A 55,262-nucleotide genomic window follows, 5' to 3' on the forward strand; every position below is an offset into this window, starting at 1 on the left:
GTCGACCCGCTGCACCCAAGCTCTGCGGAGACGTGCTCACGAAGCATGTGGGCGCCCGGACGAGAATAGAGGTCCACTACGACCGTGCCGTGATCTTTCAGCTGGTAGGCAATCTCAGTCGTCGAGAGATCGGAGTTGATCACCGCCACTTTCGTCGCCACGCATCCTCCTTGACGGTACATCGGAGCTTCAACAAGCGGGGACTATAGGTCGCCGCCACGCCAGATCACCTGACCGATAATCCTGTGCTCGTCTTCATCCCGCCGCAGAAGCGCCAGGTCCGGGTACGCATCCTTGTCCTCGTTGTCGCTGCGGATGATCCACGCCCCGGTAGGGCTATGCACCAGCCGCTTCACGATCACGCCTTCTGAATTGCCGAGCACGAACACTTGCTGGTGGGCCGGGTCGACCTTCGATTTGTCGACGAGCAGCACGTCGCCGGAGTTGATCGTTGGCCACATGCTCTCGCCGTCGGCGTAGATCACAACCAGGTGCTTCTCGCTGGCACCGCGGAAGCGCAACCACTCGCGCTTGAACGCGAGGGTCGAACGGCTCTCGATGTGAGCATTCTCGTAGCCCAGGCCCGCGGCTGCTTTTGCGGTCAGCTGTGGCACGAAGGCGTAGTGCTCGTCCAGATCGATGGCGGGTTCGCCGCCGGCGGGGAGCGGTGTGTTTGCTGCCGGGGTGTCGCTGCCTGGGATGGGGCCGGTCCCAACTGCAGCGTCCGCTGCGCGTGCGATACCCGCCGCGAGAGTCGGGCTCACCTCGGCAGGCTCGAAGTCCAGCGCCTTAGCCAGGCGCACCAAAGCATCAAGGTTCAGCGCCACTTTGCCGTTCACATACTGGCTGAACGCGCTCTGTGGCGATTTCCACTCGCACCGCTCGCCAACCTCGGTCTGGTTCAAGGTCGGCTTGTCGCCGCGAGCTTTCGATTCCTGGACGCGACGCTGGTAGATATCGCGAAGACGGTCCGCATCAGCGAGCTGCCAGTCGGCCAAAGGTGTTCGGACGGGTTTTTTCATGTGCGCGATTAAGTAGCAGCGCTGATATTTCCGCAAACAGCAGTGCTAATCCTTTTCTTGTTTCCCTTAAAACAGCAGTGCTAATATCCGCCGAAATCCACCGGAGTCCCGATGATGATCACGATCTCCCTCGAGGAGTACCTCGAAACCCGCGGCACCCAGAACGACCTGGCAAAGGCGTTGGGGATCGTTCAGAGCGCCGTATCACAGATGCGCCGCTCCAAGCGAAAAATCATGGTCACCCTGCATGACGACGGGAAGATCGAGGCCAACGAAATCCGGCCAATCCCTGCGCGCAAATCGGCGGCCTGAACGGCTGGCCCTTAAGCCAAGTTTCTCCGCGCAGCCAGCTCCTTGCCGCAGAAACACAATCGAGGTTTTACGAAAATGGATGACTTCCTCAGGGCCTGCCAGCAGGCAGTGCTCGAAAACGACGCGAAGCGCGTGGCCGCGCAACTGAGCCTGCCGCATGTCAGCCTGCTGCAGCGTGCGAACCCGGACAACGATGCCCATCGGCTGACGATCAACCACCTGTTCGGGCTGCTCCTGCACACCGGCGACATGCGCCCCCTGACGGCCCTGGCGGATGCTTTTGGCTTCGACCTGGTGAGCCGTGAGCGGCCCGCTGCTGTTCCGTTGCTCGAAGGCCTGCAGCGCCTGGGTCGGGAGTTCGCCGAGCTGACGACCGAAGTGCACACCGCCGCCGACGACGGCCGCGTCTGCAGCATGGACCGCAAGCGGATCCGGCGCGAGTTGGATCATGTGCGCCAGCAGCTCGACGTGCTCGCCGAGTCGGTCCGGAGCGCCTGATCGTGGCTGCCCTTCCGTACATCCAGCTATACGTCGCCGACTACCTGGCGGACACCATGCACCTCACCACCGAGGAGCACGGCGCTTACCTGCTGCTGATCTTCAACTACTGGCAGACGGGGAAGCCGATCCCGAAAAACCGGCTGGCGCGCATCGCACGAGTCAGCAACGACCGTTGGGTTTCCGTTGAAGCTTCGTTGAACGAGTTTTTCAACGATAACGGCGAAGAGTGGGTGCACAAGCGGATTGAGCGCGATCTCGACGCTGTTCATGCGACCCAGGCCCAGCGCATTGCCGCCGGGAAAGCCTCGGCAGAGGCCAAAAAGAACAGAAAGAGAACGGCACCGCAGCGGGAGGACAACGCCCGTTCAACGACCGTTGAAGGTTCGTTGCAACAAAACTCAACGAATAAAGATACAGATACAGATACAGAAGAACACACACACAACGCGTGCGCGCACGTGGAGCCGGCGCCCGATGACCAAGCCGCTCGGCCTCGCTTCGCGATGACCGATGCCTGGGAGCCTGACTCCAAGTCCTTCACGGCCGTGCTGAACCGCAACGGCATGGCCAACCAAACCTTTTCCGCCGACCAACTGCTGGAATTCCGCTCGTACTGGATCAGTCGCCCCGATGACTTGAAGACCCAGGCCCAGTGGGAGCACGCGCTCGCCCAGCGACTGAAATCCCAGCACGTCAAAAACCAAGCCCGAGGGCCAAGCCATGACTCCAGTGGACGAACTGCTCCAAGCCGCACGCGCAACGCTCATGACATCCTCACAGATCCCACCTGGTGACCTGCCAGAGAACGTCACGCCCCTCGACCAGCAGGCCCGCAAGGCAGTGCGGTTCGTGTTCGCGACGATGAAAATCGCGTATCCGGCCTGGTACGAGAAACACTACGGTGACCAGAAGGCTGAGCAGCTTGGCCGCCGCGTTTGGCTGACCTGCCTGAAGGATTTGAGCGAGGAGGCCGTAGAGCGTGGCCTGCACCGGATGGTCAAGGAGTGCAAATTCCCGCCGTCGCCGAGCGACTTCTTGGCGCTGTGCAAGCGCATCGACGACCTGCCCGCAGCTGGCGACGCCTGGATTGAGGCGCTGGAAGGGCGCTACACGCACCCGGCCGTCAAGGTCGCCGCCGAAGCCACCGGGACGTTCGATCTTCGAGCGGCAAAGCCGAACGACCAAGCGCTGCGCCAGCGCTTCGAGCGCAACTACGCAATCGTCCAGCGCCGTGCACAGAACGGCCAGGCGCTCGACGGCAAGATCCCCGCAGGCATCGAGCACGAAACAAAGTCCCCCATGCAGGTCCAGCTGGCCCGGTCCCACCAGGAAGCCCAGGACCTGATCACCGCCCAAGGCATCCCCACCGACGGCCAGTCGGCGCGTGCGTTGCTGCTGGCTCGCATGGGCATTCGGAGGCCCGCATGAGCTACCAGCCACAGACCAGGCCAAAGCATGGGTTCCAGCCCCTGGCCAGGCCGGCCATGTCCGTGATCTGCGATGTCTGCAACCGGCCCCGGACCAAGGGTAACCATCACGCCTGCTCGGAAGCCCGCAGGGCCGCCGGGTTCGTCTACGCAGGGGAACGGTCATGAGCGACTTCGCGCCCATCGAGTTCATCGTGCCAGGTGAGCCGCAAGGCAAGGGCAGGCCGCGCATCGGCCGCGTCGGAGCCCATGCACGGATGTTCACCCCGCAGAAGACCGTGGCCTACGAGGGGCTTGTGGCACTGGCAGCGCAGACCGCCATGCAGGGCCGTGAGCTGATCACCGGGCCGGTGCTGATCGAGCTAAGGATTCTCCACGGCATGCCGCAATCCATGTCGAAAAAGCGGAGGGCCATGGCTCTGGCCGGTGAGCTGGCGTGCACCAAGAAGCCCGACGCCGACAACGTGCTGAAAGCGGTCTGTGACGCCTGCAACGGTGTGGTGTGGAAAGACGACGTCCAGGCCACCGATGGCATCTTCCGGCGCCGCTGGAGCGAAACCCCGGGCGTCCACGTCCGGATTGTCCCGTTGAGGGGCATGCAGCAGTGAACTACGCAAATCTACGCCCGGAGGGCAAATCATGAGACTGGTCAGCGCGAGACAAGCCTGGCGGGATGCCCTGCACGAGAGCCGCGACTCTGTGCTGGCCGCTGCCGCCGAACGGGCGAAGGTTGGAAAACGTGGGTACGTGGCAGGCGAGACCATGCCGTCGATGCTGGACAGCAACGGGCGGTGTGCGCACATGCTGGCCGCCGGTTTGGTGCAGCAGGCGATCAGCACGCTCCCCAAGCCGTTGCAGCACTTCGGGCATACCCTGTACTCGCCGGTGGCTACCGGCCAGGACCTGAACATCGCGCATGCACTGGTCTGGTTCACCGCCGAGCTGCCGGTGCTCAGCGCCAAGCGCGAGGAGGTCGGCTACTGGATGGCCCTGGCTGCGATCAAGAGCCACCAGGCTGTGATCAGCGACCGGGAAGGCTGGGGGCCGGCGCGGGTGTGTGAGTTCGTGCGGGACTGGTACGGGGTCCGGATAAGCGTCGCCAACTGGGCTAGGGACTGGGCGGGGATCTGGGCTGCCATCCTGGTCGCGGTCGATCAGCTCGACGCGAAAGCGCTTCGCCCGGTGGCCCAGGTCGTGGCCCGCATGGATGGTCGTCGAACTGCGTGCCGGTGGGACGCTCACGACCGTGCACAGGTTGCCGACGCGCGTGCCGAGGCTTACTGGCAGCGCCGTGAGGCTGCCCGCCAGGCGCTTCGTGTACGCCTCGATGCGATGAGCACAGAGCGGCTGCGCCGATGGTTCGCCCGTATGATCGTGTACGCTGCGGCCTATCGTCGTGAGTGGGGCGAGGATGTGCTCGCAAAACCGTTTCGTCATGCCTGGCACCTGGATCGGGTCGCCGAATACTGGCACCACCGCCAGCGCCTCGGCGACGTAAAAAAATCAGCCGCTTGACGCTTTGATGAGGGTTTTGATACCTTTTCGCCACTGTCAGTTATTACGCCTAGAGCGGAAATAACCGCAAAAACCCGCCTCCGAGCGGGTTTTTTTGTGCCCAATGGATGGGCCAGCCCTTCGGATGAGGGTGGAACCTCACCTGTGCATGCTTTAGCATGCGGGTCCGCGTCGATCAGCCTCTGCAAAGGCGGCGCGGAAACGAACCCGGCTCACGAGCTGGGTTTTTTTATGCCCAGAGTTTCACGCGGGACCATAGCTAGGGTGGCCCTTCGGGGTAGGCCTGGACGCGGTATTGCCGGGATGTCACGCGCACTGAAAGAACTCCGGCAGCTGGTATGCAGCAAGCCCAAAACTCCCTGGTGCAGTGCCAGCGGGCGGCGTGGGAAGACACGCACACACTCCAGAGGCTCGCCATACGGCGGGCCTTTTTCATTTTCACCTCCCGAGAGGGAGAGCATTGGACGCCCGCTATGCCTGACAAACCAGACACCTGGGCTCGAATCTACCTGGCTCTCTCGGATCCGCTATGGCAGGGCGTAATCATGGCCGCAGTCATCTCGTTCTTGCGCGTGCTGTACGACGCGAGGGAAACCAAGCCCTGGCGGATCCTGCTCGAATCGCTGATCTGTGGCTGCCTGAGCCTGGTGGCGTCGACGATCATCGAGTGGCTGGCCTGGCCCGCAAGCCTGTCGGTCGCCGCCGGCGGTGCCATCGGCTTCCTCGGGGTAACCGCGATCCGCGAGCTGATGATGCGGATCATCAACCGCAAGGCGGATTCAGTATGAGCATCGAGCCGATAGCAACTGTCGCCCGGGCCAGCGGCGTGATGCGTGTCATCGCCGTAGCCGTGGTGATCGTTATCGTCATGGGCCTGCTCATCGCGCTACAGCAGGTCGAGGTTGTCCGGCTCCAGGGCGATCTGGCAATCGAGGCGAAGAGCAAGGCCGAAGCCGTGGCTGCCAACGCCGAGAGCCAGGCCACCATCACCACCCTCCGGGCCGAAGCCAAACGCAACGCCGACTACCAGGCAGACCTGGCGCGCCGGCTCAAGGCCAGCGAAACCAAGGCCCGCCAAGCGAGGAAGGACTTTGAAGAACTCAAGCGCAACAGCAAACCTGTTCGTGACTGGGCTGCTCAGCCTCTGCCTGATGGGCTGCGGGGCAAAGCCGGTGGTGGTCAAGACCAACACCGTACGAATTGAGCCGCCCGAGTTGGTGCCGTGTGAACGCATCAGCGACGAGGAGGCCGGCGCGCTGCAGAACAACGGCGATGCCTGGGAGCTGAAAGACCGGGCGATTAACCTGCTGGACACCTGCGCCGACCAGGTCGACGCGCAGATCAAGCGCAGCCAGAGCAAGTAGGTGTGCCCACTCACGCTTAACTTATGCTTTCGGCCCAGCATCCCTGCAGGTTTTCTCAAGCTCCTAACCTTCATCTTTGCCGATGGAGCGCTGCCGAGGGTTCCCAAGCAGATCCGCGACGGCCGAAGTCGGCCAAGGCTTCATAACGAAAATCACATCGGGACTCAGCTGAAATGCTGCTTGTAGAACCTCCGAGGTGGCAATCACCCGGATTTTCGGGTCGCGCTTCTCGATCATGAGCGCAAGCTCGAGGCCCGAGAATGAGCCAGGGGTTGAAAGCTCCACGATCAGGGTGTGTACGCCATCACCAACGTCGAGAATGTACTTCAAAGCCTCGTAGGGATCGCTGAATGGCTGCACCCACCAGCCCATGGCTGCAATAGCGCTAGTCAACTCTCCGAGGTGTGGTAGGTCGTTATCGACGATCACGACCTCTAGGCGGCGTTTGCCCTCTGGGCCTGGCACATAGTTGTCCATTTTGTGTGTTTCCGAAAAAAGCACGGGCGGCCTGATGCTCGATAGGCCTTATCAGCAAGCGCTGATCAATCGGGATGGAATCTGAGGGGGGCTTCGGTGTGACCTAGCGGTCCGAAGCGTGGGAGAGGGGGATTCTTGGCGGGTCCGCCGGTGGGAGCAATCTCCAATGAGTTTTCAATCTACCACTGTGCGCGAGTTGATGCCGATCTTTCACTTCTCTGGAGGTGCCACCCCTATCCAGCTAGGTCACTGCTTCAACAAACCGCTTAAGGAACTGCCATGGCGCTGACAACCAAACAGCGTCAGTTCGTCACCGAGTACCTGGTCGATCTGAACGCGACGCAGGCGGCCATCAGGGCCGGCTACTCAACCCGTAGGGCGAAGGATTACGCCTACCAGTTGATGCAGCGGGACGACGTGAAGGACGAGATCGAGGCGGCGATGGCCGAGCGCTCGAAGCGCACCGAGATCACCAAGGACATGGTGCTGGCGCGCTACTGGATGATAGCCACGGCCGACCCCAACGAACTGGCCGTACATCGCCGGGTCTGCTGCCGGCATTGTTTCGGCCGGGGTCACGCCTACCAGTGGGACGACGAGGCCGAGTTCGACGAAGCCACGGCCAGGGCGATGAAGACCAAAGGCGCCAGCCTGCCTACGGACGATGGCGGGTATGGGTTCGACAAGACGCTACGCCCACACCCAAAGTGCCCAAAGTGCAAGGGCGAGGGGCATGGCGACGTGTACTGGGGCGATACCCGCGATGCGAGCCCGGCAGCCAAGGCGCTGTACGCCAGGACCAAGAAGACCAAGGACGGCTTCGAGATCGTCACGCACGACCAGCTGGCTGCCCTCGGCATGGTCGCCCGGCACCTCGGCATGCTGGTGGACAAAGGCGGTGATCTGGATGAGGAGCTGAAGCGCCTCGAGATCGAGAAGCGCAAGGCCGAGATCAAGAAGCTCACCGAGGGTGATGGCGATGCCCTGATGCCTCAGCGCGTTGAGGTCGTGGTCAAGGATGCGAGGGTGCGCGATGCCGACGCTTAATGTGCCTCAGTCCCAGTTTCTGGAGCTTCCCCACAAGTTCAGGGCATTCGTGGCCGGGTTCGGCTCAGGCAAGACCTGGGTGGGCTGCTCGGCGTTGTGTCGGCACGTCTGGGAGTGGCCGCGCATTGACAGTGGCTACTTCGCTCCGACCTACCCGCAGATCCGGGACATTTTCTACCCCACTATCGAAGAGGTTGCGTTTGACTGGGGGCTGAAGGTCCGGACCAAGGAGAGCGACAAGGAAGTCGAGTTCTACAGCGGCGGCCGGTACCGTAGCACGACGATCTGCCGGTCAATGGAGAAGCCGCAGACCATCGTCGGCTTCAAGATCGGGCACGCCCTGGTCGATGAGCTCGATGTGTTACCTGCCATCAAGGCCCAGCAGGCATGGCGCAAGATCATTGCCCGGATGCGTTACAACGTCCCAGGCCTCAAGAACGGCGTGGATGTCACCACCACGCCAGAGGGATTCAAGTTCGTCTACCAGCAGTTCGTCAAACAGCTGCGCGAAAAACCGGAGCAGCAGAAGCGCTACGGGCTGATCCAGGCCAGCACCTACGACAACGAAGCGAACCTGCCGGACGACTATATCGACTCGCTGATGGGGGACTACCCGCCACAGCTGATCTCGGCATACCTCAACGGCCAGTTCGTGAACCTCACGTCAGGCACGATTTACACCGCCTACAACCGCAAGCTCAACGGCAGCCAAGAGGCCGTGCAGCCAGGCGAGCCCATTTTTGTGGGCATGGACTTCAACGTCGGGAAGATGAGCGCCATCGTGCACGTCAAGCGCCTGGGGCTGCCCCACGCGGTTGATGAGATCGTGAACGGTTACGACACGCCCGACATGATCAGGCAGCTCAAGGAGCGCTACTGGCTGTATGCCGATGGTGAGTACCGGAACACCCGGCAGATCCGCGTCTATCCGGACGCCTCGGGCGACTCCCGCAAGTCGGTCAACGCCAGCCAGACCGACCTGGCACTGCTGCGCCAGGCTGGATTCATTGTTTCGGCGCCCGCCGCCAACCCACCGGTGAAAGATCGGATCAACTCCATGAACGCAATGTTCTGCAACGCGAAGGGCGAGCGCCGGTACCGGGTGAACGCTGACAAGTGCCCGACTTATGCGGATGACTTGGAACAGCAGGTATGGGCCGCGAACGGCGAGCCGGACAAGAAACAGGGCAACGACCACCGGCCTGATGCCGGCGGCTACTTCATTCACAAAGAGTACGCGATCACCAAGTACTCGCTTTCAGGGGTCTCCTGATGGGTGTCATCAGCTATCTCAGCGACAAGCTGATCAACCTGGTCTCCGCGCTGGGCACGGAGCGGGACAAGGCGGCAGGGTCGCACTACACCTTGGTGCCCTTGACCGAGCACCAGGCCATCGCGATGTACCGTGGCTCTTGGCTCGCCCGGAAGATCATCGATATCCCGCCCAAGGACGCCACTAGACGCTGGCGTGGCTGGCAAGCAGATAGCGCGCAGATTGAGAAGATCGAGGCCGAGGAAAAGCGGCTGCAGGTCAGGCTCAAAATCAAGGAGGCGATGACCAAGGCCAGGCTGTTTGGTGGCGCTGCGATATTCATCGGGACCGGCGAACAGGACACAGCCCTGCAACTGGCGCCAGAGCGGCTTGGCGCTGGTGGTATCCGCTACCTGACGGTGATGACGCGGCGTCAGCTTTCACCCACCGAGATCGAGCGCGACCCCCAGTCGGATCGCTACGGCAAGCCCAAGGCCTACCGCCTGGCGGGTAGCGCGATCGACATTCACCCATCGCGCCTGGTGATCTTCGTCGGCGCCGAGCTGCCCGACGAGGACTTGCTGTCCGGGTACGAGCAAGGCTGGGGCGATTCAGTCCTCCAGTCGGTGCTGGAGTCGATCAAGCAGAGCGATGCCACCATGGCGAACGTTGCCAGCTTGGTGTTCGAGGCCAAGGTCGACATCATTCGGCTGCCCGAATTCATGAACAACCTGGCCAACGATCCGACCTACAAGGAGCGGGTGCTGGAGCGGACTCAGCTCGCCGCCACCGCCAAGGGCATCAACGGCACGCTGCTGCTGGACAAGGAAGAGGAATACGAAACGAAACAGGCCAGCTTCAGCACGCTGCCTGACGTCATGGACCGCTTCATGCAGCAGGTGTGTGGCGCCGCAGACATTCCGGCCACCAGGATGCTGAGTCAGTCGCCCGCCGGCATGAACTCCACGGGCGATTCGGACATGCGCAACTACTACGACCGCGTGCAGGCCAGCCAGGAGCTGGAAATCACTCCGGCCATGAGTGTTCTGGATGAGGCGCTGATCCGTTCCGCGCTGGGTACTCGCCCGCCGGAGATCCACTACGTCTGGAACCCGCTCTGGCAGGCCACGGCCAAGGAGAAGGCTGATATCGGCAAGACCACGGCCGACACCATCAAGGTGCTGGCCGACGCCAAGCTGTATCCCACCGACGCGCTCAGCAAGGCGTCAGCCAACCTGCTGGTCGAGCTGAGCGTCATGCCGGGCCTGGAAGCCGCGATCGACGACGTCGGCCCTGAGTACCCCGCAGCCGGACCTGACGATCTGCCGGACGACACCCCGTCCACCTGAGGTAACCCATGCATATCACTGATTCTGTCGTCCTCGGCGATCTTTCGCTGAGCGATTCCGGCTATCTGGAAACTTTCGCCCGCACGGCTCGCACCGGCATTCAGCAGTACCTGGGCCGGGAGGTGGGCAGGCCTGATCTGTCGGTCGTCAACGTCTACCGCGACCAGGCAGAGGTTTTTGCCAAGAGCGCCTTGGACACGTTCTCGAAGATCCCGATCACCAACGACCACCCAGCCCAGCCGGTAACAGCAGCCAACTGGAAGGCCGTGGCCGTGGGCACCACCGGCGACGAGGTACTGCGGGACGGCGAGTACCTGAAAATCGGGCTCAAGATCACCGATGGCGCCGCAGTTCAGGACGTGCACAGCGGGAAGCGCGAGCTCAGCGTTGGCTACAGCTGCCAGCTGGTCTGGGAAGACGGCGAATTGCCCGATGGGACCAAGTACCAGGCTCGCCAGACCAACATCGTCGCCAATCACATCGCCATCGTGGCCAAGGGGCGCGCTGGCAGCAGGGCCTGCATCGGCGATGCCTGGCCCACCGATTCACAACCACCCCCGCAGAAGGAAAAACCCATGACCCTGAAGACGGTTACCGTCGACGGCATCCCGGTTGAAGTGACCGACCAGGGCGCCATCGTCATCGCCACCTTGCAGCAGCGCCTGGCCGACTCGGCCAAGGCCCTGACCACTGCCAACGACGCTCATGCCACGGCCCTGAAAACCAAGGACACCGAGTTGGCGCAGAAAGACGCCGAGATCGACGCCCTCAAGGCCAAACAGATGACCGACGCGCAGCTCGACGAGCGCGTGAAAGCCCGTGGTGACCTGATCGCCAAGGCCAAGTCCATCGCCGACGGCGACTACACCGGCAAGACCGATGCCGAAATCCGCAAGGCGGTGGTGGTTGCCAAGCTGGGTGATTCGGTGATCGCCGGCAAGTCCGAGGCATATGTCGATGCCCGCTTCGACATGCTGGCCGAAGACGCGGCGAAGGATCCGGTCCGCCAGCACCTGCAGAGCCGCGACAGCCTTCCCAGCAACGTGAACGACAACGGTCAGAGCGCTTATGAGCAGCGCCTGGCCAATGCCTGGAAAGGGGAGAACAAGTAATGTCCGTTCAAGACACCTACAGCGAGAACATGCGGGCTGGCGTCCCCGGCCAGATCGTCGACACCATTCCGAAAACCATGCTGTCCCGCACCGTCGAGGCGGCTGGTGGCATCGGTCTGGGCGTGCCTGCCGCGCGCGGCGCCCTGGACAAGAGCTGCCGGCCGTTCGCCGCTGGCGACACCGCCGCCCGCTTCATCGGTATCACCGTGCGCGAGCGATCCCTGCAGGCCGAGGCCAGCACCTTCAAGCAGTACGACTCGGTGCGCGTGATGACCAAGGGCACGATCTGGGTCAGTGCTTCCGTGCAGGTGGCCGCCGGTGACCCGGTGTACATCGTCCCGGCCAGCGGCCTGTTCACCAACGCATCCGCTGGCAACGTGCAGGTACCGAACGCAGTGTTCGACACCAGTACCACCGCCGCTAACCAAGTCGCGCAAGTCCGCCTGGGCTGATAGGAGAAAACATGTCGCGCCAAATTCAGCTGATCGACGCACAGGTGGCCATGGGCTTCGTGCTGTCGCAGACCTCGCACATCGAGCGCCAGGTCAACGAAACCGTTTACCCGGATATCCAGTACCCGACCCTGGTACCGGTGGACACCTCGGCCCACCCTTGGGCCAAAACCATCACCTACTACAGCTCGGACAAGTTCGGTAAGGCCGACTGGATCAACGGCAACGCCGACGATATCCCGATTGCCGGTACCGAGCTGGCCAAGCACGAAACCGCCGTGCACATGGCGGGTATCGGCTACGGCTACGGCCTGGAAGAGATCAGCCAGGCGCAGATGCTGGGGCTGCCGCTCGAAGCCAACGATGCAGCCGCAGCTCGCCGTGCCTACGAGGAAATGGTCGACCGTGTTGCCCTGTACGGCGATGCGCGCAAAGGCTTTGTCGGTCTGATCAACGCGCCGACCGTGACGGCGGCCGAGGCCACCACCGGCGACTGGGACACCGCAACGCCTGGCCAGATCCTGGGTGACGCCAACAATGCGCTGTCGGGCCAGTACGCCGGCACGCTGTACACCGGCTTGGCCGATACCCTGTTGCTGCCGTACAGCCGCTTCCTGCACATCGCGACCACACCGCTGAACGAAAACGGCACCGACACCATCCTGTCGTGGCTGCAGACCAAGAACGTGTACACCGCGCAGACCGGCCGCCCGCTGGTTATCCGCGCCCTGCGCGGCCTGGATACTGCCGGCGCCGGCGGCACCAAGCGCATGGTCGCTTACCGCCGTGATCCGAACGTGGTGAAGCTGCACATCCCAATGCCACACCGTTTCCTGCCGGTGTTCCAGGCCAGCCCGCTGCGCTGGGAAGTCCCTGGGATTTTCCGCCTGGGCGGCGTCGACGTGCGCCGTCCCAAGGAAATGTCCTACACCGACGGCCTGTAAGGAGGGCGTATGGCAAAGGTAACCAACCACGGCAAAGTAACCCCGATTGGTCTGCCCGGCGGCGTAGTGATTGCCCCCGGCGAGACGGTGAACTATCCGGGATGGGCCAAGATCAAGGACCGCCAGTCCATCGCCCATTACCTGGAGACTGGTGTGCTGCACGCCAGCGATGAGCAGCCAGAGCCTGGCCAGGGTCCAGATGAGGCCCTGCGCAAGCAGGCCCTGCTGGAGCAGCTGAAGGCACTGGGCATCAACGCCAACGGCAACAGCAAAGCCGACACGCTCCAGGCCAAGCTCGACGAGGCCCTGGCGGACAAGGCCAAAGCTGAGCAGGAGCGCCAGGACCTGGAACAGGCGTTGAACGCCAAGACCATCGCGTTCGAACCTTCCCAGACCAACGATGAGCTGCGGGCCCTGCTGGCCGCCGCCGAGTAACACCCGGGCGCTCTGGCGCCCACCTATTTGAGAGCATTCCCATGCCTGACGACTTCTACGGAACATTGGCCGGGGCCGATGCGTATCACGCTGCGCGCGGGAATGCTGCCTGGGCGGCCAGTGATGAGGCTGCCAAGACCGGCGCCCTGATTCGCGCCTCGGCCTACATCGACGGTCTGGTCGGCCAGCCGGTACCGAACATGGCCGGCCGCATTTTCGTCTTCACCGGCAAGAAGGTCGGGGGTTACGGCCAGTTCCTGCAATGGCCACGCGCCGGCGCGCGCGATCGCTACGGCGAAGAGATCCCTGATGACCTGGTGCCGCTGCCCATTGAGTACGCAGCCTACGAGGGCGCGATTCGCGAGCTGGCCGAGCCCAACAGCCTGAATCCTGACTTCGTGGCCAGCCAGGTCGTACAGCGTGAGAAAGTCGGCCCCATCGAAACCGAGTACGCGGTGGCCAAGAACGGCAACCCCACCAACCAGCCGGTGATCGGCGCCATCAACTCGCTGATGTTTCCGTTTCTGGTGCCAAACCCAGTCGGGGTGGGGGTCATCGTCGTATGAGGCCTGAGGATATCGTCCGCGAGGTCGAGGCCCTGGAGCCAGGCATGCAGAAGGCGTACATGGACGCTGTGCGCGCTACCGTGGACTCGGTGACCCTGGCCCAGGTCGAGCGCCTGCTCGAGCAGGATGATGAAGACGGCCTGGTCGATCTTCTGACCCTGGGCGCCATGGCGGTACTGGTCGAGGCCGTGCGCTCGGCTTACCTGGCCGGCGGCCGCAAAGAGCTGCTGGTGATCGTCATCCCCGCGCGCGAGCGTGCAGAGCTGGGGCGCGTTGAGTTCGATGTGACCAAGCCGCAGGCAACGGCCTGGGTCGATCAGCAGGTGCAGACGATCCGCAGCAGCGCCGCAGCGGGTGTCCGCGATGCTATCCGCGAGGTCATGAGTAGCCGGCGAGTGATCGGCGGGCTGGCACCGGCAGGTAGCGCCGCGTCTTCGTCCCAGGCAGTGCCAGCCCCTCGAACTATTCGGCAGGCCGCGCAGGATCTGCTGGGCCAGCGCGACCCACAGACCGGCCAGCGCACCGGCGGTCTGCTGGGCCTGCCGGGCAACATGGTCACCTATATCCGCAACGCGCGGGCGCAGCTCGAAAGCGGTGACCCTGCCGAGCTGAAGAAGTACCTCAAGCGGATTAAGCGAGACCGGCGCTACGACCGGATGGTTGAGAAAGCCATCACGGACGGCAAGCCGCTGACGCAGGCCCAGATCGCCAAGGCAACGAACCGCTACGCCAACCGCCTGCTGAACCACCACGCGACGACCCTGGCGGAGATGCTGGCCCACGAGGCCTACAGCGCCGGGCGCGAGCGTGCTTGGGAACAAATGGTAGAGCAGGGCCTGGACCGGGACAGGGTCGAAAAGGAATGGCGGACGCGCCGCGACGAGAAGGTCCGTGAATCCCATGTGGTGATGAACGGGCAGCGGGTGAAGCTGGGCGGGGCATTCTCCGGCGGCGGTTCGTTGCTGCGCTTCCCTGGCGACACCTCGCTGGGCGCCGGCTACGACATGGTGGCCGGCTGCCGCTGCATCTGCATCTACCACCTGCTGCCCAAGCCCAGGAGCTGATATGGCGGACATTCATGATCGAGGCCGGGCGCTGGCCATCCGTATGCTGGCGCCGCGTAGCAAAGGTGGGAAGGGTGCGGCCCTGGTGCTGACCCGAGTGACCAAGGGCACCCGCGACCCGGACACCGGCCAGACGGTGGGCGGCACGCAGACCTTTACCGGCTCGGGCCTGCGCGAGTCGCTCGCTCTGGAAGACGTCGACGGCACAGCTATCAAGGCCAGCGATGTGAAGCTGCTGGTGTCACCGGTCCAGGCCGATGGCACCGATATGCCGCAGCCCACCACCGCCGACAAGATCACGTTCGACGGCACGGCCTACACCATCGTGCGGGTCGACCCATGGAACTACGCCGGCGTGACGGTCGGCTTTGAAGTACAGGCGAGGGCGTGATGGCTGGCAAAGTGCACCACATGACGTCCCGTTACGGCGGGCTTGATGGGTCGTTCGCCGAGTCGCTGCGCCAATTCCAGGGGCAGACCCTGGCTGACATGGACGAAGTCTTCCGCAAGGTCATGATCCAGATCGGTACCAGCGTCATCATGCTGAGCCCGGTGGACACCGGCCGCTTCCGTGGCAACTGGCAGTTCACCGTTGACCAGCCGGCCTCGGCCAGTCTGGACAACTACGACCAGGCCGGCCACGACACCGTGGCGCGCCTGGTTGCCGACGTCCAGGACCTGACCTATGGGCAGACCGCCTACCTGGTCAACAACCTGATCTACAGCATCCCGCTTGAGTACGGACACAGCCAGCAGGCGCCAACCGGTATGGTCCGGATCACCAAAGAGCGGTTCCAAGAATTTGTCGATCAGGCCCTGCGGGAGGTCTCCGAATGAGCCATGCACGCGCGCGCCGCGCCATTGAGGCACTGTTGGCGCCCTGGGCCGACGCCCTAGGGCTGCCCGTCGCCTACGGCGCTGAACCTTTCGAGCCGCCGCAAGGCATCTACATCCACGGCTTCCTGCTCCCGGCCAGCACCACGTCGCGGTACCTGGGCAGCGATGCCTACGAGTACCGCGGTATCTATCAGTTCAACATCATTTGCCCCATGGACGAGCCGATATCGGCACCCGAGGCCTTGGTTGACGCGCTGTCGGCCCTCTTCCCGGTTGACGCCGAGCTGGCCCGCGCTGGATTCGAGGGCCAGGTGTTGAGCCCGGTAGAGCAGGGGCCGACGGTCAAAGAGGCCGACCGATACACCATCCCAGTCAGCTTCACCTACATCGGCCAGGCGCCCCGGGAGGGCACATGAAGCGTGTCCCGGTACCGAACGGCACCACCGTGTGGGTCAGCCCCAACGTGAACCAGGGCAACCTGCAAGTGCCGCCGGTCAACGATCCCAGCTGGGTTGAGGTACAGCGCGTGACTGCGCTGAGCCATGCCGGCGGCGATGAGAAGCTTTCGACGCACACCCCGCTGGGCGCCTACGAGGATGTGCGAAGGCCCGCCGGGCGCAATCCCATGGACATCCAACTGGCGTACCAGGATGCGCCGGATTCGGCGTGGCACGCCGCGGTCCTTGCTGCACGCGACGCGCAGGCGGCGCTGGCGTGGCGTTTCACGCTGCCCGCCGGCGCCACGCACATCGTCTTCACTGCCTTCGCCAGTGGCCCCTTGTTGCCGGTGATGGATCGCAACCAGGTGATGGTTATCTCCCTGCAGCTCGCTGTGAACGGCACACCCCAACGCATCATGAACTGATTCACCCCACCACCCGCACCCGCCATGAGCGGGTTTTTTCGTTACGAGGTAACAACACATGGCATCCCGCATTGCATTGCCCAACGGCTCGATCTTCCAGATCGCGGCCACCTTCGGCGCTGTGAAGCCGATCACCGCAATTACCAACGCCGCCCAGGGCGTGGTCACCTCTGCCGCCCACGGCCTGGCCGATGGCGACCTGATCCTGATCGAGTCCGGCTGGGGCCGTATCGACGGCAGCGCGGCGCGTGTCGCTGACGCTGACACCGACGACTTCATCCTGGAGAACATCGACACCACCGACCCTGTGTTCTATGCCCCGGGCGGCGGCGCAGGCTCCCTCCAGAGTGTTCTGAGCTGGGTGGAGATCACCAAGATCACTGCCGTCAGCATGAGCGGCGGTGAGCAGCAGTTCGTGACCGTCGGCTACCTGGCCGAGGACAACGACCGCCAGTACCCGACCAACCGCAACCCGATGAGCATGCAGCTGACCGTCGAAGACCAGCCCGCCGCAGCGTATGTCCCGATTGTCGAGGGCTACACCAACACCAAGGTGCAGACCGTTGGCCGGCTGACCCTGCCGAACAAGGACCAGATCATCTATCCGGGCTTCGTGTCGATCACCGACACCCCGACCCTGGAACGCAACCAGATCATGACCCGGACCGTGACCTTCTCGCTGTCCGGCCGTCCGGTCCGTTACCGCAACGTCTGATCCGACCGCCTGGGTGTGCTGCGTACGCGCCCGGGTACTGCAGCACACCGCATCTACCCAGTTTTCCCAACCCCATAGCACCAGGAGGCCACCGTGGCCAAGATTTCGTTTCTGCAAGCCCCCACCTTCAAAGTCGACGTGGAGATGCCGCGCCTCGGCAGCACCCCGGTGAAGGTGAGCGTCACGTACCACCACCTGAACCGCGACCAACTGGCCGAACTGGCCGACTCCGATATCGCCTATACCCGCGAAATGAAGGACCTGACCCAGTCCGAAGAAGCCTCGGTCGCCGATGTGACCGGCAAGGCCAAGGAACACCAACTGGTGCAGCTCAAGCGCGTTGTCGCCGGCTGGGGCTTCGCCGAGGAGCTGAACGACGAGAACCTGCAGGCACTCGTTGACCACTCCGCCGAGACCGCTGTTGCCATCCTCTCGGCGTTCCGCACTTCGTACGAGAAGGCACGCGAGGGAAACTTGAAAGCGTAGCCCGAGCGATTTACACGCCGAGCGCCACAGCGGCCGACCTGGCCATGTTCGGGTTGAGCCCGGAAGACGCAGAGGAAACTGTCGAGGTCTGGGAGTGCAATCGCCAGGCCCTGGTGCTTTTCGATGCCATGGGCACTCAGTGGCGCAGCGGCATGAACGGCGCGACTGGGCTGGAGTACCAGGCTCTGCCGGTAACCATGGATCTTCTCGGCATGGATGTCGGCGACCGCCAGGCGCTGTTCCGCGACATCAGGGTGATGGAGCGGGCGGCGCTGGATGCCATGGCTGAAGCTCGGGATGAGTGATCAGCCGGGCGCTTTACGTTGGTGGTCCCGGGTGATGGTGTTAGATTGCGGCCGTCCAACGGAGGGATATAAATGCATCACCGCATCTTCACACTCGCCGCAATGTGTTTGCTCACGGCCTGCGGCGGCGACATCGGCAAGGCCCAAGATGAAGTGAAGCGACGGCTCTACGATGGTAGCTCGGCCGAGTTTCGTGACGACAGGGTTCTGTACCTACCACCTGGGCGCGACAAGATCGTGTGCGGGGAGGTGAATGCCAAAAGCCCGCAGGGCGGCTACTCGGGCTTCCAGCCCTATGTTGTTGAGAATCTGGATGTGGCTCCGTTCGCTAAATTCTCGCAGGAGTCGGCCCAGGACATCAGGGTTACGTGCAGTCTAGGCAAGCCCTAGGAATCTGTGTCGCCCAAACCCGCTTAGGCGGGTTTTTTATCATCCGAGAACCGGCCTTTGGGCCGGTTTTTTTATGCCCGAAGGAAAGTGCCATGAGCGAGCAGTCATTCGCCCAGCTCGGAATCAGAGTTGATTCTGATGGGGTGGCAGAGGCCACGAATAACCTCGAGGCCCTGGTCGATGCAGGCGCGAATGCTGAGCGCTCAGCCAAGGGAATCCAGGCCTCTTGGGCGTCTGCCATGTCAGGCTTGCGGGGCGATACAAGCCAAATCGTCAAAGAGCTGCAGGCGCTCAACGCAACCCAGTCCAGCATCGCCCAGCAGATGATCGCCATGGGGCGTGCGGCCACTGACGCCTCGTCTGGGTTTTCTGCCGCGGCCAAGGCCCAGGCAACGCTGACCACCAGCACAGAATCCGCCGCCCAGGCTGGCCAGCGCATGGCTGAATCCGCCGAGCAGCAAAGCGCCCGTATGGCTGCTGTGGTCAAGGCTTCGCTGGAGGCGAGCCAGTATCACCAGTCGTTGACCAGCGCGGTCAACGGTACCTCTGCTGCCATGGACGCGGCCAGTAAGTCAGCAACCGATTGGGCGAAGTATCAACAGGAGATCAACGCCCGCGGCCAAGCCCTGCTTGCGACCGAAGAGCGCCTAGCGCAGGAGGCCAAACAGGCCGCTGCAGCCACTGACCTGCAAGCTGAAGGTCTCCAGAAGCTGTTGGGGCAGATCAACCCGGCAGTTGCCGCGCTCGGCCGCCTGGACGAACAGCAAGCGACGTTGACGAAGTACAAGGCCGCCGGCCTACTTGATGCCGACACCTTCAAGGACTATTCAGCGAAGATCGAGCAAACCCGGCAAAAGCTGGGTGGATTCGACGATGGGCTTCGGAAAACCGTAGATACATCGAAGCAGACCAAGGCCGCTCTCGCGCAACTGCCAGCTCAGTTCACCGACATTTTCACCAGCTTGGCTGGCGGACAGAGCCCGCTGATGGTGTTGATTCAGCAGGGCGGGCAGATCAAAGACAGCTTCGGCGGCATTGGTCCTATGCTTGACGCCGTGGGCGAAAAGCTCGCGTCAATGCTTGGGCTCACCTCTTCTGCTGCTGCACTAGGTGGTGCCGTCGGGGCTGTGGGTGAGGGCGCGAAAGCTGCTTCGGAGGGGGCTGAGGCCGCTGGGCAGAGCCTTGGCGACATGGCAGAGGGGGCCAATACCGCTGCCGACGCTACGAAGAACGCGAAAGAAGCTGCTGGGGCGCTTGGTTCAACAGCGAGCGCAGCATCTATCAATGCCCTCGCGCTTGTCGGCGCACTCGTGGCGGTTACAGCTGTTGTAGGTACCCTGGCGTACGGATACGCGAAGGGGGCAGCCGAGGCCAGAGAGTACAACAAGGCCCTTATCCTCACCGGCAACTATGCGGGCGCCAGCGCTCAGCAGCTTGGCGACATGGCCCAGAGGGTCAGCGCCGTAGACGGCACGGTTCGACAGGCTGCTGAGACGTTGGCCGCGCTGGCAGGCACTGGCAAGCTCGCGAGCTCAAGCTTTGAAAAAGTTGCCAATGCGGCGACCGCTATGGAGGACGCAACCGGCAAGGCGATCAAGTCGACAATCAGCGACTTCGTGAAGATCGCTGAGGATCCTCTGAAAGCTGCCACGTCGCTCAACGACGAATACCATTTTCTGACCGCTGCGGTGTACAGCCAGATCGCGGCCCTCAAGGATGAAGGGCGTACGATCGAGGCCGCTACCGTGCTCTCTGACGCCTACGCCAACGCTATCCAGACGCGGTCTGGAGAGATTGCGCGCAACCTGGGCATTGTCGAACGTGCCTGGAAAGGCATCAAAGACGCAGCAGGGGGCGCACTTGATGTCGTGCTTCAGGTGGGTCGCGAGGCTACGTTCGCGGAGCAAATTGCCGATGTTGACCGTCGCATTGGCCAGGCCAAGACCGGTGGATTCGGCCTGTTCTCCGACAAGGGCAAGGTCGTCGAGAGCCTGGAGGCGCAGAAGCGCTTTCTCCAGTTGCAGAAAGATGCTGATGACTCCCGCGCCAAATTCCTGGGGGAGCAACGCCGGATTCAGGACGAAGGCAACAAGGCCTATGTCGAGTTTCAAAAGGTCGTCGACGAAGGGAAGAGCAAGCAGGACAAGTTGAACAAAGCGCTTGAGGAGGAGAACGAGCGCATCAACAAGTCCAGAGCCGCAGGTTATAAGATCACGGCCGAGGAAGAAGAGGCTGCCTATAAAACCATCAGGGACAGGGCCGAGTTCAAGGAAAAGGCCGCCAAGAAGGAAAAGGCCTACACCGAGTCCGCCGCCATCAGGATGCTGGACCAGGCCAAGCAGCAGGAGGCCGTGCTCAAGGAACAGGCCGGGCTGGTGGGCCTGCAGAAGGGCGAATACGACAAGCTCGGCGAGTCCGGTCGTGCGCTGGTCAAGTGGGAGCAGCAGCTTGCGGATATCAAGTCCAAGAGCATTCTGACGGCTGACCAAAAGTCCCTGTTGGCCAACCAGGACAAGATCACCGCACAGCTCAAGATCAATGCCGAGCTGGAGAAGGAAACCGCGCTCCGCAAGCTCGCAGCAGCAGAAGCTGAGAAGCTCGCCAGCTTTCAGAAGGAGATCGCTGCTGACTTGGCCCTCTCCCGGCAGGACCTGTCGAACCAGCTCGCCGGTATCGGCATGGGCGCCGAGGGGCGCCGTCGTCTTCAAGAAGACCTGAAGATCCGGCAGGACTACCAGAAGCGCATCAATGACCTGCAGGAGCAGTTCAACGAGGGCAAGATCACAAAGGCCCTCTACGATAAGGAAACCCGCTTGCTCGAGGATGCTCTCGACGAGCGCCTGGACATGCGGGAGGACTACTACCGCAAGCTTGAGGCTGCGCAAGCCAACTGGGCGAACGGCGCCAACGCGGCATGGCAGGATTACATTACCTCTGCCGCTGATATTGCCGGCCAGACTTATGACGTGTTCAGCAACGCGTTTGATGGCCTGGAAGATGTGCTGGTCAAATTCGCGATGACCGGGAAGGCCAGCTTCAAGGAGTTCGCGAACTCGGTGCTTGCCGACATCGCGCGTATTGTTGTACGCACTCAGGTCGTTGCCCCGCTGCTGAATGCGGTTTTTGGCGGGAGCGGTGGTGGTGGGATTGGTTCGTTGCTGGGCGGCGGCGGTGGAGGTGGCGGAGGAGGTGGCGGCGGCGGAGTGATGAGCCTCATCAGCACCGCAAAAACAGCGCTCGATATCGGCAAAAGCGGTTTCGTGACCGAGATGCGCGCAGGCTTCGCCCAGGACGGCATCACCGGCGCTTTCAAGTCCGGCGCCGACTATGTGTCCGAGGCTGTTACCAGCGCCTTCACCGTCGGCTCTGAGACCGCGACTGCTGCGGCACAAACCGCTGCGCAGTTCACCGTCGAAAGCACCACGGCAGGCCTGAACTCGGCAGCGGCCGAGTACGCATCACAGTTCGGCGCTCAGTTGGAGATCAGCACCGGAGCCATCGATACTGCGCTCAGTGCTTCAAACAACGCGTTCTCACAGACCCTGCAGACCCTCGGCGATGCCCTGGGTGTGATCGGGATTGCATACAGCATCTGGCAGTCATACGACGCCTATGGGTTCAAGGGTGCTGCAACGACTGCTGGCTTCGCTACAGCAGGCTTTTACCTCGGCTCCATCATTCCAGGCGTTGGAAACCTGGTCGGAGCTGCAATTGGCGCTGTTATCGGCTCTCTGGTCAGCTCTGCAGCTTTCGGTTCCGGCGAGAAGTATCCGGAGCTTTCCGGGTCCGCGTCGGGCACTTGGAAGGCTGGCACGTTCACCGATGATGGCTGGGTCGAAGGCTGGAAGGAGAAGCAGCCCAAGTTCGGTGACGCAGTAAACGGCGAGCTCGGCGCGACGGTGCAGAAGTTCACATCGACGATGGGAATGCTGTACTCCGTGTTCCGCAACCCGGATTCCAGTATCTCGCTGGATAACACGATGCGGCAGCGCCGGACCTCCGGCGACTACTCCAGCGCGTTCCTTGCGACCCTGAACAACGGCACGACGATCACTGGTATTCAGCAGCACGCCGGGGGCGATGTTGTCGCTGGGATCAAGCAGAACTATGAATATGTCATGGGCTCGTTCCTGGCCCAGGCAATCGTCAATTCCGACGGCATTCCGTCTTACTTCAAGGCCCAGTTCATGGGCTTTGCTCGGAACTGGGAGTCCACGGCGGAAGAAGTAATCGGCGCGATTGAGGGCGTGTTCACGCGCTTCAACGGCGTTAACTCGGCGTTGAAGCAGATCCGAGTCAGCGTGCTTGAGATGGGTGACGTGGGGCTCCAGGCCTCCGATGCGATCCTCAACATGGTTGCGAAGTTCGCCGATCTGGACGTCGACAAGGCTACCGCCAAGGAAAAGGTCGATGCCCTCAACGAAATGGTGAACGGGTACTACCAGGCCTTCTTCAGCGATCAGGAGCGGTTCGATGATCTGACCAAGAGCCTGAAAGACACGTTCTTGGGCTTCAACATGGAGTTCCCAGATACCCGTGAGGCCTACCGGCAAATGGTCGAAGACATTGACGTTACGACCGGTGCTGGCCAGGCCATGTTCGCCACAATGATGGGGTTGGCCGACAGCGCTGATGCCTACTTCAAGGGTGTTGCGGAGCGGGCCCAGGCGGCGAACGATGCGCTTCTCGGCCAAGTTGATACAGCGTTCAGCGCGCTGCAGCGCTCGATCAACGCCCAGAAGACCTCGATCAACGACATGATCGCAACGGCGCGTGAGAACGCGTCGGGCCTCACATCGATCAGCAATGCGCTTGGCAACGCGCTGAAGGCTCTGCGCGGCGACAGCGATGATGCTGTGCGGATGCTGCGCGACCAAGCAAAAGCCACGGTCGTATCCGCCCTGGCCATCGCTCGCGCCGGGGGCTCGCTGAGCAAGTTCGAGGGGCTGGAAGATGCCTTGAGCGTGATCAGCGGCAACGACACATCGCTGTATGCCAGCCTGGAGGACTTCAACCGCGAGCAGGGCCGCAACGCCAACTTGATCGCGGAGCTGAACAAGCTCAACGGCAAGCAGCTCAGCGCTTCCGACAAGACCATCAAAGCCTTGGAGGCTCAGCTCGACGGCCTGGACAAGCAGCTGGAGTTTGCCCAGGCGCAGATGGATGCGCTCAACGGCGTAGACAACAGCGTCAAGACCGTGGCCGATGCGATCAGGGAGATGAATGCGGCCGTGGTCGCCGCGATCAGCACGATCACCGGGAAGATCTCGCCGCAGAACGCAGGGACTCTGGTCGACAGCCTGTACAAGGACGTTCTCGGCAGGGACGCGGACAAGGGCGGCAAGGACTACTGGGTTGGTGAGCTGACATCAGGGAAGCTGAACGGCGGCAACGTCGTCGACGCATTCAAGAATTCGGCTGCCATCGAGCTCGCGTACAAGGCTGCCGGCATCGCGATGAACGAGGGCTCCGCGTACTGGAGCGCCCAGCTCGCGTCTGGGGCTCTCACGCCGGCGCAGCTGAACGAGGCAGTACGCAACGCGGCAATCGCGAACGGCTCTATCCCTGCGCGGGCGAATGGTGGGTTGATCACAGGGCCAGGCACTGGCACCTCTGACAGCATCCTTGCACGGCTCTCGAACGGCGAGTACGTGATGCGCGCGGCGGCCGTTCAGGCGTTTGGCACTGATCTGCTCGACCAGATGAACGCGGGGCAGATGCCTGCGTTCGCCGTGGGCGGAATGGTGGGCGAGGGGCCTGTGCTGCAGATCACCAGGCCGGCGCAGATATATGCCGGCCAGGCCCGGGGTGGGGGTGGCGCAAGCGACGCCGCGGCAGTGGCTGAACTACGCGCGCTCAGGGACGAGATTCGCTCGGGCCTGGCTGTGCTCAACGCCCATGCCAAGAAAACCAGCGACAACACCGGCCAGCTCGCCGAGGTCGGCACACAAGTGATCGGCACCGCTCAAGTCAAGGTAATCGCATGAGCCAGATGACAGTTGTACCAGGGCTGGAGATCACTCCAGCCCGTCTGATCGCCTGCACTCTCCCGGCCGCCGACTATGCGGCCTGGTCCTCGACCCAGGCATACGTTGTCGGGGACCGGGTAACCGTGGGCCAGATCAACTACGAGGCCCTAGTGGCGCACACCAACCGCAACCCGACCAGCGATTCGGTTACCCCGGCAGCCTGGTTGAATCTGGGCTGGATCAACCGCTACCGGATGTTCAACAAGCAGATCGGCAACACCTGGGCGCTCGGGACATTCTCCGGGGCGGCAAACGAGATCGACCTCACCATCCGTCCTGGGCAGCGGGTCAATGCCATCGGCCTGGTAGGGGTGTTCGCTTCGAGCGTGCGGATCGTCATGACCCAGCCCGGCAATGCCAGCCCGATCTACGACGAGACGTTCGTCATGAGCGCGCCGAGCGGTAGCGGCTGGTATCAGCACTTTTTCAGCCCGTTCAAGACCCGCGAGAACTTGGCGGTGTTGAATCTGCCGCCGGCCAGCAATGCTGACGTCCGGGTCGTGATCAGTGCGCCAGGCAGTGCGGCCAGGGTCGGCATGCTGATCTTGGGCTGGTCGAAAGCAATCGGCACGGCCGTCTACGACACGTCACTCGGACGCAAATCCTTCACAACTGTGAAGGAAGAGTTCGACGGTTCGGTGACGATGACCAAGCACGGTGCCCGCCGCAAGATCGACTACCGGGTCGTCATGGCGGGCGACGAGGTGACCGACGCGCTGCGGACCCTCGACCCGCTTGACGCCACGGCCGCGCTCTACGTGGGCTCAGTCGAGCTGGACTACACAATCATTGCTGGCACCTACGACGACCTCGATATCGGCCTGCCGACCTACAACCACGCGACCTACACCCTTTCCGTCAGGAGCCTCATGTAATGGCGATTCAACCACTCACGCCGCTTCCGGTACCGCCCCTGGCAACCGACTCTGAAGCGATCTTCAACAGCAAGGCCGACGCCACGCTTCTGGCTGAAAAGCAGCTTGTCGATCAGATGAATGCGTCCACGATTCCCGGCATCAACCAGGCCGTGACTGACGCGACTGCGGCGAAGAATGCTGCAGCGGGCTCTGCCACGGCTGCCGCACAGTCAGCCAGCGACGCGAATACGGCCAAGGCCGCTGCACAGAAGGCTGTGACCGATTCGGCAGTCGCTGGCGCGGCGCAGGTCGCGCTGGCTGCAGCTGAAGTGGTGAAGGCCCAGCAGCAGGTGACTCTTGCGCAGCAGCAAGTGCAGGCGGCTACTGACGCCGGCGCCGCACAGGTCACGCTCGCCTCGGTAGAAGTAACGAAGGCCCAGGCCGAGGTGGTGAAAGCGAAGGCCCAGGCTGATGCTTCGGCGGCTTCCGCAACAGCAGCCGGCGCTGCCGCTGGACTGCCGGCCGACCGGGTCCCCTATACAACCCTGCAGATCGACGCGGCCGGCAACGTGGCCTGGCGACCAGGCCTGCCGGATCCTTCTGACTCGTACGGCAAGGCCCTGGTGGCTGGTAAAGACGGATGGGCAGCGAGTGATACTCGGTCGGTCGGCGAGGTGGTGTACACCGCTGCGGCGCTCAGTCTGTCGCCTCTGCGAGAGGTGGGCACGTTCGTACCTTCAGACACCGGTTACACGAATATAGCGTTCGGGAACGGCAGGTTTGTCAGTGTGCGCCAAGGGGGCGGCAAGGCGGCGTGGTCAGCAGACGGTGTTACGTGGACTGAAGTAGCGGTACCCCTGTCAGGTACGTTCCGGGCTCTGAGCTTCGGCGCCGGGCTGTTCGTTCTGGCTCAGGCAGATCAACACAAGGTCTATACCTCTGCTGATGGTCTGACCTGGATTTCAAGGGATCTCCCTACCGGCAGTGGGAGCCTATCCCTACTCAATATCGTGTACACCGGCAGTTATTTTGTACTGTGCTCCTCTAATACCTACTCGGGGTTCTTCACTTCGGTAGACGGGGTGACTTGGTCTCGTCAAGAATTCTCCAGTTCCTCCAGCATCAACGCTCTTACCTCCTTGGGGGCTCAGGGGTTCTTGATGTTCACCTCTGGGTCCGCCATCAAGTACAGCTCTCCAACGGCTACACCAGTCACTGTACCGATAAGTTACTTTGTAATTAGCGCTGCGTGTAACCCGGCAGATGGCACCATAGTAGCTGGGCATGGCTCGTCTAGTATAACCATGGCAAATAAATTCCTAGTGTCCAAGGACTTTGGAAGTACCTGGACTCTTAAAGATGCTCCGGCTCTAGGATATTGGAATCGGGTAGCGTTCTTGAACGGCGTATTCTTAGCAGCTGTCGGCACCTCTCCGGTGAGGCTGCTGTACTCACCCGATGGTGTTACTTGGTCAGCTATAACGCTAAGTAGCAACGCTTCAAACACTCAAACTACGTCTGTAGCCTCTATTGCCTACGGCGCAGGTAAGTTCATTACCGCCAGCTTCCGCGGTTCGTACATAGCCAAAAAGGGGGCAGCGGAATACGTCATTGGGAGCGCTGTGTACCTCAAGTCCAGTTATCCAGAGCTGGCTGCCATGCTCGGCTCTCTGCCGAGCGACTACGGGGTTACGGTTCGGACAATGGCGGCCTCCGCAATCTACACGGACATGGCCTACGGTAACGGCGTGTTTGTGGCATTGACTACCGCGACGACGTATTGCACGTCGACAAACGGCATCAACTGGACGTCCCGAACAATGCCCGTGAATACATACTGGCGAGGTATAACGTTTGCCAACGGTGTGTTCGTAGCCATCTGTTATAACGGGGTGTATACATCGACTGACGGCGTAACATGGACGTCCAGGAATACCGAGACTGGTAACTGGACCGGAGTTGCCTACGGCAACGGCATTTGGTTGATAACCTCGGCAACTGGCAGTACTACTGGCGGGACAAACGCCAAAACCCTCACATCTAGCGATAATGGCGTTACTTGGGCAGTGAGGACGCCAGCTGCTTTCACTAGCGGTGCCACAAAGTTGGCATTTGGCGCTGGGGTGTTCGTGATGGCCGTATACAACCCCAACCCTGCCAGGTTGTTCTATAGCTCGGATGGAGAAACATGGTCTCAGGCGCAGGTACCTACTGGTTCAACGAACTTGACGTCTGTTGCTTACGGCAACGGCATGTTCATCGCAGTCAGCGGTAGCAGTGATTATTACTTGACCTCTACTGACGGGATTAACTGGGTTGAAAGACAATTCTCTACCGGTTCGAGTCAGCCTACGCTAGTGCTGTTTGTTAACGGCATGTTCGTATGTTTCTTTGCTGGATCTGTCGTCATTACTTCTACAGACGGTATCAACTGGACTTCCAGACCGCTGAAACAAAGCATTGCTTGGCAGGCCGCCGCTTTCGGGGCTGGCGTACTTGCCGTGGCAGCGGGAGGCTCGTCTTCGAGCACTATCGCGATGACCCTGTTCAACTGGAACTACGACCTCAACACCCAGTTCGCTACCCCGGCACTTGACGCGCCGCAGGGTCTGACCGGCTACATCAAAGCGAGGGCAGCATGAAGCTCTACACATGGGACACCGCAGGGCTCTTCACGGGCGAAGTAGAGGTAGACGACTTCGACCCGATGCCGCCCCGCAGCACTCCGACTGCGCCGCCTGAGGCTGAGGGCGTGGCGGCTTTCAAGTGGGTCGGTCATGGCTGGGTAGCTTTCCATCCCTCTGAGGTCCAGCCGGTAGATATCGACTGGTTGCCGCTGATCGCCGACCGTCGCTACCAGGCCGAGACCGCCGGCATTGAGCTTGGGGATATGCACGTAGCCACCGATGACCGCAGCAAGCTGCTCATCAACGGCGCCGTGGTCGAGGCCATGCTCGATCCTGAGTACGTGATGCGCTGGAAGACGCCAGGGGGCTTTGTCGACCTGGCAGCCCAGCAGGTCATCGCTGTGGCCCGTGCGGTGCGAGCGCACGTCCAGGCTTGTTTCGACCGGGAGGCAGAGTTGCAGGCCGCTGTGGCTGACGGCTCTATCACTGCCGACCTGCTTGACCAGGGCTGGCCCGCCTGACGACTACAAATTCTGGTAACCCCCCGACCGCCGCTGGCGGTTTTTTTGTACCTGGAGAAACCTATGATTGAGCCCGGAAAGTTCTGCTCGCGCCCGGCACTGCGCTTCACCACCAGGTGGGACGTTGCTGTGCTTGAGCAGCTGCAGTTCCGCGACACCCGCCATGGGTTGCTGACGGTGCCCGCCGGCACTGCCAGCGACCTGGCCAGCATTCGCGTGCTGCGTGAGGTCTGCCGCTGGGCCGCCGCCGGCACGCTGATCGGCTGGGCGTTGGCCTGGGGCTGGGTGGCCACCGCGCTGCTTGTCCTGGCCATCGCGGCTCTGGCGCTGTACGGCCTGCTAGCCGGCTACGGTATGCGCGCCGCGATCCTTCACGACTGGCTCTACGGGGCAGGGCGCCTGAGCCGTGCGCAGTGCGACGCGGTGTTCTACCGCGCCCTCAGGGCCGACGGCGTGGCCCGCTGGCGGGCCTGGATCTTCTACATCGGCGTGCGCATCGGCGGCGCCAGTTCCTACACCCAGGCCCCGGTTGCTCCGGGGCTTTCTTCATCTGGAGATCAGTAATGGCTCGAATCGACGCAACGCAGGCCGGCGGCAAGAACGTTCTGGCCTTCCTCGACATGCTGGCCTGGTCGGAGGGGACTTCCACGATCAAGGCCTCGGACGACGGCTACAACGTGCTGGTGGGCGGCAAGCTGTTCAGTGACTACAGCGCGCATCCGCGTGTTTCAGTCCAGCTGCCGCGTTATGGCATCAGCAGCACGGCCGCCGGTCGCTACCAGTTCCTGGCGCGCACCTGGGATGCCATCGTCAAGAACTACGGGTTCCGGGGCCGATTCACGCCCGAGGCCCAGGACCTGGCCGCGATCAAGCTGCTGACCGAGTGCGGGGCGCTGCCATTCATCAAGTCAGGCGATATCCGCCAGGCAATCGCCAAGGCCGCCCCGATCTGGGCCAGCCTGCCAGGTGCCGGGTACGGGCAGCGCGAGCACAAGCTGGCCAACCTGCTAGAGATCTACGCGAGCGAGCGGGCGCAGGAGGAAGTGGCAGAGCCAGATTTGCTGGCCATGTACACCGCGTGCGGTGGGGCGCTTACCTAAGCCGCATGCATTAGATAAAACCGCAAAAGGAGCGACCACCGGGGATGCGCCAACATCCTCTGTGGCCACTGAACCCGCAGACTAGACCTGCAAGCCAGCCAAGGCTCCCGCTCTGTGCACAAAGCCGAGCGAGCCTAGCACCTGTTTATTCATACAGTAAAGGTTTGCAAAATGACCAATCCGATCGTTCCATGGATGGGCGGCAAGCGCCGCCTGGCCGACCGCTTGATCCCTCTCTTTCCTCCTCATGAATGCTATGTAGAAGTCTTCGCCGGCGGTGCCGCGTTGTACTTCATGCGGCCTCAGCCCGCGCCTGTAGAGGTCCTGAACGATCTCAACGGCGATCTGGTCTGTCTTTACCGAGTGGTGCAGAACCACCTCGAAGAGTTCGTGCGCCAGTTCAAATGGGCATTGTCCAGCCGCCAGATCTTCGAGTGGCAGAAGATGACCCGGCCGGAAACGCTGACCGACATCCAACGCGCTGCCAGGTTTTTCTACCTGCAGCAGCATGCCTTCGGAGGCAAGGTCAGTGGACAGACCTTCGGTACCGCGACCACTGGGCCGGCCATCAACCTGCTGCGCATCGAGGAGAATTTGTCAGCGGCGTGGCAGCGCCTTGCTGGCACGTATGTCGAGAACCTGCCGTGGCAGGAGTGTGCTGAGCGGTACGACCGGGCGCACACGTTCCAGTACATGGACCCGCCGTACTGGCAGACCGCGGGCTACGGCGTGGGCTTTGAGTTTGACCAGTACCTTGCCATGGCGGACTTCATGCGGCGCAGTAAGGGGAGGGTGATGGTCAGCATCAACGATCACCCTGATATCCGGCAGGCCTTCGAGGGGTTTCACTTCGAGACCTTGGATATCCGCTATACCACGGGCAACCAGCGGACCAGCTCTGCGAGCGTGAGCGGGGAGCTGGTAATCATGAACTGGGTCCCTTCTGCGCTGGGCGGCCTATTCTGAGCCGCGCCACACATGCCGGATTCAGCAACGCCAGGTGCTGGACATCATCGACTGGCAATCATTCATCACCGTGAAGCCCTGGCCAGAGCATAGGCGACAGAGAAGAGGGAGGTTGTGGTTAGTTCCCTAGAACGGGCTCACAGCCGCAGCACCTTCCAGGCCTCCAGCCCCCGGTCGTCGTTGTAGTCGTCTGTCATTGACTGTCGCGCGTGCCCCAACAGCGTCATCGTGTCGATACCCTGCTGGCGGTACAGCCGCTCTGATAGCGAGCGAATCTCGTGCAGGCTGGGAGCGCGGCGCTCCTCGCCCCACGGGCGGCCAGGGACTGCTGTCAGCAGGCCTTCGCGGAATGTGTTGCTGAGATGGCCGGGACAGTAGGGCGTGCCGTCCGGCTTTCGCAAGAGCGTTGGGCCTGGCCCGCCGTGCTGTGTCAGGCGTTCTATTACATCTCCCAGCTGCAGGTCTGCCGACTCCAGGCGCAGCGCAACTGGAAGGGCGATGCGGCGCCCCGTCTTCTGCTGCCTGATTCGCAACTGCCCGTCGACCACATCACTGCGTTTCAGCAGCGTCAGATCGGCCCGGCGCTGGCCGGTCACCAGCGCGAACTCCAGTGCGAGCACAAACCAGGTCATGCCCCGTCCGGAGGCCCAGGCATGAACCGCCTGCCAGTTCTCAAGCGTCAGGCGCGAGCGGAGCGGGCGGGTGTGCCAGTAGCTGATCGGGGCCGCAGGGTTGTAGTTGATCTTCCGGGCGATGATTGCCGCGTTGAACATCTGAATCGCCTCGATGCGCACCCGTCGCCGCATGTACGGGGTCCCGGCCTGCTCCAGGGCCTTCAAGATATGGATGATGTCCATCGGCTCGACGTCAGCCAGAGGTCGGTCTGCCAGCGGCGCGCGGATGTGGCGAATGTAGTTTCGGCGGTTCTGTAGCGTGTTCTGCTTCAGCGGCAGGGAGCTGATCAAGCGCTCGTAGATCTCGCACCACTGACCGACTGAGATTTCCGGGGCGTTAAGCATCCGGCCTCCTTCGTACGTGTGATTTGTGAAGAGCTGCCTGCGCGGCAGTAGAAAGAGGCACGAAGCTTGCCCGTAGGCACGCCACATGTCGATTCGGCTGCCGAAATTTAGCTGAAAGGCGCTTTTTAGCTGTTCAGCAAACCTGCGGCGTGGCGCTAATCATCAGCGCTGGTGCGGCGCCACCTAGCCGGCATGGTCGACGGGCAATCGTTCATCACCGCAAAGCCATGGCCCGCACAGTGCCGGCAGTCGTCTCGTTCTGCGACCTGACCCCAGCACGTCGTGCACCGGCTGAACACTGAAAAGTCCCGCCGCACCCACCAGCTCCAGTATTCCTTGAAGTCGGCCTGCTCAAGATGCAGGGCGCACATTTCCCCGGCCAGACGGTAGGCGTCAGGATCGCATGACCTGGTGCACGTCACGCCCTGAATAAGCCGACTGGTTTCCACCAGCGCGAACCATTCACCGTCCCGCCTCAACCACCTGCCGAACAGCCTGGCGTGCTCCACACCCTTGTGGCTGCGCTTATGGATGAACGTCAGGTCCTCTTCATCGATGTAGCCGGCAATCAAGCTGGAGTCGAACTCACCCCAGCACAACAACGTCCCCGAGAGGATGCCGGCCTTATCGCCGCTTCGGTTGACGACTGCATATCTGGAGGCCGGGTGAGCCCAGCTTTCCCGGCCCCGCTCAACCCAGTGCGCTACGGCTCCGGTGATCAGATCGGCCATGTCCAAACGCTCAAGCGGATCTATCAGCCTGGCAGCGAGCATATCGTCTGCCAGGTGCTGGAGCTTCGTTGCTTGCTCTCGCATGCGTAGCGGCCACCAGAATTCATCGTTGAGGGTCCTGTGCCACTCAGCAAGCGTCAGGTCGCGGATAGGGTCTGTCATGGGAACTGCTCAATACTGTTTATAAATACAGTAATTGAGCGGGTTGGCTTGGTACAGGAAATGCCGATAAAGCGTAACGACTGCCCAGGAGCGCATCGCTGAGCAGTCGGCCGGCGGTCAACAGGGTAGGTCGGAGCCGGCGGACGACAATGTACCCGCTACGACGGTCTGTAGACAGGATAGGTGTGTTGCTGGGTATGGTGAAGTGTTTCGGCAGAACGCCGGGGGAAGGTGGGTAGATGCATGCAATATCGGCATAGTGTGCCGAGCATTAGGAGCGGCATTCCAGGGGCTTCTGCGGGCAAAATATTAGTCCGCAAAGACTTTTTGCCCCCTGGAAACATTGGTTGAAAAAAGGTTTTTTTGGGGCTTGTTGCGGACCGAAAATCACCCTGCAGGCCGCATAAATATTGAATCTAACCAAGGACTTAAAATCCCTCGTTCTTTGAACGTGCCGGTTCGACCCCGGCTCGGGGCACCATAGATAACTCAAGGGCTTGCAGAAGTTGTGGCGGGGAAATTCGGTTAGATAAATTGCCGCAATTCTCAAATCGTGCCGCAATTCACTTGTTGAGGTGACCTTTTTGCCTCGGCGATTCCTGATCCCTGATTACTGTTCAGTCATAACTGCCATTGTGTGTCCCAGCGGATGCCTGGCTTGAGGATATCGCCGGTCGATTCGGCCTGTCAGTACCTGTCTTGGCGCGCAGATCCCTCGTCTGAAAGTCCTTCTCCGCAACGCCAGCCTTCTCCCGCACCTCGTCGAATCCGTTGCGCAGCATTCCAACACTGAAAGCCTGGCCACCATCGGTGACTGCACCCGGTATCCGGCTGTTCGCCTCCTGATCAGACTGAGTACTGTTTCCAGCTCATCTACAGCCTCAATGCGCCGTTTTGCATTCGTCTTGCCTTGCACGACGCATATCCAACCGTCTCGGATGCTCGCTTCATCCATCTCAAGGTGTCGCTTACTCGCCGGCCCGTGAGATGTGCCGGGCCCATCGCATCCTTGAGTCCGGCATCGGCTTTGTCGCAGGTGCTCATCCCCTTGGGGCGCTGTACAAGCGTTGCTCTTCGCGCCGACGAACAATTTCAAGCTTGCGCGCAGGTGAGGGCGTTCGCTCGGCGTTTGGCACAAGCGCCGGCGCGAGTTATGTTGAGGCTATTGGATCGCTGAAGGAGGTTGGCATGTGGTGGGTGGGCCCCGAAAAATCCAGGTTCAAAATTCAACGACGTATATCGTGCGGCGTCCTGGCCTTGGCGATTTTCTTCTTGGCAATGCAGATCAACGCCTACTGCTCAGGAGAGGCCCTGTTCACTGACGTGCTGGGTGGGGTCTTCCTGACGGCGCTGGGTGGCGGCATGTTCTATATGGCGGACAAATGGTGACCCTTGCCGACGTTAACTTGCTGGCGGGATTCGAGCGTGTAGAGGGGAAGTCGGGCCTTACCTCAAACCAAGGTCCGCTCTAAGCTGGCCTTGGTAGTCATTTCTAAGTGGCGGAGCCAGGGCGTGATGGGCCTGCAGAGCGTGACCTGGTGCTTGACCTTGCAATGCTGCGCAGCGCTTGGCCATTGGCGGATGCTGTTTCTCGCTCAGCCTATCCGCGTTCATGCTCCGGTGCTTTCGGGTTTCTTGCGCACTGGGCTCCTGCGTACTATCAAGGGCAGTAGTCTGCGGCCATAACGGCACGGCTCACACGGGTCCCAGAAGCCTTCAGCTCCCCGCAGGGTCGGGCCTGGAGGCCAATTCTGCGCGTCTTCTATTCATTTTGGCGACCAGGCGGGTGGCGAAGCTATCTTGATGAGGGTCGCCGAAATGGAACAACGCCGTGGCGCGCTGAGCGTCAGGGTCACAAGGTTCATTCGCGTGCAGGCTTCGATAGCCCCAGAAAAAATACAGATTCCCAGGCTTGAGCTTTAGCGCTAGTGGCTTTAGAAAACCAGATGTAATGAGGCTGGTGATTAGGTTTCGCGCAATATTATTCTGTATGGCGGCTTTCTCTAAAATGTTTACCCAGACGTTATCTCGGGGGCTTCGTATATTGGGAAACATGATCAAGTCTCCATTTTTCTCTCCTTCAGTCGGTATCAGCAGCGGCATCAGCATCGTCACCAGTGAGGCGTCGAAATGATAGCGATTGGACTCACGGAGCCCGCCTTTCCCCTGGACGCAACGTAAAACAGCGGCAATTTCATCGCTGCGTGCGATGGTTTTCGTGGAGTAGTAGTAAAGATCTGCCAAGAGCTTTCTGAGTGCTTTTTGCTCTGCGAGACGGCTCAGTAAGTTTTCACCGATCTGATCTTTGCCATGAAAGGCGAAATAATTCCCTTTCTGTCGCTCGTTCGCTGCGCTGACATTCGATTGGAGCGACTTCAAGGCATCTGGAGGGATGGCATTTTCCCAGCAATGGTATCCGTGGCTTTCAATGTCTTCAGCGATCGCTGCAACTGATGAGAAAGGTTGTTCGGGTAATTTCCACATAAGAGGATTCCAGGAGCTGGGCGCTACTACTGGAAACGCCACCGGTTCGGGTTGGGTGGGGTCGTGATTTGAAAAAAAGCAGCGTGCTGCGCCTGCGATAGGCAGGCAGAGGTCAGTTGCGCTCCTCAGCGATGCAACTTCCGGATTCTGACGATTGACGCTTCATGACTGGATGACGCCAGAAAAATGCGTCGCAGAGCGAGTGGGCGTAAAAGATCATTTTCTATCGAGCCCCTGTTGGTTAATGAGTCGTGCCACGTCTGGGTGATTCATCTGTCGACGGTGTTGTCTGGCTGGCACACACCGCTGGTCCCGCGTGTAAAGCAAGGGAGACCTCTCGTTCCGCTCAAGCCGCGAATGCGCTGGAGGCTGGCCTGGGTTTGTAAGCCGCGTTGAAAGCGGGCATGCGCTTCTTACCCGAAACGTGGAGGGGAAATTCGACATGTCGGCCTCCGCCATTTCAAGCCCAACCCCCTTCTGGCGAGCAGTTGCAGTTAAGAACGTCTTCGATTTAACGGCAAGTAACAAAGTGGCGGTTTGATGACCGCTGGTCGTCTTATTGCAGGATGTTGCGAGCCCCCTGTGCGTTGGGTGGGCACGAGACTGCTGATCGGTATTTGCGAGGCGGTGTCTCAAGGGCCACAAAGAACCAGTTGTGAGTCAGTCGATCTGCTTACAGTGCTTCAAAGGACGTAAGGAGCCTGTGATTCATCAGCAAGCGTCTTTCCATCAGCAGGATCGGGCGCGGGGCTATCGATGAGTCTGCCCACGAACCCTGATAGAGGCCGAACTCAGGAGACAGCTTGGGCACGCTGGAGAGGAGGGGGCTGACTTTTCTTGCAGGCAAAGAAAAGCCCGCGATGGGGGAGCGGGCTGAAGATGACACACTTGGATTCGTGTACAGATTATGACCTTGTGTGTGAAAAGCTCGTGAAGCCCATGTCAGCATTTCGGAGATTAGCGCCATCGAGTCATCTCACGGTCAACACGCCTTAGAGGCGACGAAAAGTGATGACCCAGACCCATGGATTGTCATGCCACGCTTGATGCTTGTCGCTGTATTCCCACCAGGTGGCGAAGGCAATCACGGCAGTGGGGCTCAGGCCGCTGTAAGGCGGTTCCAGGTGATTCACGAAGTAGGTCTGTGCGCTGTCGTGAATGGAGTAGAAGCCTTCCTGCTGCGCCTGCTCGTCGGTGATGTCATGCAGGCGTTCGGTCTGGATGTCGGTCACCTCCAGGGTTGCGCGCGATGCGCGGCGAGGCATCAGGCGCCCGGGTCGATGCCACCAGCGTGGCGTCTGCTCGGAGAAGGGCGTGTCGAGCAGCGGGCCGGGCGCCGTGAACTGGTAGTCCTGACCTGATTGAAGAGTCATGTCGATGAAGTGCCAGCCGAGGCGCTTCTGGTTCGCGCGCTGGGTTACTTCCCAGCGGCCGTAGGCGTAGAAGTCTTCCTTGAGCCACAGATGCACCCCAACCGGGCCGTAGGGGCATTCACCGGCGGCGTGGTGGTTAATGGCCCGGCGGGTGACGGTTTTTCTGTCTGTGATGATGAGGCGGGCCATTTCCGTGGTGAAGCAGATGTGTTTGTCCACGATGATCCGCCAAAGATATGAGGGGGCATTACACCACGTTGCCGGGAGTGGGCCGTAGCGGTCGTCCCGAGTGGGAGAGTACTTCCGATGAAAGGCCCGGTTCAGGCTGCCATTCGTGAATGTCAGGCCAGCACCGCGACACCCTTGATCTGCGCCCACAGCGGTTGCCCAGGGTGCAGCTGTAGTTGATCCCGCGAATAACGGGTAATGCGCGCCAGCAAGGGGGTGCCGTCGGCATCCAGCTGAACCATCACATGAGCCGGGTGATCGGCCGGCACCTCGCGTACTACCTGCACGGGCAGGCGATTGAGAATGCTGCTCTGCTCATCGAACTGGCGGCTCAAGCTGACGTCTCTGGCCTGTACCTTGAAGCGCAGGCGCTGGCCCTGTGGCAACGCCGCGTGGGCCAGTCGCACGCTCTGGCGGCTGCCGGGCAGGTGCAGGGTCAACAGTTGGTAGTGCGGATCATGGCTGCCCACTTCACCCTCGATGACCACACCAGCGTCAGGCTCCATCGCGGGGGGCAGGTCGAGGCGGGTGAGCACCTCGTTGAGTGGGCCGCTGGCGATCGCTCGGCCTTCGGTCATCAGCACCAGGTGGTCGGCCAGGCGCGCCACTTCATCCTGGGCGTGGCTGACATAGAGCATGGGAATACCCAGCTCGGCCTGCAACTGCTCCAGGTAGGGCAGGATCTCGGCCTTGCGCCGGGCGTCCAGCGCCGCCAGGGGTTCGTCGAGCAACAACAGGCGTGGACTGGTGAGCAGAGCACGAGTAATACCAACCCTTTGCCGTTCGCCGCCGGAGAGTGCGCCCGGTCGGCGGTCCAGCAGGTGGCCGATGCCCATCAGCTCGATGGCCTGGTCCATCTTCACGATGCGTTGCGCAGGGGCGATGCGCTTGTAGCCGAATTCCAGGTTGCCGCGCACATCAAGATGTGGAAACAGGCTGGCTTCCTGGAACACGTAGCCCAGCGGGCGGGCGTGGGGGGGCAGGAAGATGCCGCGCGCGCTGTCCTGCCACACTTCACCTCGCACCTCAATGCGCGCCTGCGGAGCCCTTTCCAGGCCTGCCACGCAACGCAGGCAAGTGGTCTTGCCCGAGCCGGAGTGGCCGAACAGCGCCGTTACCCCCCGGCCAGGCAGGCTCAGGTCCAGGTCGGTGGTGAAAGCGCCGAGGGTCAGTTTGAGATGGATGTGCAGGCGGTCTTGCATGTTCAGCTCCATAGCTTTTTCTGGCTGCTGCTGCAGTACAGCGCCAGCAATACCAGAAATGAAAACGCCAGCATGAAGCCCGCCAGCCAGTGGGCCTGGTCATAAGCCATGGACTCGACGTGATCGAAGATCTGCACGGAGACAACGCGGGTCTTGTCCGGGATGTTTCCTCCAATCATTAATACCACCCCAAACTCCCCCACCGTGTGCGCGAACCCTAACACCGCGCCCGTCAGGTAACCAGGACGAGCGAGGGGCATTACGACCTTGAAGAAGGTGTCCCAAGGCCCGGCACGCAGCGTGGCGGCAACTTCCAAGGGGCGTTGGCCGATGGCGGCGAAGGCGTTGTGCAGCGGCTGTACGACGAAGGGCAGGGAATACACCACCGAGCCGACCAGCAACCCGGCGAAGCTGAAAGTCAGCGTGCCCAGGCCGAGGCTCTGGGTCAGTTGCCCGACGAACCCGTGCGGCCCCATCAGCAGCAGCAGATAGAAACCGATCACCGTCGGTGGCAGCACCAGGGGCAGCGCCACCACGGCGCCCACCGGCCCCTTGAGCCATGAGCGGGTGCGGGTCAGCCACCAGGCGAGTGGGGTGGCGATCACCAGCAGGATCAGCGTGGTCATCGACGCCAGCTTGAAGGTCAGCCAGATGGCCGCCAGGTCACTACTGTCCAGTGGCATTTACAGTGCGTACCCGAAGGACTTGATCACCGCGCCGGCCTTGGGCCCCTTGAGGTATTCGACCAGCGCGGTGGCGGCGGCATTGTCCTTGCCCTTGTTGAGGATCACTGCATCCTGGCGAATCGGCTCGTGCAGGTTCTCTGGCACGCGCCAGGCCGAGCCCGCGGTCAGCTTGCCGTCCTTGTACACCTGCGAAAGCGCCACGAAGCCCAGCTCGGCATTACCGGTAGAGACGAACTGCCAGGCCTGGGTGATGTTCTGGCCTTCCACCAGGCGCGAACGTGTGGCGTCACTCAGACCCAGCTTGTCCAGCACTTGGGTAGCCGCCAGCCCGTAAGGGGCTGTCTTGGGGTTGGCGATGGACAGGTGCTTCCAGGTGTCGGCCTTGAGGATTTCCCCTTTGTCGTCGACATAGCCTTCCTTCGGCGACCACAGCGCCAGCGTGCCGATCGCGTAGGTGAAGCGCGAGCCCTTCACGGTTTCGCCTTCCTGTTCCAGGCGCGCCGGGGTGCTGTCATCGGCTGCAAGGAAGACTTCGAACGGTGCACCGTTCTTGATCTGCGCATAGAACTGCCCGGTGGCGCCGAAGGCCGCGACCAGCTTGTGCCCGGTGTCCTGTTCGAACGCTTTGGCAATGGCCTGGATGGGCGCGGTGAAGTTGGCGGCGACTGCCACCTGCACGTCGTCGGCCTGCACGGGCAGGGCGGTCCAGGCGGTGGCCAGGGCCAGGAAGGTCAGTGAAGCGGGCGAAGAAAGCAGGCGCATGCGCAGGTGTTCCGTAAAGTAATGAGGGAAGGTGTCAGTTCGAATCTTTCGCTATGTAGTTGAATATATAGCGATGCGGGCCATGCGTGGAAGCCCCGGATGCTGGCAATGTGCATTGCGCCCCGGACAGGCTGTCATCCGGCTGTCACTGTTCATTGATGTGAGCGAGTGGTACCAGCGGTGCTGGGCGAGGGCGTCTTGCCGATGGGTGCACGCGCCGATTGACTTGTAAAACAATCGGTCTAATATCTCACCCCATGACCGAACCCATTACCAAGCCCCGGCGCCCGGGGCGTCCGCCAAAGCTCGACCGGGACAACCTGGAAACCCGCGACGTGCTCATTCGTCGCGGGCTCGAAGTGCTGACCGAACAGGGCTTCACTGCCACCGGGCTGGATTTCCTGCTCAAGCAGGTGGGCATTCCCAAGGGCTCGTTCTACAACTATTTCCCCAGCAAGGAAGCCTTCGTGCGCGTGGTTCTCGACCACTACGCAGACTACTTCGCACGCCTGCTCGACCGCCACCTGCTCGATGAATCCATGTCGCCGCTGGAGCGCCTGGTCAGCTTCGTGCAAGCCGCCAAGGCAGGCATGGCACGCCACGAATTCCGCCGTGGCTGCATGGTCGGCAACCTGGGCCAGGAAATCGGTGTGCTGCCAGAAGGCTTTCGCCCGCTGTTGGAGCAGATCCAGCAAGACTGGCAGGCGCGCCTGGCCACCTGCCTGCGCAGCGCCCAGGCCGCCGGTGAATTGCCGCACAGCGCCCATTGCGAAGACCTGGCGGCGTTCTTCTGGATCGGCTGGGAGGGTGCCGTATTGCGTGCCCGGCTGGTACAGGGCGAGGCACCCTTGAACACCTTCATCGCGGGGTTCCTGCGCGGCTTGCCGCAGTGACTCTTTCAGCTCGGTTTTTAAACGATCGGTCTAAAACGGAGGCAACATGAGTACATTCAGAGGCATCCTGATCGACAAGGACGACAGCGGCTACCAGGTCACGCTTACCCGGCTGGATGAGCAGTCACTGCCCGAGGGCGATGTGACGCTGAACGTTTCGCATAGCACGCTGAACTACAAGGACGCCCTGGCGCTCACCGGCAGTAGCCCGATCGTCAAGCGCTTTCCCATGGTCCCCGGTGTCGATCTGGCCGGCACGGTGCAGGCCAGCCAGCATCCGCGCTTCAAGGTTGGCGAGCAGGTGCTGCTCAACGGTTGGGGCGTCGGCGAGGGCCACTGGGGCGGTCTGGCCGAGCGCGCACGGCTCAAGGGCGACTGGCTGATCCACCTGCCCAGCGCGTTCACCACTGCCCAGGCCATGGCCATCGGCACCGCTGGCTACACCGCCATGCTCGCCGTGATTGCCCTGGAGCAGCACGGTGTCCGGCCAGGTGACGGTGAGGTGCTGGTCACCGGCGCCAACGGTGGCGTGGGCAGCTTCGCCGTGGCCCTCCTGGGCAAACTGGGCTATCAGGTGGTGGCGTCCACGGGGCGGCCGCAGGAGAGCGAGTACCTCAAGCAACTGGGCGCCAGCGCGATCATCGACCGCAATGAACTCAACCAGCCCGGCCGGCCATTGCTCAAGGAGCGCTGGGCGGCGGTGATCGACTCGCTGGGCAGCCATACCCTGGTCAATGCCTGCGCCGCCACACGCTATCGCGGCATCGTCGCCGCCTGCGGCCTGGCCCAGGGCATGGATTTTCCCGGCAGCGTGGCGCCGTTCATCCTGCGTGGGGTGACCCTGGCCGGCATCGACAGCGTGACCCGCCCACTGGCCGACCGCGAACAGGCCTGGGCGCGCCTGGCCACCGACCTCGACCCGGCGCTGTTGCCGCTGATCAGCCGCGAAGTGGGGTTGTCGGAGGTCATCGACCTGGCGCCACGGCTGATCGCCGGCGAGGTTCGTGGTCGGCTAGTGGTCGATGTGCGCCGCTGAGCGTGCTAAATCCAATACTGTTCGGTTAGGCGCTTTGCGGCGTTATGCGGCTCGGTAGGAGCGGCTTTAGCCGCGAAAACGCCAGGAAACCCAGCGCATCTGTGGTGAACATACGGTCGTTTCGCGGCTGAAGCCGCTCCTACCCGGTCTAACCGAATGCCGTAAAGTCAGTCCCCAGAACTCCGAGGATCGCTTCACCCGTGTCAGACCAACCCCCCGGCGCCTCGCGCGCCCAAACCCTCGTGCTGCCGGATGTCAGCAATCCATTGCGCCTGTATCTGGCGCGGCTCGCACCGTCCAGCCGGCAGACCATGCGCTATGTGCTGCAGGACGCCGCCGACCGTCTGGGGCTGGGCGATGCGGACATCTTCGAGGTGCCCTGGCACAGCTTGCAGCCGGGGCACGTCACCGCGCTGGTGGCGACCCTGCGCGATGACGACTATGCGCCCAACACCACCTCGCTGTATGTCAATGCCATCCGCGGGGTGATGAACGAAGCCTGGCGCCAGGACCTGATCAGCCACGACCAACTGCTGCGTATCCGTTCGGTCAAGCCGATGGCCGGCACACGGCTGGGCAGGGGCCGCAACATCCGCCGCCACCTGATCCGCGACCTGCTCGACGTCTGCGCCGCCGACCCGCGCCCGCAGGGCCTGCGTGATGCGGCGATCATCGCCATCCTGTATGGCTCGGGCATGCGCAAGTCCGAGTCGGTGAACATCGACCTGGCCCAGGTCGATTTCGAGCAGCGCTGCCTGTGCGTGATGGGCAAGGGCAATCGGCAGTTGATCAAGTACGCGCCGGCCTGGGCCTTCGAGAGCCTGCAGCGCTGGCTGGACCTGCGCCGCGCGCAGTTGCCGGCCGGGCAGCCGGACGATCCTTTCCTGTTCAACCGTATCCGGCGCGGCAGCCACATCACCCGCGAGCGCATTACCAAGCACGCCATCTACTTCATCGCTCGCCAGCGCGGCCAGCAGGCCGGGGTAGAGATCATGCCGCATGATTTCCGCCGCTCGTTCATCACCCGGGTCATTGAAGAGTTCGACCTGTCGATTGCCCAGAAACTCGCCCACCACACTCATATCGCCACCACCGCCAGCTACGACATGCGCCATGAAAACGAGCGCCGCCGGGTGGTCGACGACCTCGATCTGTAGCGCCATCTGACTATCGCACGCATAAAAAAGGCCACCGCACGACGTGAGGTGGCCAAACAGATCTAACCAAAGGTGATGAAGGGAGCACTGCCCGCTTGCCGGAGCAAGGCAACCGGGCTGTATTCATCGCGGCGCAAGGTAACACCTACGCGCGCGAAAGCATCATTGACGTTATCGATAGTGACTATCGTTATTCATTGCTTGGCCATGAGCCAGGCGATTTCGTCTGCGGACACTCCGGTGACCGATCGGTCTGAATTCAGCTCTCCCACTGCGCGAACACCTCGCGGGCCGCGCTCAAACCGTTCAACGCCGCCGGAAAGCCTGCATAGACGGCCATCTGCATGATGACCTCGATGACCTCTTCGCGGCTTACGCCGACGTTCAGCGCAGCATGAATATGCACCTTCAACTGGGGGGCTGCATTGCCCATGGCGGTAAGCGCCGCGACCACGGCGATTTCCCGGCTGCGCAGGTCCAGGCCTGGCCTGGAGTAGATGTCCCCGAAGGGAAACTCGATCAGGTAGCGGGCAAAGTCCGGCGCAATCTCGGCAAGGCTTTGCACGACCTTTTCACCTGCTTGGCCATCAATCTCCCGCAGCTTTTCCAGCCCGCGCTGGTAACGGTTTTCGTTGTTCATCGGCGTGTCCTTCTTCGGCTCGTGAAGCGCCTGCCAGGCCTTGCTCGAGCGCGCGGTAGTGCTCGATCTTGGCTTGCAGGGAGCACACGGACAGGCGCATCGCCTCCATCTGGGCCAGCACCTCGGCAAGGTGGTCTTCCAGCAGATGGCGACGGTCCTGCACTGTGGTATCCCCGGCGGCGCGGAGTCTTGCGAACGCCTGCATCTTGCCGATGGGCATCTGCGTGGTTCGCAAGCGCAGCAGGAATTCGATCCAGGCCATGTCGGCCGCCGCGTAGCGCCGTTGCCCGCCAGGCGCGCGACCCACCGGGGCGATCAGTCCGATGCGCTCGTAGTAGCGCAGGGTATGGGCGCTCAGGCCAGTGCGTTTGGCGACTTGGTCGATGGTCAGATCAGATTCCATGGGGACAGCCTAAAAGTTAGAGCGCGCTCGAAGTCAACCACTGTAGGGCATGCCCCAGAAACGAAAAAGGCCGCGTCCCGAAGGAGGCGGCCTGGTGGGCTGGCATTGCGATCAGCCGTGGGCCGAGCAGACATCACTGAGGCGCTGGTAGTGCAGCTCGTGCTCCACGCCCTGGCTGTCGAGGTAGACCATGCTGGCGGTGACGGGCTCGCACAGGTCCGACTCTGGCGTATCGATGCTCAGCACCTTGGCGACGTCCAGATGCTGGGCATAGTTGTACTGCTGGGCGTCAGGCTGATCATTGGCCGAAGCCAGCACGCTGAACAGTGAAAGGGCGGCGAAAAGTACGTATTTCATGGCGATCTCCATCTACATCAGGGTGCAAAGTCTTGAACTTGCTTTGCCTATGGCGCTCATTCTAGGGACGCCCCCCGTTCGCCAGAAATGGTGCCTGTCGATACAGGGAATCACCGAAAGCGATAGCGTTCCGCGGCGGCGACCGATGGTTGCCATCGAAACCCTCGATGCGTGCCTGCCGAGCTATCGAGCCATCCGATAGCGGCCCTGCGCCGTGGCTTTCATGCTGGTCCGACCTGAAACAAACGGACTGCAGAGCATGGAAAAGTTCGAGATTCACCGAAAAACCCGCTTCGACGCACTGGTGCATGAATACGGCCTGGATGGCAGCCGCCTGCTGCCCTGGGAGGGCTACCCGATGCCCTTCGCCGGGGGCTGGTGCGTAGTACGCCCAGGCACCACCACCGAGACCCACACCCAGATCGACCAGGAAATCTTCATTGCCATGGAAGGCAATGCGCGCCTGGTGATCGGCGACCGGGAAATGAGCTTCAGCAAAGGCGACATCGCGGCGATCCCCAAGCACACCCATCACTACGTCATCAACGACTCGGCCGAGGACTTCCACTTCTACGTGATCTGGTGGGACATGAACTACGTGAACGACTTCATCGCCCGCCACGACGAAACCACGGGGTGTCTGCATGGCTAAGTTCATCGTCACCATCACGCCGCCAACCCCCAATGGCGACCTGCACATCGGCCACATTGCCGGGCCGTTTCTCGGTGCCGACGTATTTACCCGCGTGCAGCGCCAGCGCGGCCACGACTGCGTGCTGCTGTCGTACTCCGACGACTACCAGTCGTACATGCTGCGCAAGGGCCTGGAGCAGGGCGTCGAGCCCATGGAACTGGCACGCCGCAACAGCGACCGCATCGAAGCGTCGCTGGCGGCGGTGAACATCCAGCCGGATATCTGGATGCGTCCATTCGACAACCCCTGGTTCCACCAGGCCGTGAGCGAGGTCTTCGCGCAACTGCGTGAAGCCGGTGCCATCGAATTTCGCGACAGCCAAGAGGCCTGGTGCCCGGCCTGCGACAAGTGGGGCTATGAGGCCTTTGCCCGCGGCCTGTGCAACTACTGCGGGCATGACTCGGATCCCAGCCAGTGCGAGCAATGCGCGCAGGCGCCGGATGCAGCGTTGATGAGCGGCCTGTACTGCAAGCTCTGCCACCAGCCACCGCAGTTCAAGACCACCCACCGGGCGTTCCTCAAGCTGGCCGAGTTCAAGGGTGTCTTGCGTGAGCGCCTGCTGGGCCGCCAATGGCGCGAACCGCTGGACGCCTGGCTGCGCGACACCCTGGAGCACCTGCACGACTGGGGCGTGACCCGACCGCATGACGGCGGGCTGGACCTGGCCGCCGACGGCTCGTGCCGGGTGCACACCTGGTTCATGGGCCTGGCGGGCTACATCGCAGCGTTTCGTGAATACGCCGACCGCGTCGGTCGTCCGGAACTGTTCAACCAGTACTGGCGCTCGGGGCAGGGCACCCTGGTGAACTTTCTCGGCTTCGACTGCGTGTTCAGCCACTGCGTGGTCTACCCGGCGCAACTGGCGGTGATGCAGGACCTGCGCGTGCGCCAGCAGTTCATGCCCAACCAGTTCCTCAAGCTCGACGGTCTGAACCTGTCCACCAGCCGTAACCACGCCATCTGGGTCGCCGACCTGGCCCGCGAGGCCTGCGCCGACAGTGCGCGCCTGTACCTGGCGAGCATCGCCCCGGAGCAAAGCGAGGGCGACTTCCGCCTGGCGCACTTCCAGCGCTGGCGCAAGGAAGTCTTCGAAGACTTCTTTCCGGCGTTGCTGCAGGCCGGTCCTGCGCAGCGTGACCAATGGTGGAGCGGCTACTGCGGCGCCGATGCGGCGCTGCTGGAAGCGTTGCGTCAGCAGTGGTGCAAGGCCACCGAGCTACGGCATTTCTCCATGCGCCAGATGGCCCAGGTACTGCTGGACGCCATTGCCATCACCCGCGGGCGCCTGGCCGAAGGCCGGCCGGTCAGCCATTTCGCTGCGTTGATCGCCGTACTGGGCAATGCGCTGATTCCGGAAACCGCCGGGCACTTGCTGACTGCCTACGGCCTGGCCGAAGAACGGGTCACGGCCAGGGTGCTGTCGGGGCCTGCCGCCGACTATTCGATCTGAGCGGAGCCCCGATATGGATATCGACTATCAAGTCACGGTGGTCGGCGCCGGCATCACCGGTGCCAGCATCGCCGCGCGGCTGGCCAGCCAGGGTCTGAGCGTCGCACTGCTCGACCAGGGCAGTATCGGTGGCCTGGGCGCCAGTGGCATCTCGGGTGGGCTGGTGCGCCTGTACGACCTCGACCCACTGCTGATGCAGCTCACCGCACATGCCTTGCAGGTGATGCAACAGGCGCCATTTGCCGCCAGCTACAGCGCGGCCTTGCGCCGCACTGGCGTGCTGTACCGCGCCGGCCTCGACCAGCAGGCCCAGGTGCGGGCAGCCGTCGAGCGACATGCCAGCGCGCAGTACCCGATGTTGCAGGTGCAGGGTCATGCCGGGTTCGCGGCGCGGGCCGATCGCATCGATGTGTACGAGCCGCATGCCTGCATCGGCGACGTGCGCCAGGCCTCGGCGAGCCTGGCGGGGGTGGTGCGCAGTGCCGGCCTGGTGCTGGAACACTGCCGGGTCGAGGCCATCGACTGGCAGGCCGACGGCTCGGCGCAGTTGCGCCTGGGTGAGCTGCGCTTGCGCAGTCGCGTGGTGGTCCTGGCCACTGGCGCCTGGACCCGCCACCTGGCGCCAGAACTGGGCCTGGAATGTCGGGCCATTCCGCTGGCCCGCTTGCACACCGAACGGGCCTGGGCGCTGCCGGTGATCGATGCGCCGTCCGGCAGTTACGCCATCCCGCTGGCGCCGCACCTGGTGCAAAGCGGTGGCGGCCTGCGCGCACGCGGTCAATGGCCGGAAGACCTGCCTGCGCCGGATGCGCGCCACAGCGCCGAGGTGCGTGAGCGCGTCCGGCAACTGGCGGGTGCCGGGCAGGTGCGGGTGCTGGACATCGTGCCGGGGTTCGACAGCTACAGCGCCGACGGTCGACCGCTGCTGGGGTTCGTCGATGAGCAGCGCGGGTTGTACGTGGCCTGCGGGCAGTCCGGGGTGGGTTTCAAGTTCGCTCCGGCACTGGCAGACATTGCCGCCCGTCAGTTGCAAGGTTTCCTGCGCGACGGCCAGCGCGAGCGGGAGCCAGCCTGGGCCGCGTTGTGCGCCCGGCGCGGGGTGCAATCATGAACGGCGCGGCGCTGCGCGTCGGGGTCAGCGCGCTGTTCGACCCGGCGGTTACCCCTCACGCACGGACCTTTATGCGTGCCATGGCCGCCGGGCGCAATGGCATCGCGGCGTTGCAACGGCTGCATTGGCACTGGCTGGACGACGGTGCGGATCCCGAACAGGGCGCGCGAGTGGCCGAGCGTCTGATCGATTGGGGCGCCGACCTGGTGATCGGGCATTTTTCGTCCGACGCCGCGCTGGCCGCCGCACCGCTGTACCGCCAGGCCGGGGTGGCCTTGCTGACCCCGGCGGCGACCGTGGACCGCCTGACCACGCACGACAACGTTCTGCGCCTGTGCCCGGCAGACCGCCAACTGGCGAGCGACCTGCTGGCCTGGGTCGCCCGCCAGGGCTGGCAACGCCTGCATGTGCAGGCTGATTCCAGCACTCACGGCCAGGCGCTGGCGGCGGCGATCGTTGCGGCTCTGGCCGCTCACGGCCTGCAATCGGTGGCGACTGTGCAGCAGGCCGACGCCGAGGTGTTCGCCGGGCGCCTGCGGCCTAGCCGTCTGCATTGGCAGGCGCGGCGTGCCGCTGGCAGCCAGAGGCCTCTGCTGCTGACGGACGATGCGGTATCGCGGCAACTGGGGGCCGCTCTGGTTGCGAACGAACCCACCTGGGCCATCGGTTTCGACCCCGGCCCGGTGGATTGCCCGGCCGCCGGCTGGCATCGCCAGCTGTTCGCCAGCGAACCGGCCACCTACTACCGCGAAACCCTGCGCCTGCTGCATGTGCTGGGCCAACTGGCCGAACGCAGTGGGGCCAGCCGCGCCGAGCTGCTGGCGGCGTTGCACAGCGAGTGCTTCATCACGCCGCTGGGGCCGGTGGCTTTCCAGGGCGGCGAGTGCCAGGCGCTGCGTACCTGCCTATGGCGCTTGGGGCCGGCTGGCTGGCACGCCAGCGCTGACGGCTGATCCGCCAGGCCGACCCTCGTTTTTTTGCTTCAAGGGCGCGTGGTACGCCGGCCTGCCGGTCGTGGCCGGGTGCGCCCGCGACTTTCACTCTCAATCAAGGACGTAACGCATGAGCCTTCCCACTTTCCACGCTGATGCCCTGTGCATCGGCTTCGGCCCGGCCGGTATCGCCCTGGCCTGCGCCATCGAAGACGCCCGCGAGCAGGGCCTGCCGCTCGGGCGCCTGGACCTGCGCTTTCTGGAAGCGGCCGCCGACACCCAGTGGCACCGCGAACTGCTGCTGGACGGCACCGACATCAACCACCACGTGTTTCGCGACCTGGTCACGCCGCGTAACCCGCGCAGCCGTTTCTCCTTCGCCATGTACCTCAAGGACAAGGGGCGGATGTTCGACTTCGGCCTGCTGGGCCGCCCGGCCAGCCGCCACGAATGGTCGGACTACGTGGCCTGGGTGTCACGCCAGGTGAATGCACGCACGCAGTTCGACACCCCGGTGGCCGAGGTGCTGCCGGTGCTGCGCGACGGCCAGCTGAGCGCCGTGCAGGTCGAAACCGCTCAAGGCCGCTTCAGTACCCGTAACCTGGTGCTGTCATGCGGCAGCGCGGTCAACGTGCCGGAGGCATTCGTGCCGCTGCTCGGGCCCAGGGTGTTCCATACCTCGGAGTTTCTTACCCGCCTGCAGGCGTTCGGCAGCCAGGCACCGAAGCGCTGGCTGGTGCTCGGCTCGGGGCAGAGCGCCAGTGAGTCGGTGCTGGAACTGATCGCCCGTGACCCCGGCGTGCAGGTGCATTCGGTGCACCGTGGCGCCGGCTTCAAGCTCACCCAACTGGGCCAGTTTCCCAACCGGGTGTTCGGCCCCGAGCATGTCGACTACTTCCATAGCCTCGACAGCCAGGCCCGCCAGCGCTTTCTCGACTACAGCCGTGCGACCAACTACGCCGGCATCGACCCGGACGAGAGCCAGAAGCTGTTCTCACTCCTCTACGAAGACAGCATCGCCGGCCGTCAGCGCCTGCGCAGCTGGGGCTATCACCAGGTCAGTGCGGTGCGTGAGGAAGCGGGCAGCTACCAGGTGACCCTTACCGACAGCTTCAGCCAGCGCAACCAGACCATCACCGTCGACGCCATCGTCCTGGCCACCGGCTACCGGCAATACCCGGTGCCACCGCTGCTGGCCAACCTGCAGCCATGGCTGCGCAGTGGTGCCGATGGTGGGCTGCTGATCGACCGCGACTACCGCATCGCCACCGCCGACGACTGCCTGGTACGGCTGTGGAGCAACGGTCTGTCGGAGCGCAGCCACGGTATCAGCGACAGCCAGTCGTTCTCGATGATGGCCCTGCGTGCCGGGCGCATCGCCGAGGCCCTGGGCCAGCCCATCCACGCCGTGGCGCGCACCGCCGCGCTGAGCGAGTGACCCGCATGCACCAGGACATCGGCGACATTCTTCACGACCAGACCTTTCTCGATTTGCGCGGCCTCGGCCCGGACTTTCACCTGAAGCTGGAATCGCTCAACCCGGCCGGCTCGATCAAGCTCAAGACCGCCGCCGGGCTGATCGACGACCTGCAGGCGCGTGGCCTGATCCGCCCCGACTCGATTCTCATCGAGTCTTCGTCGGGCAACCTCGGCGTGGCCCTGGCCATGCTCTGTGCGGCCCGCGGCCTGCGTTTCACCTGCGTGGTCGATCCCAACAGTTCGCGGCACAGCCTGGGTCTGATGCGCGCCTATGGCGCCGAGGTGATCGAAGTCGACCGCCTCGACGCCAATGGCGGGTTCCTTGGCACGCGTATCGCGCTGATCCGCGAGCGGCTGGCCAGCGATCCGCGCTACCTGTGGCTCAACCAGTACGAAAACCCCGCCAACCCGCGTGCCCATGCGCGCACCACGGCGCACTCCATCGCGCGCCAGTTCGGCCATGTCGATTACCTGTTCGTCGGGGCCGGCACCACCGGCACGCTGATGGGTTGCGTGCAGTATTTCCGCGAGCATCACCCGCGCACACGTATCGTCGCGGTGGACAGCGTCGGTTCGGTGACCTTCGGCACCCCGGCTGGGCGGCGTTTCATTCCGGGGCTGGGCACCAGCCAGCGGCCACCGATCTTCGACCCCGAGGGCATCCACGCCCTGGAAATGGTTCCCGAAGCACGCAGCGTAGCCATGGCACGCCTGCTGGCACGCACCCGCGGCATGCTGGTGGGCGGCTCCACGGCCACGGTGATCGCGGCGGTGCATGCCTGGCGCGAGCGCATCGAGCCCGGCGCGGTGGTCGTGGCGCTGTCGCCGGACTGGGGCGAGCGCTACCTCGACACCCTGTATGACGATCAGTGGGTGACAGAGCGCTTCGGCCCTGAAGTGCTGGGCATGACCCTGGCCGACTTCAGCATCGAGCCGGACCATACCACCTGTTTCGACACGCCGCAGGCGGGCTTTCACGTGGTCGACGGGCGCAGCGTGGCGCAGTTGCTTGATGCGGACCCGCTGGCCTGCATCGAGGACGTGCGCCAGGCCTACCTGGACCATGAGGCCGGGCGCAGCGTCAATCCGGATAGCTACTTCTTGCGCTTTCCCCAGCAACCGGCCAACCGCATCATCGCTTTGCCGGCGAGTCTGGAGGGCCGCCAGCCGGTGACCGGCATCAAGTGGATTTCCAGCTTTCCGGGCAATGTCGAGGCCGGTCTGCAGCGTGCCTCGGCGGTGCTGCTGCTCAATCGACCGGACAACGGCTATGCCTATGCCTGCCTGGAGGCCTCGCGGATCAGTGCCATGCGCACGGCGGCCTCGGCCGTGCTGGGCGCCTTGTGGAGCCTGGGCGGGCAGCGCTCGGTCGGGCATCTGGCGCTGGTCGGTGCCGGCTTCATCGCCCGCACCCTGGTCGACCTGCTGGTCGCCGACGGCTGGCGCTTCGCGTCGATCAGCGTGCATGACCGGCACGCCGAATCGGCGCAGGCACTGATCAGCCACCTGCATGACCGCCATGGCCTGGAGGCCGAGTTGGGGAGCCTGGACACCAGCCTGCAGGCCGACCTGCTGGTGTTCGCCACCACCGCGCCAAGCCCTTATGTGCATGAGCCCGTGCTGCGCGCCGGGCAGGTGGTGCTCAACCTGTCGCTGCGTGACCTGGGGCCGGCGCTGATCGCCCAGGCCAACAACCTGTTCGATGATGTCGAGCACTGCCTGAAAGCCGGCACCTCGGCAGAGCTGGCGGTGCAGCATTACCAGAGCCGCGCGTTCATCACCGGCACCCTGGCGCAACTGATGCTCGGCGAAATCAGCCTCGACCCGGCCAAGCCGACGATCTTCTCGCCATTCGGCCTCGGCGTGCTTGATCTCGCTGTGGGCCAGCGCCTGTATCGCCAGGCGCTGGCCGAGGGGCGGGCGCAACCCGTGGCGGATTTCTTCTACGAATCGGCGCGGTGGTAAGCCATGAACACGATCCGAATCGCCATCATCGGCCTGGGCTCGCGTGGCTTGAGCGTGCTGGAACAGTTCATCGCCCTGAGCCGTGAGCACCCGCAGCTGGCGTTGCAGCTGGAGCTGTTCGACCCGCAGACGCCCGGCAGCGGCCTGCATCATGCCGAGCAGCCGGACCACCTGATGCTCAATACCATGGCTGGGCAGTTGTCGGCGTTCTGCACCGCGCACCCGGCCAGCCAGCCGCCGGGGCCGACCTTCCTGCAGTGGTGCCAGGCCCAGGATCTGCGCCTGGATACGCGGGGCCACCTGGCGCCGCAAGGCACGGGGCGCCCCATCGGCTTCGGCGATTTCGTGCCGCGGCGGTTGCTGGGCCGCTACCTGCGCGACGCCTACCAATGGCTATTGGCCCATTGCCCGGCGTCACTCAAGGTGCTGGAGCATCGACAACGGGTTTGCCGGGTACGCCCGGCGTTGGCCGGGCCGGGCTGGGTGCTGGACAGCGAACAGGGCGAGCACGGCCATTTCGATGGGCTGTTCATCACTACTGGGCATGCCCCGTCGCTGCCTTTGACCGAGCCCGGTGAACGGGTGGCTATCGAGGGCCTGGGCCTGACCGCCATGGATACCTTGGCAGCGCTGACCGAAGGGCGCGGCGGGCGCTTCTGCGCCGACCACAGCCTGGCCGGCTGGCGTTACCAGCCCAGTGGCCGGGAGCCGCGCATCTGGCTGTTTTCGCGCAGCGGCCTGCCGTTCCACGCTCGCCCGCAAGGTGCCGCAGCAGCGCACCTGCCATGGCCCCGGTTGTTCTTCACCGTCGAAGCCATCGACGCGTTGCGGCGGCAGGCGCCAGACGGCCAGCTGGATTTCGCCGTCGAGGTGCTGCCGCTGATCGAGCAGGAAATGCGCGCGGTGTTCTACCAGGCCAGCGTGCAACGCCAGGCCCCCGACCAGCTTGCCGGACTGCAACAGGCGTTGCGCGACACCCGCGCGCCGCAAGTGCTGTTCGCCGAGCTGGCGCAGCGCTGGGGCGCATTCGAACCGGCGCGCTGGCTGGCTGGCGAAGGCTGGTCAGGGCAGGGCGCTGATTACGCTGCCTGGTTCCGTCAGTGGATCGAGCACGACCTGCGGCGCAGCCGCCTGGGCGTGGCGGGCAGCCCGCTGACCCAGGCCCTGGAAGTGTGGCGCGACTGTCGTGACCTGCTGCGCCGGGTGGTTGACCACGACGGTTTGCACCCGGCTTCGACGCAGGCGTTCTATCAGCGCTTCGCCGGGCTCTCCAACCGCCTGGTGGGCGGTCCGCAGAAAGAGCGCTACGAAGACCTGCTGGCGTTGCTCGATGCCGGCGTGGTCCAGGTGTTGCCGCCGTGTATGGCGGTGCAGGAGGGCCAGCGGGTGTGGTTGCGCCCGCTGGATGGCAGCCAGCCGGCGCTGGAAGTCGACAGCCTGATCCACGCCCGCAACGCCCACAGCGGCCTGAGCCAGGCCTCCGGCAGCTTGCTTGGCGACCTGTTGCAACAGGGGCTGATTCGCGCCGCGCATCCGTACCCGGCCGACGGCGTGGCGGTCGACCCGGCGCACCGGGCGCTGCACCCCGACGGCACGCCACATCCCCGCCTGTGGCTGCTCGGCCCGGCGGTGGAGGGCAGCACCTTTTACAACCACTACGTGCCGACCCCCGACCCCCGTTGCCTGGCACCGTTGCAGGCCCGCCAGGCGGTGCAGGACTGCCTGGCCAGCCTGGCCATGCCCTGCGCGCTGGCGGGCTGACCTCTCACTTCACATTCGAACTCGACCCCAAGGAAATGACATGTACGCGATTCCCTACGAACTGACCTTGCTCACCGCCCTGGCCGGTGCCTTCATCGTGCTGATCATCAGTCCCGGACCGAACTTTCTGGTCATCACCCAGCTGTCGTACAGCCAGTCACGCCAGCAGGGTATCTGCGCCGGTCTGGGCGTGGCGTCCGGCAGCATCATCTGGGCGTTGCTGGCCGCCACCGGTCTGGGCCTGGTGTTCCAGCAACTGCCCTGGCTGCAGCCGGGCCTGCAATTGCTCGGCGGGGCCTACCTGACCTGGCTGGGCAGCAAGAGCCTGCGCAGCGCCGGCAGCCAGCCCGCCCCGCGTGACATCGGCGCCCTGGGCATCGGCTCGTTGAGCCGCGCCTACCGCTTTGGCCTGCTGACCAACATGACCAACCCCAAGGCACTGGCCTTCTACACCAGCGTGTTCACCACCGTGGCTGCACCGGGCCTGCCGCTGTGGGTGCGTGGCGCGGGCGTATCGATCATCGCGGTGCTGGCGATTTCCTGGTTCGTGCTGCTGGCCACGCTGTTCTCGATTCCGGCGGTGCAGGCGCGTTACCGGCGCATGAAGAAGGCCATCGACATCATCACCGGGCTGTTCATGGTCGGTTTTGGCGTGCGCCTGCTGCTCGGCCTGCTGTTGGCCTGACTTCACCCCCTCATTTGCCTACTGAAAGGACCCAGACCATGCACACCAGCAACTGGCATTACCCCACCTCCATCCGTGTCGGCGCCGGCCGCGTGCGCGAACTGCCCGACGCCTGCCGGGCCAGCGGCATCCGTCGACCCCTGTTGATTACCGACCGCGACCTGGGCGGCCTGCCGATGATCCAGCAGGCCCTGGACGATTGCCGTCGTGAACTGGGCCAGTGCGGCCTGTTCGACCAGGTCAAGGGCAACCCCACCGGCGGCAACGTCGCCGCAGGTCTGCAGGCCTACCGCGAGGGTGGCCATGATGGCGTCATCGCTTTCGGCGGTGGCTCGGCGCTGGATGCAGCCAAGGCCGTGGCGCTGATGACCGGCCAAAACCGTCCGTTGTGGGACTTTGAAGACATCGGTGACAACCACCTGCGTGCCGACCCCGACGGCATTGCGCCGCTGGTGGCCGTGCCGACCACCGCCGGCACTGGCTCGGAGGTCGGACGCGCGGCGGTGATCACCGACGAACAGGCCCGCGTCAAACGCACCCTGCTGCACATTCGCATGATGCCCAGGGTAGCGATTCTCGATGCACGGCTGACCCTTGGCTTGCCAGCCCAGTTGACCGCCGCCACCGGCATGGATGCTCTGACGCACTGTATGGAAGCCTGGTGTTCGCCGGCCTGGCACCCGATGGCCGAGGCGGTGTCGGTCAAGGGCCTGCAGATGATCCAGGAACACCTGCCCAGGGTGGTGCGCGACGGCCAGGACCTCGAAGCCCGCGAGCAGATGCTGGTGGCTTCCAGCCTCGGCGCGGCGGCGTTCCAGCGCGGCCTGGGGGGCGTACACGCTATCGCCCAGTCGCTGGGCGCGCTGTACGACCATCACCATGGCTTGCTCAATGCGATCCTGCTGCCCTACGTGCTGCTGGCCAACCAGCCGGCGTTGCAGCGGCAGATGGACGACCTGGCGCATTACCTGCGCCTGCCCAAGTCGGGTTTCAGCGGGGTGATGGACTGGCTGCTGGCGCTGCGCGAGGGCAGTGGCATTCCACACAGCCTGGCGGCGCTGGGTATCGACGAGCGCGATGCCGAGCTGGTCGGGCGCATGGCCTACGCCGATGGCTGTTCGCACACCAACCCGATACGGCATGACGCTGAGGCCTACACACGGATCTTCTGCCATGCCCTGCGGGGAATGTGATGACCCACGCACTGCAAGCGCTGTGGCACCGCGCGGTGGACAGCGGGCGCATCGTCGGCGGTGTGCTGCTGCTGGCCGAGGCGGGCAAGATTCGCTATGCCTCGGCCCGCGGCTGGGCCGACCGTGAGGCGGGCCGGTGCATGCAGCGCGACACGCCGCTGCGCCTGGCCTCGCTGAGCAAGCTGCTGAGTTCGGTGACGGTATTGCGCCTGGCCGAGCTGGGCCAGTTGGACCTGGACGGCGCGGTCAGTGACTGGCTGGACTACTTCACCCCGCGCCTGGCCGACGGCAGCCCGGCACGCATCAGCCTGCGCCAGCTGCT

The 55,262-nt window shown here is 63.2% G+C and carries 60 protein-coding genes (2 of these 60 running past the window's edge); 47 read left to right on the forward strand and 13 right to left on the reverse strand.

Going from position 1 to position 55,262, the window contains the following annotated elements; all coding sequences use genetic code 11:
• Together RRX38_RS02730 and RRX38_RS02735 are read right to left on the reverse strand one after the other, a co-directional pair.
• Positions 1–161, reverse strand: partial view of a hypothetical protein gene (locus RRX38_RS02730; protein ID WP_315961411.1) — the beginning only. It extends 187 nt beyond the left edge of the window; 161 of the gene's 348 nt are visible here — the first part of the coding sequence; its start codon is at positions 159–161; the stop codon falls past the left edge of the window.
• Between the two features lie 42 nt (positions 162–203).
• Positions 204–1,022 carry a LexA family transcriptional regulator gene (locus RRX38_RS02735; RefSeq protein ID WP_315961412.1) on the reverse strand — a complete coding sequence of 273 codons (819 nt, stop codon included), beginning with the start codon at positions 1,020–1,022 and terminating at the stop codon, positions 204–206.
• Positions 1,023–1,133: 111 nt separating this feature from the next.
• Here RRX38_RS02735 and RRX38_RS02740 point away from each other — a divergent pair, with 111 nt between their 5' ends.
• The 9 genes from RRX38_RS02740 (at position 1,134) to RRX38_RS02780 (ending at position 6,141) form a co-directional block, all read left to right on the forward strand.
• The gene (locus RRX38_RS02740; protein ID WP_410524863.1) at positions 1,134–1,334 is read left to right on the forward strand and encodes a Cro/CI family transcriptional regulator; all 201 of its coding nucleotides are present in this window, start codon (positions 1,134–1,136) and stop codon (positions 1,332–1,334) included.
• A gap of 75 nt (positions 1,335–1,409) precedes the next feature.
• Positions 1,410–1,832, forward strand: a complete 423-nt coding sequence (locus RRX38_RS02745; protein ID WP_315961413.1) for a phage regulatory CII family protein — start codon at positions 1,410–1,412, stop codon at positions 1,830–1,832.
• A gap of 2 nt (positions 1,833–1,834) precedes the next feature.
• Positions 1,835–2,629: a DUF1376 domain-containing protein gene (locus tag RRX38_RS02750; RefSeq protein WP_315961414.1), complete on the forward strand. Its 795-nt coding sequence runs from the start codon at positions 1,835–1,837 to the stop codon at positions 2,627–2,629.
• Positions 2,601–3,263 carry a hypothetical protein gene (locus RRX38_RS02755; protein ID WP_315961415.1) on the forward strand — a complete coding sequence of 221 codons (663 nt, stop codon included), beginning with the start codon at positions 2,601–2,603 and terminating at the stop codon, positions 3,261–3,263. Before RRX38_RS02750 ends, RRX38_RS02755 begins: the two co-directional genes overlap by 29 nt.
• 163 nt (positions 3,264–3,426) lie before the next feature.
• Positions 3,427–3,870 (forward strand): RusA family crossover junction endodeoxyribonuclease, encoded by a 444-nt coding sequence (locus tag RRX38_RS02760; RefSeq protein WP_315961416.1) that lies wholly within the window; start codon positions 3,427–3,429, stop codon positions 3,868–3,870.
• Between the two features lie 31 nt (positions 3,871–3,901).
• Positions 3,902–4,777 (forward strand): hypothetical protein, encoded by an 876-nt coding sequence (locus RRX38_RS02765; RefSeq protein WP_315961417.1) that lies wholly within the window; start codon positions 3,902–3,904, stop codon positions 4,775–4,777.
• Between the two features lie 473 nt (positions 4,778–5,250).
• Positions 5,251–5,565, forward strand: coding sequence for a phage holin, lambda family (locus RRX38_RS02770; protein ID WP_315961418.1), 315 nt, complete (start codon positions 5,251–5,253; stop codon positions 5,563–5,565).
• Between the two features lie 41 nt (positions 5,566–5,606).
• Positions 5,607–5,981, forward strand: coding sequence for a hypothetical protein (locus RRX38_RS02775; RefSeq protein ID WP_315962623.1), 375 nt, complete (start codon positions 5,607–5,609; stop codon positions 5,979–5,981).
• Complete coding sequence (locus tag RRX38_RS02780) at positions 5,929–6,141, forward strand: hypothetical protein (RefSeq protein ID WP_315961419.1); 213 nt, start codon at positions 5,929–5,931, stop codon at positions 6,139–6,141. The genes RRX38_RS02775 and RRX38_RS02780 overlap by 53 nt, the downstream gene beginning before the upstream one ends.
• Before the next feature lie 63 nt (positions 6,142–6,204).
• On the opposite strand, the gene RRX38_RS02785 is transcribed toward RRX38_RS02780, so the two are convergent.
• A complete protein-coding gene (locus tag RRX38_RS02785) occupies positions 6,205–6,618 on the reverse strand; it encodes a hypothetical protein (protein ID WP_315961420.1) in 414 nt (137 codons plus the stop codon).
• Between the two features lie 279 nt (positions 6,619–6,897).
• Here RRX38_RS02785 and RRX38_RS02790 point away from each other — a divergent pair, with 279 nt between their 5' ends.
• The 24 genes from RRX38_RS02790 to RRX38_RS02905 all read left to right on the forward strand — a co-directional run bounded on the left by RRX38_RS02790 (position 6,898) and on the right by RRX38_RS02905 (position 30,537).
• Positions 6,898–7,665 carry a terminase small subunit gene (locus RRX38_RS02790; protein WP_315961421.1) on the forward strand — a complete coding sequence of 256 codons (768 nt, stop codon included), beginning with the start codon at positions 6,898–6,900 and terminating at the stop codon, positions 7,663–7,665.
• Positions 7,652–8,938 carry a terminase large subunit domain-containing protein gene (locus RRX38_RS02795; RefSeq protein ID WP_315961422.1) on the forward strand — a complete coding sequence of 429 codons (1,287 nt, stop codon included), beginning with the start codon at positions 7,652–7,654 and terminating at the stop codon, positions 8,936–8,938. The genes RRX38_RS02790 and RRX38_RS02795 overlap by 14 nt, the downstream gene beginning before the upstream one ends.
• Complete coding sequence (locus tag RRX38_RS02800; protein WP_315961423.1) at positions 8,938–10,266, forward strand: DUF1073 domain-containing protein; 1,329 nt, start codon at positions 8,938–8,940, stop codon at positions 10,264–10,266. The genes RRX38_RS02795 and RRX38_RS02800 overlap by 1 nt, the downstream gene beginning before the upstream one ends.
• 8 nt (positions 10,267–10,274) lie before the next feature.
• The gene (locus tag RRX38_RS02805) at positions 10,275–11,378 is read left to right on the forward strand and encodes a DUF2213 domain-containing protein (protein ID WP_315961424.1); all 1,104 of its coding nucleotides are present in this window, start codon (positions 10,275–10,277) and stop codon (positions 11,376–11,378) included.
• Positions 11,378–11,830 (forward strand): hypothetical protein, encoded by a 453-nt coding sequence (locus tag RRX38_RS02810; protein WP_315961425.1) that lies wholly within the window; start codon positions 11,378–11,380, stop codon positions 11,828–11,830. The genes RRX38_RS02805 and RRX38_RS02810 overlap by 1 nt, the downstream gene beginning before the upstream one ends.
• 11 nt (positions 11,831–11,841) lie before the next feature.
• The gene (locus tag RRX38_RS02815) at positions 11,842–12,774 is read left to right on the forward strand and encodes a DUF2184 domain-containing protein (protein ID WP_315961426.1); all 933 of its coding nucleotides are present in this window, start codon (positions 11,842–11,844) and stop codon (positions 12,772–12,774) included.
• 9 nt (positions 12,775–12,783) lie between these two features.
• Positions 12,784–13,209, forward strand: a complete 426-nt coding sequence (locus RRX38_RS02820) for a hypothetical protein (RefSeq protein ID WP_315961427.1) — start codon at positions 12,784–12,786, stop codon at positions 13,207–13,209.
• A 41-nt stretch (positions 13,210–13,250) separates the two neighbouring features.
• On the forward strand, positions 13,251–13,775 hold the full coding sequence (locus RRX38_RS02825) for a DnaT-like ssDNA-binding protein (RefSeq protein WP_315961428.1): 525 nt from the start codon (positions 13,251–13,253) through the stop codon (positions 13,773–13,775).
• Positions 13,772–14,839, forward strand: coding sequence for a hypothetical protein (locus RRX38_RS02830; RefSeq protein ID WP_315961429.1), 1,068 nt, complete (start codon positions 13,772–13,774; stop codon positions 14,837–14,839). Before RRX38_RS02825 ends, RRX38_RS02830 begins: the two co-directional genes overlap by 4 nt.
• A 1-nt stretch (position 14,840) precedes the next feature.
• Positions 14,841–15,230, forward strand: coding sequence for a hypothetical protein (locus RRX38_RS02835; RefSeq protein WP_315961430.1), 390 nt, complete (start codon positions 14,841–14,843; stop codon positions 15,228–15,230).
• Between the two features lie 20 nt (positions 15,231–15,250).
• Positions 15,251–15,676 (forward strand): HK97 gp10 family phage protein, encoded by a 426-nt coding sequence (locus RRX38_RS02840; RefSeq protein ID WP_315961431.1) that lies wholly within the window; start codon positions 15,251–15,253, stop codon positions 15,674–15,676.
• Positions 15,673–16,092 (forward strand): phage tail terminator-like protein, encoded by a 420-nt coding sequence (locus RRX38_RS02845; RefSeq protein WP_315961432.1) that lies wholly within the window; start codon positions 15,673–15,675, stop codon positions 16,090–16,092. The genes RRX38_RS02840 and RRX38_RS02845 overlap by 4 nt, the downstream gene beginning before the upstream one ends.
• A complete protein-coding gene (locus tag RRX38_RS02850; protein ID WP_315961433.1) occupies positions 16,089–16,541 on the forward strand; it encodes a phage tail tube protein in 453 nt (150 codons plus the stop codon). Before RRX38_RS02845 ends, RRX38_RS02850 begins: the two co-directional genes overlap by 4 nt.
• A gap of 58 nt (positions 16,542–16,599) precedes the next feature.
• Positions 16,600–17,256: a phage tail protein gene (locus tag RRX38_RS02855; protein WP_315961434.1), complete on the forward strand. Its 657-nt coding sequence runs from the start codon at positions 16,600–16,602 to the stop codon at positions 17,254–17,256.
• A 93-nt stretch (positions 17,257–17,349) separates the two neighbouring features.
• Positions 17,350–17,742 (forward strand): phage tail assembly chaperone, encoded by a 393-nt coding sequence (locus RRX38_RS02860; RefSeq protein WP_315961435.1) that lies wholly within the window; start codon positions 17,350–17,352, stop codon positions 17,740–17,742.
• A gap of 44 nt (positions 17,743–17,786) precedes the next feature.
• Positions 17,787–18,047: a DUF1799 domain-containing protein gene (locus tag RRX38_RS02865; RefSeq protein ID WP_315961436.1), complete on the forward strand. Its 261-nt coding sequence runs from the start codon at positions 17,787–17,789 to the stop codon at positions 18,045–18,047.
• A gap of 72 nt (positions 18,048–18,119) precedes the next feature.
• Positions 18,120–18,437 carry a hypothetical protein gene (locus RRX38_RS02870; RefSeq protein WP_315961437.1) on the forward strand — a complete coding sequence of 106 codons (318 nt, stop codon included), beginning with the start codon at positions 18,120–18,122 and terminating at the stop codon, positions 18,435–18,437.
• A gap of 92 nt (positions 18,438–18,529) precedes the next feature.
• Positions 18,530–24,424, forward strand: coding sequence for a phage tail tape measure protein (locus RRX38_RS02875; protein WP_315961438.1), 5,895 nt, complete (start codon positions 18,530–18,532; stop codon positions 24,422–24,424).
• Positions 24,421–25,341, forward strand: a complete 921-nt coding sequence (locus tag RRX38_RS02880; RefSeq protein WP_315961439.1) for a carbohydrate-binding protein — start codon at positions 24,421–24,423, stop codon at positions 25,339–25,341. The genes RRX38_RS02875 and RRX38_RS02880 overlap by 4 nt, the downstream gene beginning before the upstream one ends.
• Complete coding sequence (locus RRX38_RS02885; protein ID WP_315961440.1) at positions 25,341–27,965, forward strand: sialidase family protein; 2,625 nt, start codon at positions 25,341–25,343, stop codon at positions 27,963–27,965. Before RRX38_RS02880 ends, RRX38_RS02885 begins: the two co-directional genes overlap by 1 nt.
• The gene (locus RRX38_RS02890) at positions 27,962–28,471 is read left to right on the forward strand and encodes a DUF4376 domain-containing protein (protein WP_315961441.1); all 510 of its coding nucleotides are present in this window, start codon (positions 27,962–27,964) and stop codon (positions 28,469–28,471) included. The genes RRX38_RS02885 and RRX38_RS02890 overlap by 4 nt, the downstream gene beginning before the upstream one ends.
• A 63-nt stretch (positions 28,472–28,534) precedes the next feature.
• Entirely contained in the window at positions 28,535–29,035 is a 501-nt protein-coding gene (locus RRX38_RS02895) for a DUF1353 domain-containing protein (RefSeq protein ID WP_315961442.1), read from the forward strand.
• Positions 29,035–29,571 (forward strand): glycoside hydrolase family 104 protein, encoded by a 537-nt coding sequence (locus RRX38_RS02900; protein ID WP_315961443.1) that lies wholly within the window; start codon positions 29,035–29,037, stop codon positions 29,569–29,571. The genes RRX38_RS02895 and RRX38_RS02900 overlap by 1 nt, the downstream gene beginning before the upstream one ends.
• Before the next feature lie 171 nt (positions 29,572–29,742).
• A complete protein-coding gene (locus RRX38_RS02905) occupies positions 29,743–30,537 on the forward strand; it encodes a DNA adenine methylase (RefSeq protein WP_315961444.1) in 795 nt (264 codons plus the stop codon).
• A 137-nt stretch (positions 30,538–30,674) separates the two neighbouring features.
• Here the strand turns inward: RRX38_RS02905 and RRX38_RS02910 are convergent, their stop codons facing one another.
• Both RRX38_RS02910 and RRX38_RS02915 read right to left on the reverse strand, forming a co-directional pair.
• A complete protein-coding gene (locus RRX38_RS02910; protein WP_315961445.1) occupies positions 30,675–31,556 on the reverse strand; it encodes a tyrosine-type recombinase/integrase in 882 nt (293 codons plus the stop codon).
• Between the two features lie 155 nt (positions 31,557–31,711).
• The gene (locus RRX38_RS02915) at positions 31,712–32,449 is read right to left on the reverse strand and encodes a hypothetical protein (RefSeq protein ID WP_315961446.1); all 738 of its coding nucleotides are present in this window, start codon (positions 32,447–32,449) and stop codon (positions 31,712–31,714) included.
• A 1,188-nt stretch (positions 32,450–33,637) separates the two neighbouring features.
• On the opposite strand from RRX38_RS02915, the gene RRX38_RS02920 reads away from it, so the two are divergent.
• Positions 33,638–33,838, forward strand: coding sequence for a hypothetical protein (locus RRX38_RS02920; protein WP_315961447.1), 201 nt, complete (start codon positions 33,638–33,640; stop codon positions 33,836–33,838).
• A gap of 327 nt (positions 33,839–34,165) precedes the next feature.
• Here the strand turns inward: RRX38_RS02920 and RRX38_RS02925 are convergent, their stop codons facing one another.
• The 5 genes from RRX38_RS02925 to modA all read right to left on the reverse strand — a co-directional run bounded on the left by RRX38_RS02925 (position 34,166) and on the right by modA (position 39,184).
• The gene (locus RRX38_RS02925; RefSeq protein ID WP_315961448.1) at positions 34,166–34,933 is read right to left on the reverse strand and encodes a hypothetical protein; all 768 of its coding nucleotides are present in this window, start codon (positions 34,931–34,933) and stop codon (positions 34,166–34,168) included.
• A gap of 992 nt (positions 34,934–35,925) precedes the next feature.
• Positions 35,926–36,525 (reverse strand): hypothetical protein, encoded by a 600-nt coding sequence (locus tag RRX38_RS02930; RefSeq protein ID WP_315961449.1) that lies wholly within the window; start codon positions 36,523–36,525, stop codon positions 35,926–35,928.
• 122 nt (positions 36,526–36,647) lie between these two features.
• Positions 36,648–37,724: a molybdenum ABC transporter ATP-binding protein gene (gene modC / locus RRX38_RS02935; protein WP_410524891.1), complete on the reverse strand. Its 1,077-nt coding sequence runs from the start codon at positions 37,722–37,724 to the stop codon at positions 36,648–36,650.
• 14 nt (positions 37,725–37,738) lie between these two features.
• Positions 37,739–38,419 carry a molybdate ABC transporter permease subunit gene (gene modB, locus RRX38_RS02940; protein ID WP_315961451.1) on the reverse strand — a complete coding sequence of 227 codons (681 nt, stop codon included), beginning with the start codon at positions 38,417–38,419 and terminating at the stop codon, positions 37,739–37,741.
• On the reverse strand, positions 38,420–39,184 hold the full coding sequence (gene modA / locus RRX38_RS02945; RefSeq protein WP_315961452.1) for a molybdate ABC transporter substrate-binding protein: 765 nt from the start codon (positions 39,182–39,184) through the stop codon (positions 38,420–38,422).
• A gap of 257 nt (positions 39,185–39,441) precedes the next feature.
• Here modA and RRX38_RS02950 point away from each other — a divergent pair, with 257 nt between their 5' ends.
• From RRX38_RS02950 to xerC, 3 genes are all read left to right on the forward strand, one after another.
• Positions 39,442–40,077, forward strand: coding sequence for a TetR/AcrR family transcriptional regulator (locus RRX38_RS02950; protein WP_315961453.1), 636 nt, complete (start codon positions 39,442–39,444; stop codon positions 40,075–40,077).
• A 46-nt stretch (positions 40,078–40,123) separates the two neighbouring features.
• Complete coding sequence (locus tag RRX38_RS02955) at positions 40,124–41,113, forward strand: MDR family oxidoreductase (RefSeq protein WP_315961454.1); 990 nt, start codon at positions 40,124–40,126, stop codon at positions 41,111–41,113.
• A 200-nt stretch (positions 41,114–41,313) separates the two neighbouring features.
• Positions 41,314–42,270, forward strand: coding sequence for a tyrosine recombinase XerC (xerC, locus tag RRX38_RS02960; RefSeq protein WP_315961455.1), 957 nt, complete (start codon positions 41,314–41,316; stop codon positions 42,268–42,270).
• A 259-nt stretch (positions 42,271–42,529) separates the two neighbouring features.
• Here xerC and RRX38_RS02965 read toward each other — a convergent pair whose 3' ends face one another.
• The 3 genes from RRX38_RS02965 to RRX38_RS02975 form a co-directional block, all read right to left on the reverse strand.
• A complete protein-coding gene (locus tag RRX38_RS02965; protein ID WP_315961456.1) occupies positions 42,530–42,910 on the reverse strand; it encodes a carboxymuconolactone decarboxylase family protein in 381 nt (126 codons plus the stop codon).
• Positions 42,858–43,313, reverse strand: coding sequence for a MerR family transcriptional regulator (locus tag RRX38_RS02970; RefSeq protein WP_315961457.1), 456 nt, complete (start codon positions 43,311–43,313; stop codon positions 42,858–42,860). The genes RRX38_RS02965 and RRX38_RS02970 overlap by 53 nt, the downstream gene beginning before the upstream one ends.
• Positions 43,314–43,424: 111 nt before the next feature.
• Positions 43,425–43,670: a DUF2790 domain-containing protein gene (locus RRX38_RS02975; protein ID WP_315961458.1), complete on the reverse strand. Its 246-nt coding sequence runs from the start codon at positions 43,668–43,670 to the stop codon at positions 43,425–43,427.
• Between the two features lie 259 nt (positions 43,671–43,929).
• On the opposite strand from RRX38_RS02975, the gene RRX38_RS02980 reads away from it, so the two are divergent.
• The 10 genes from RRX38_RS02980 to RRX38_RS03025 form a co-directional block, all read left to right on the forward strand.
• A complete protein-coding gene (locus RRX38_RS02980) occupies positions 43,930–44,322 on the forward strand; it encodes a cupin domain-containing protein (protein ID WP_315961459.1) in 393 nt (130 codons plus the stop codon).
• Positions 44,315–45,814, forward strand: a complete 1,500-nt coding sequence (locus RRX38_RS02985) for a methionine--tRNA ligase (protein ID WP_315961460.1) — start codon at positions 44,315–44,317, stop codon at positions 45,812–45,814. The genes RRX38_RS02980 and RRX38_RS02985 overlap by 8 nt, the downstream gene beginning before the upstream one ends.
• A 13-nt stretch (positions 45,815–45,827) precedes the next feature.
• Complete coding sequence (locus tag RRX38_RS02990; protein ID WP_315961461.1) at positions 45,828–46,925, forward strand: FAD-binding oxidoreductase; 1,098 nt, start codon at positions 45,828–45,830, stop codon at positions 46,923–46,925.
• The gene (locus tag RRX38_RS02995; RefSeq protein WP_315961462.1) at positions 46,922–47,878 is read left to right on the forward strand and encodes an ABC transporter substrate-binding protein; all 957 of its coding nucleotides are present in this window, start codon (positions 46,922–46,924) and stop codon (positions 47,876–47,878) included. Before RRX38_RS02990 ends, RRX38_RS02995 begins: the two co-directional genes overlap by 4 nt.
• Positions 47,879–47,987: 109 nt before the next feature.
• Positions 47,988–49,295 carry a SidA/IucD/PvdA family monooxygenase gene (locus tag RRX38_RS03000; RefSeq protein WP_315961463.1) on the forward strand — a complete coding sequence of 436 codons (1,308 nt, stop codon included), beginning with the start codon at positions 47,988–47,990 and terminating at the stop codon, positions 49,293–49,295.
• Between the two features lie 5 nt (positions 49,296–49,300).
• Positions 49,301–51,301 (forward strand): 2,3-diaminopropionate biosynthesis protein SbnA, encoded by a 2,001-nt coding sequence (gene sbnA, locus RRX38_RS03005; protein WP_315961464.1) that lies wholly within the window; start codon positions 49,301–49,303, stop codon positions 51,299–51,301.
• 3 nt (positions 51,302–51,304) lie between these two features.
• Complete coding sequence (locus RRX38_RS03010; RefSeq protein ID WP_315961465.1) at positions 51,305–53,062, forward strand: FAD/NAD(P)-binding protein; 1,758 nt, start codon at positions 51,305–51,307, stop codon at positions 53,060–53,062.
• A gap of 40 nt (positions 53,063–53,102) precedes the next feature.
• Positions 53,103–53,747: a LysE family transporter gene (locus RRX38_RS03015; RefSeq protein ID WP_315961466.1), complete on the forward strand. Its 645-nt coding sequence runs from the start codon at positions 53,103–53,105 to the stop codon at positions 53,745–53,747.
• A 38-nt stretch (positions 53,748–53,785) separates the two neighbouring features.
• A complete protein-coding gene (locus RRX38_RS03020; protein ID WP_315961467.1) occupies positions 53,786–54,940 on the forward strand; it encodes an iron-containing alcohol dehydrogenase in 1,155 nt (384 codons plus the stop codon).
• Positions 54,940–55,262 carry the 5' portion of a serine hydrolase domain-containing protein gene (locus RRX38_RS03025; protein WP_315961468.1) on the forward strand. Its footprint extends 790 nt past the window's final position, so 323 of the gene's 1,113 nt are visible here — the first part of the coding sequence; its start codon is at positions 54,940–54,942; its stop codon lies beyond the right edge, outside the window. Before RRX38_RS03020 ends, RRX38_RS03025 begins: the two co-directional genes overlap by 1 nt.

The organism is Pseudomonas sp. DTU_2021_1001937_2_SI_NGA_ILE_001, assembly GCF_032463525.1.
GTDB lineage: Bacteria > Pseudomonadota > Gammaproteobacteria > Pseudomonadales > Pseudomonadaceae > Aquipseudomonas.

Bases quoted from the DNA above. Each gene is read 5' to 3' on its own strand.
- RRX38_RS02735 (WP_315961412.1), bottom strand. From the start codon at position 1,022: ATGAAAAAACCCGTCCGAACACCTTTGGCCGACTGGCAGCTCGCTGAT.
- RRX38_RS02740 (WP_410524863.1), top strand. From the start codon at position 1,134: ATGATGATCACGATCTCCCTCGAGGAGTACCTCGAAACCCGCGGCACC.
- RRX38_RS02745 (WP_315961413.1), top strand. From the start codon at position 1,410: ATGGATGACTTCCTCAGGGCCTGCCAGCAGGCAGTGCTCGAAAACGAC.
- RRX38_RS02755 (WP_315961415.1), top strand. From the start codon at position 2,601: ATGACATCCTCACAGATCCCACCTGGTGACCTGCCAGAGAACGTCACG.
- RRX38_RS02760 (WP_315961416.1), top strand. From the start codon at position 3,427: ATGAGCGACTTCGCGCCCATCGAGTTCATCGTGCCAGGTGAGCCGCAA.
- RRX38_RS02765 (WP_315961417.1), top strand. From the start codon at position 3,902: ATGAGACTGGTCAGCGCGAGACAAGCCTGGCGGGATGCCCTGCACGAG.
- RRX38_RS02770 (WP_315961418.1), top strand. From the start codon at position 5,251: ATGCCTGACAAACCAGACACCTGGGCTCGAATCTACCTGGCTCTCTCG.
- RRX38_RS02775 (WP_315962623.1), top strand. From the start codon at position 5,607: ATGCGTGTCATCGCCGTAGCCGTGGTGATCGTTATCGTCATGGGCCTG.
- RRX38_RS02780 (WP_315961419.1), top strand. From the start codon at position 5,929: ATGGGCTGCGGGGCAAAGCCGGTGGTGGTCAAGACCAACACCGTACGA.
- RRX38_RS02785 (WP_315961420.1), bottom strand. From the start codon at position 6,618: ATGGACAACTATGTGCCAGGCCCAGAGGGCAAACGCCGCCTAGAGGTC.
- RRX38_RS02790 (WP_315961421.1), top strand. From the start codon at position 6,898: ATGGCGCTGACAACCAAACAGCGTCAGTTCGTCACCGAGTACCTGGTC.
- RRX38_RS02795 (WP_315961422.1), top strand. From the start codon at position 7,652: ATGCCGACGCTTAATGTGCCTCAGTCCCAGTTTCTGGAGCTTCCCCAC.
- RRX38_RS02800 (WP_315961423.1), top strand. From the start codon at position 8,938: ATGGGTGTCATCAGCTATCTCAGCGACAAGCTGATCAACCTGGTCTCC.
- RRX38_RS02805 (WP_315961424.1), top strand. From the start codon at position 10,275: ATGCATATCACTGATTCTGTCGTCCTCGGCGATCTTTCGCTGAGCGAT.
- RRX38_RS02810 (WP_315961425.1), top strand. From the start codon at position 11,378: ATGTCCGTTCAAGACACCTACAGCGAGAACATGCGGGCTGGCGTCCCC.
- RRX38_RS02815 (WP_315961426.1), top strand. From the start codon at position 11,842: ATGTCGCGCCAAATTCAGCTGATCGACGCACAGGTGGCCATGGGCTTC.
- RRX38_RS02820 (WP_315961427.1), top strand. From the start codon at position 12,784: ATGGCAAAGGTAACCAACCACGGCAAAGTAACCCCGATTGGTCTGCCC.
- RRX38_RS02825 (WP_315961428.1), top strand. From the start codon at position 13,251: ATGCCTGACGACTTCTACGGAACATTGGCCGGGGCCGATGCGTATCAC.
- RRX38_RS02830 (WP_315961429.1), top strand. From the start codon at position 13,772: ATGAGGCCTGAGGATATCGTCCGCGAGGTCGAGGCCCTGGAGCCAGGC.
- RRX38_RS02835 (WP_315961430.1), top strand. From the start codon at position 14,841: ATGGCGGACATTCATGATCGAGGCCGGGCGCTGGCCATCCGTATGCTG.
- RRX38_RS02840 (WP_315961431.1), top strand. From the start codon at position 15,251: ATGACGTCCCGTTACGGCGGGCTTGATGGGTCGTTCGCCGAGTCGCTG.
- RRX38_RS02845 (WP_315961432.1), top strand. From the start codon at position 15,673: ATGAGCCATGCACGCGCGCGCCGCGCCATTGAGGCACTGTTGGCGCCC.
- RRX38_RS02850 (WP_315961433.1), top strand. From the start codon at position 16,089: ATGAAGCGTGTCCCGGTACCGAACGGCACCACCGTGTGGGTCAGCCCC.
- RRX38_RS02855 (WP_315961434.1), top strand. From the start codon at position 16,600: ATGGCATCCCGCATTGCATTGCCCAACGGCTCGATCTTCCAGATCGCG.
- RRX38_RS02865 (WP_315961436.1), top strand. From the start codon at position 17,787: ATGTTCGGGTTGAGCCCGGAAGACGCAGAGGAAACTGTCGAGGTCTGG.
- RRX38_RS02870 (WP_315961437.1), top strand. From the start codon at position 18,120: ATGCATCACCGCATCTTCACACTCGCCGCAATGTGTTTGCTCACGGCC.
- RRX38_RS02875 (WP_315961438.1), top strand. From the start codon at position 18,530: ATGAGCGAGCAGTCATTCGCCCAGCTCGGAATCAGAGTTGATTCTGAT.
- RRX38_RS02880 (WP_315961439.1), top strand. From the start codon at position 24,421: ATGAGCCAGATGACAGTTGTACCAGGGCTGGAGATCACTCCAGCCCGT.
- RRX38_RS02885 (WP_315961440.1), top strand. From the start codon at position 25,341: ATGGCGATTCAACCACTCACGCCGCTTCCGGTACCGCCCCTGGCAACC.
- RRX38_RS02890 (WP_315961441.1), top strand. From the start codon at position 27,962: ATGAAGCTCTACACATGGGACACCGCAGGGCTCTTCACGGGCGAAGTA.
- RRX38_RS02895 (WP_315961442.1), top strand. From the start codon at position 28,535: ATGATTGAGCCCGGAAAGTTCTGCTCGCGCCCGGCACTGCGCTTCACC.
- RRX38_RS02900 (WP_315961443.1), top strand. From the start codon at position 29,035: ATGGCTCGAATCGACGCAACGCAGGCCGGCGGCAAGAACGTTCTGGCC.
- RRX38_RS02905 (WP_315961444.1), top strand. From the start codon at position 29,743: ATGACCAATCCGATCGTTCCATGGATGGGCGGCAAGCGCCGCCTGGCC.
- RRX38_RS02910 (WP_315961445.1), bottom strand. From the start codon at position 31,556: ATGCTTAACGCCCCGGAAATCTCAGTCGGTCAGTGGTGCGAGATCTAC.
- RRX38_RS02915 (WP_315961446.1), bottom strand. From the start codon at position 32,449: ATGACAGACCCTATCCGCGACCTGACGCTTGCTGAGTGGCACAGGACC.
- RRX38_RS02920 (WP_315961447.1), top strand. From the start codon at position 33,638: ATGTGGTGGGTGGGCCCCGAAAAATCCAGGTTCAAAATTCAACGACGT.
- RRX38_RS02925 (WP_315961448.1), bottom strand. From the start codon at position 34,933: ATGTGGAAATTACCCGAACAACCTTTCTCATCAGTTGCAGCGATCGCT.
- modB (WP_315961451.1), bottom strand. From the start codon at position 38,419: ATGCCACTGGACAGTAGTGACCTGGCGGCCATCTGGCTGACCTTCAAG.
- modA (WP_315961452.1), bottom strand. From the start codon at position 39,184: ATGCGCCTGCTTTCTTCGCCCGCTTCACTGACCTTCCTGGCCCTGGCC.
- RRX38_RS02950 (WP_315961453.1), top strand. From the start codon at position 39,442: ATGACCGAACCCATTACCAAGCCCCGGCGCCCGGGGCGTCCGCCAAAG.
- RRX38_RS02955 (WP_315961454.1), top strand. From the start codon at position 40,124: ATGAGTACATTCAGAGGCATCCTGATCGACAAGGACGACAGCGGCTAC.
- RRX38_RS02965 (WP_315961456.1), bottom strand. From the start codon at position 42,910: ATGAACAACGAAAACCGTTACCAGCGCGGGCTGGAAAAGCTGCGGGAG.
- RRX38_RS02970 (WP_315961457.1), bottom strand. From the start codon at position 43,313: ATGGAATCTGATCTGACCATCGACCAAGTCGCCAAACGCACTGGCCTG.
- RRX38_RS02975 (WP_315961458.1), bottom strand. From the start codon at position 43,670: ATGAAATACGTACTTTTCGCCGCCCTTTCACTGTTCAGCGTGCTGGCT.
- RRX38_RS02980 (WP_315961459.1), top strand. From the start codon at position 43,930: ATGGAAAAGTTCGAGATTCACCGAAAAACCCGCTTCGACGCACTGGTG.
- RRX38_RS02985 (WP_315961460.1), top strand. From the start codon at position 44,315: ATGGCTAAGTTCATCGTCACCATCACGCCGCCAACCCCCAATGGCGAC.
- RRX38_RS02990 (WP_315961461.1), top strand. From the start codon at position 45,828: ATGGATATCGACTATCAAGTCACGGTGGTCGGCGCCGGCATCACCGGT.
- RRX38_RS02995 (WP_315961462.1), top strand. From the start codon at position 46,922: ATGAACGGCGCGGCGCTGCGCGTCGGGGTCAGCGCGCTGTTCGACCCG.
- RRX38_RS03000 (WP_315961463.1), top strand. From the start codon at position 47,988: ATGAGCCTTCCCACTTTCCACGCTGATGCCCTGTGCATCGGCTTCGGC.
- sbnA (WP_315961464.1), top strand. From the start codon at position 49,301: ATGCACCAGGACATCGGCGACATTCTTCACGACCAGACCTTTCTCGAT.
- RRX38_RS03010 (WP_315961465.1), top strand. From the start codon at position 51,305: ATGAACACGATCCGAATCGCCATCATCGGCCTGGGCTCGCGTGGCTTG.
- RRX38_RS03015 (WP_315961466.1), top strand. From the start codon at position 53,103: ATGTACGCGATTCCCTACGAACTGACCTTGCTCACCGCCCTGGCCGGT.
- RRX38_RS03020 (WP_315961467.1), top strand. From the start codon at position 53,786: ATGCACACCAGCAACTGGCATTACCCCACCTCCATCCGTGTCGGCGCC.